The sequence below is a fragment of the Alkalibaculum bacchi genome, from assembly GCF_003317055.1.
GTDB classification, from domain to species: Bacteria; Bacillota; Clostridia; order Eubacteriales; family Alkalibacteraceae; genus Alkalibaculum; species Alkalibaculum bacchi.
The window spans coordinates 1-57,671 of the sequence record NZ_QNRX01000013.1; the positions used below are offsets into that span (position 1 = coordinate 1).

The 57,671-nt window shown below is 34.8% G+C and carries 55 protein-coding genes and 6 tRNA genes (1 of these 61 running past the window's edge); 54 read left to right on the forward strand and 7 right to left on the reverse strand.

Features of this window, described 5'->3' with window-relative positions; genetic code table 11:
• The first annotated feature begins 654 nt into the window (after positions 1-654).
• The 51 genes from DES36_RS10000 (at position 655) to DES36_RS10260 (ending at position 52,085) form a co-directional block, all read left to right on the forward strand.
• Entirely contained in the window at positions 655-1,014 is a 360-nt protein-coding gene (locus tag DES36_RS10000) for an Asp23/Gls24 family envelope stress response protein (protein WP_113921066.1), read from the forward strand.
• Between the two features lie 271 nt (positions 1,015-1,285).
• Positions 1,286-1,738, forward strand: coding sequence for a transcription antitermination factor NusB (gene nusB / locus DES36_RS10005; protein ID WP_113921067.1), 453 nt, complete (start codon positions 1,286-1,288; stop codon positions 1,736-1,738).
• Entirely contained in the window at positions 1,710-2,924 is a 1,215-nt protein-coding gene (gene xseA / locus DES36_RS10010) for an exodeoxyribonuclease VII large subunit (protein ID WP_113921068.1), read from the forward strand. The genes nusB and xseA overlap by 29 nt, the downstream gene beginning before the upstream one ends.
• Positions 2,905-3,141, forward strand: coding sequence for an exodeoxyribonuclease VII small subunit (xseB, locus tag DES36_RS10015; RefSeq protein ID WP_113921069.1), 237 nt, complete (start codon positions 2,905-2,907; stop codon positions 3,139-3,141). Before xseA ends, xseB begins: the two co-directional genes overlap by 20 nt.
• Positions 3,134-4,027: a polyprenyl synthetase family protein gene (locus DES36_RS10020; protein WP_113921070.1), complete on the forward strand. Its 894-nt coding sequence runs from the start codon at positions 3,134-3,136 to the stop codon at positions 4,025-4,027. Before xseB ends, DES36_RS10020 begins: the two co-directional genes overlap by 8 nt.
• A gap of 386 nt (positions 4,028-4,413) precedes the next feature.
• Entirely contained in the window at positions 4,414-5,223 is an 810-nt protein-coding gene (locus DES36_RS10030; RefSeq protein WP_113921072.1) for a TlyA family RNA methyltransferase, read from the forward strand.
• A 24-nt stretch (positions 5,224-5,247) separates the two neighbouring features.
• A complete protein-coding gene (locus DES36_RS10035) occupies positions 5,248-6,099 on the forward strand; it encodes an NAD(+)/NADH kinase (RefSeq protein ID WP_113921073.1) in 852 nt (283 codons plus the stop codon).
• 15 nt (positions 6,100-6,114) lie between these two features.
• Positions 6,115-6,573: an arginine repressor gene (locus tag DES36_RS10040; RefSeq protein WP_113921074.1), complete on the forward strand. Its 459-nt coding sequence runs from the start codon at positions 6,115-6,117 to the stop codon at positions 6,571-6,573.
• Positions 6,574-6,735: 162 nt separating this feature from the next.
• Complete coding sequence (recN, locus tag DES36_RS10045) at positions 6,736-8,418, forward strand: DNA repair protein RecN (protein WP_113921075.1); 1,683 nt, start codon at positions 6,736-6,738, stop codon at positions 8,416-8,418.
• A gap of 91 nt (positions 8,419-8,509) precedes the next feature.
• Positions 8,510-9,802, forward strand: coding sequence for a SpoIVB peptidase (spoIVB, locus tag DES36_RS10050; RefSeq protein WP_113921076.1), 1,293 nt, complete (start codon positions 8,510-8,512; stop codon positions 9,800-9,802).
• Between the two features lie 130 nt (positions 9,803-9,932).
• Positions 9,933-10,727 (forward strand): sporulation transcription factor Spo0A, encoded by a 795-nt coding sequence (gene spo0A / locus DES36_RS10055; RefSeq protein ID WP_113921077.1) that lies wholly within the window; start codon positions 9,933-9,935, stop codon positions 10,725-10,727.
• Between the two features lie 219 nt (positions 10,728-10,946).
• Positions 10,947-11,519, forward strand: coding sequence for a phosphate propanoyltransferase (pduL, locus tag DES36_RS10060; RefSeq protein ID WP_113921078.1), 573 nt, complete (start codon positions 10,947-10,949; stop codon positions 11,517-11,519).
• A gap of 378 nt (positions 11,520-11,897) precedes the next feature.
• Entirely contained in the window at positions 11,898-12,653 is a 756-nt protein-coding gene (lgt, locus tag DES36_RS10065; RefSeq protein ID WP_113921079.1) for a prolipoprotein diacylglyceryl transferase, read from the forward strand.
• Between the two features lie 178 nt (positions 12,654-12,831).
• On the forward strand, positions 12,832-13,263 hold the full coding sequence (gene mraZ, locus DES36_RS10070; RefSeq protein ID WP_113921144.1) for a division/cell wall cluster transcriptional repressor MraZ: 432 nt from the start codon (positions 12,832-12,834) through the stop codon (positions 13,261-13,263).
• A 13-nt stretch (positions 13,264-13,276) separates the two neighbouring features.
• Positions 13,277-14,212, forward strand: coding sequence for a 16S rRNA (cytosine(1402)-N(4))-methyltransferase RsmH (rsmH, locus tag DES36_RS10075; protein WP_113921080.1), 936 nt, complete (start codon positions 13,277-13,279; stop codon positions 14,210-14,212).
• A 23-nt stretch (positions 14,213-14,235) separates the two neighbouring features.
• Complete coding sequence (locus DES36_RS10080) at positions 14,236-14,715, forward strand: hypothetical protein (protein WP_146953635.1); 480 nt, start codon at positions 14,236-14,238, stop codon at positions 14,713-14,715.
• Between the two features lie 14 nt (positions 14,716-14,729).
• Positions 14,730-16,886, forward strand: a complete 2,157-nt coding sequence (locus DES36_RS10085) for a penicillin-binding transpeptidase domain-containing protein (protein ID WP_113921082.1) — start codon at positions 14,730-14,732, stop codon at positions 16,884-16,886.
• Between the two features lie 220 nt (positions 16,887-17,106).
• A complete protein-coding gene (locus tag DES36_RS10090; protein ID WP_113921083.1) occupies positions 17,107-18,564 on the forward strand; it encodes a UDP-N-acetylmuramoyl-L-alanyl-D-glutamate--2,6-diaminopimelate ligase in 1,458 nt (485 codons plus the stop codon).
• A complete protein-coding gene (locus DES36_RS10095; protein ID WP_113921084.1) occupies positions 18,561-19,946 on the forward strand; it encodes a UDP-N-acetylmuramoyl-tripeptide--D-alanyl-D-alanine ligase in 1,386 nt (461 codons plus the stop codon). The genes DES36_RS10090 and DES36_RS10095 overlap by 4 nt, the downstream gene beginning before the upstream one ends.
• Complete coding sequence (gene mraY, locus DES36_RS10100; protein ID WP_113921085.1) at positions 19,947-20,912, forward strand: phospho-N-acetylmuramoyl-pentapeptide-transferase; 966 nt, start codon at positions 19,947-19,949, stop codon at positions 20,910-20,912.
• A gap of 8 nt (positions 20,913-20,920) precedes the next feature.
• Positions 20,921-22,285, forward strand: coding sequence for a UDP-N-acetylmuramoyl-L-alanine--D-glutamate ligase (gene murD / locus DES36_RS10105; protein ID WP_113921086.1), 1,365 nt, complete (start codon positions 20,921-20,923; stop codon positions 22,283-22,285).
• Positions 22,286-23,434, forward strand: coding sequence for a putative lipid II flippase FtsW (ftsW, locus tag DES36_RS10110; protein ID WP_113921087.1), 1,149 nt, complete (start codon positions 22,286-22,288; stop codon positions 23,432-23,434).
• A gap of 3 nt (positions 23,435-23,437) precedes the next feature.
• Positions 23,438-24,550, forward strand: coding sequence for an undecaprenyldiphospho-muramoylpentapeptide beta-N-acetylglucosaminyltransferase (gene murG, locus DES36_RS10115; RefSeq protein ID WP_113921088.1), 1,113 nt, complete (start codon positions 23,438-23,440; stop codon positions 24,548-24,550).
• 69 nt (positions 24,551-24,619) lie between these two features.
• On the forward strand, positions 24,620-25,879 hold the full coding sequence (gene murA / locus DES36_RS10120) for a UDP-N-acetylglucosamine 1-carboxyvinyltransferase (protein ID WP_113921089.1): 1,260 nt from the start codon (positions 24,620-24,622) through the stop codon (positions 25,877-25,879).
• A complete protein-coding gene (locus DES36_RS10125; protein WP_113921090.1) occupies positions 25,876-26,643 on the forward strand; it encodes a cell division protein FtsQ/DivIB in 768 nt (255 codons plus the stop codon). Before murA ends, DES36_RS10125 begins: the two co-directional genes overlap by 4 nt.
• A 16-nt stretch (positions 26,644-26,659) precedes the next feature.
• Entirely contained in the window at positions 26,660-27,361 is a 702-nt protein-coding gene (locus DES36_RS10130; protein ID WP_113921091.1) for a DUF881 domain-containing protein, read from the forward strand.
• Between the two features lie 13 nt (positions 27,362-27,374).
• A complete protein-coding gene (locus DES36_RS10135) occupies positions 27,375-28,064 on the forward strand; it encodes a DUF881 domain-containing protein (RefSeq protein ID WP_113921092.1) in 690 nt (229 codons plus the stop codon).
• Positions 28,065-28,085: 21 nt separating this feature from the next.
• Positions 28,086-28,439, forward strand: a complete 354-nt coding sequence (locus DES36_RS10140; RefSeq protein ID WP_113921093.1) for a small basic family protein — start codon at positions 28,086-28,088, stop codon at positions 28,437-28,439.
• A gap of 24 nt (positions 28,440-28,463) precedes the next feature.
• On the forward strand, positions 28,464-29,552 hold the full coding sequence (gene ftsZ / locus DES36_RS10145) for a cell division protein FtsZ (protein ID WP_113921094.1): 1,089 nt from the start codon (positions 28,464-28,466) through the stop codon (positions 29,550-29,552).
• A gap of 230 nt (positions 29,553-29,782) precedes the next feature.
• Complete coding sequence (locus DES36_RS10150) at positions 29,783-30,682, forward strand: sigma-E processing peptidase SpoIIGA (RefSeq protein WP_170128266.1); 900 nt, start codon at positions 29,783-29,785, stop codon at positions 30,680-30,682.
• Between the two features lies 1 nt (position 30,683).
• On the forward strand, positions 30,684-31,415 hold the full coding sequence (gene sigE, locus DES36_RS10155) for an RNA polymerase sporulation sigma factor SigE (RefSeq protein ID WP_113921096.1): 732 nt from the start codon (positions 30,684-30,686) through the stop codon (positions 31,413-31,415).
• A gap of 415 nt (positions 31,416-31,830) precedes the next feature.
• On the forward strand, positions 31,831-32,616 hold the full coding sequence (gene sigG / locus DES36_RS10160; RefSeq protein ID WP_113921097.1) for an RNA polymerase sporulation sigma factor SigG: 786 nt from the start codon (positions 31,831-31,833) through the stop codon (positions 32,614-32,616).
• A 404-nt stretch (positions 32,617-33,020) separates the two neighbouring features.
• Positions 33,021-33,479, forward strand: a complete 459-nt coding sequence (gene nrdR, locus DES36_RS10165; protein ID WP_113921098.1) for a transcriptional regulator NrdR — start codon at positions 33,021-33,023, stop codon at positions 33,477-33,479.
• A gap of 290 nt (positions 33,480-33,769) precedes the next feature.
• Entirely contained in the window at positions 33,770-34,285 is a 516-nt protein-coding gene (locus tag DES36_RS10170; protein WP_207657446.1) for an NUDIX hydrolase, read from the forward strand.
• A gap of 63 nt (positions 34,286-34,348) precedes the next feature.
• Complete coding sequence (gene spoIIM / locus DES36_RS10175) at positions 34,349-34,987, forward strand: stage II sporulation protein M (protein WP_113921099.1); 639 nt, start codon at positions 34,349-34,351, stop codon at positions 34,985-34,987.
• 454 nt (positions 34,988-35,441) lie between these two features.
• A complete protein-coding gene (locus DES36_RS10185) occupies positions 35,442-36,608 on the forward strand; it encodes a phosphopentomutase (protein WP_113921101.1) in 1,167 nt (388 codons plus the stop codon).
• A gap of 438 nt (positions 36,609-37,046) precedes the next feature.
• A complete protein-coding gene (locus DES36_RS10190; protein ID WP_113921102.1) occupies positions 37,047-38,234 on the forward strand; it encodes a D-alanyl-D-alanine carboxypeptidase family protein in 1,188 nt (395 codons plus the stop codon).
• A gap of 152 nt (positions 38,235-38,386) precedes the next feature.
• On the forward strand, positions 38,387-39,661 hold the full coding sequence (lysA, locus tag DES36_RS10195) for a diaminopimelate decarboxylase (RefSeq protein ID WP_113921103.1): 1,275 nt from the start codon (positions 38,387-38,389) through the stop codon (positions 39,659-39,661).
• 394 nt (positions 39,662-40,055) lie between these two features.
• Positions 40,056-40,700 (forward strand): site-2 protease family protein, encoded by a 645-nt coding sequence (locus DES36_RS10200; protein WP_207657447.1) that lies wholly within the window; start codon positions 40,056-40,058, stop codon positions 40,698-40,700.
• A 542-nt stretch (positions 40,701-41,242) separates the two neighbouring features.
• On the forward strand, positions 41,243-41,953 hold the full coding sequence (locus DES36_RS10205; protein ID WP_113921104.1) for a segregation and condensation protein A: 711 nt from the start codon (positions 41,243-41,245) through the stop codon (positions 41,951-41,953).
• Positions 41,954-41,957: 4 nt separating this feature from the next.
• A complete protein-coding gene (scpB, locus tag DES36_RS10210; RefSeq protein ID WP_113921105.1) occupies positions 41,958-42,494 on the forward strand; it encodes an SMC-Scp complex subunit ScpB in 537 nt (178 codons plus the stop codon).
• Between the two features lie 193 nt (positions 42,495-42,687).
• Positions 42,688-43,851 (forward strand): D-alanyl-D-alanine carboxypeptidase family protein, encoded by a 1,164-nt coding sequence (locus DES36_RS10215; RefSeq protein WP_113921106.1) that lies wholly within the window; start codon positions 42,688-42,690, stop codon positions 43,849-43,851.
• Positions 43,852-44,187: 336 nt separating this feature from the next.
• Positions 44,188-44,901: a pseudouridine synthase gene (locus tag DES36_RS10220; RefSeq protein ID WP_113921107.1), complete on the forward strand. Its 714-nt coding sequence runs from the start codon at positions 44,188-44,190 to the stop codon at positions 44,899-44,901.
• Complete coding sequence (locus DES36_RS10225; protein WP_113921108.1) at positions 44,894-45,253, forward strand: hypothetical protein; 360 nt, start codon at positions 44,894-44,896, stop codon at positions 45,251-45,253. The genes DES36_RS10220 and DES36_RS10225 overlap by 8 nt, the downstream gene beginning before the upstream one ends.
• Before the next feature lies 1 nt (position 45,254).
• On the forward strand, positions 45,255-45,815 hold the full coding sequence (gene mnmM / locus DES36_RS10230; RefSeq protein ID WP_113921109.1) for a tRNA 5-(aminomethyl)-2-thiouridylate-methyltransferase MnmM: 561 nt from the start codon (positions 45,255-45,257) through the stop codon (positions 45,813-45,815).
• A 141-nt stretch (positions 45,816-45,956) separates the two neighbouring features.
• On the forward strand, positions 45,957-46,832 hold the full coding sequence (locus DES36_RS10235; RefSeq protein ID WP_341457139.1) for a MurR/RpiR family transcriptional regulator: 876 nt from the start codon (positions 45,957-45,959) through the stop codon (positions 46,830-46,832).
• Between the two features lie 22 nt (positions 46,833-46,854).
• Positions 46,855-48,069, forward strand: coding sequence for a BaiN/RdsA family NAD(P)/FAD-dependent oxidoreductase (locus DES36_RS10240; protein WP_113921111.1), 1,215 nt, complete (start codon positions 46,855-46,857; stop codon positions 48,067-48,069).
• 151 nt (positions 48,070-48,220) lie between these two features.
• Positions 48,221-48,664: a hypothetical protein gene (locus tag DES36_RS10245; protein ID WP_113921112.1), complete on the forward strand. Its 444-nt coding sequence runs from the start codon at positions 48,221-48,223 to the stop codon at positions 48,662-48,664.
• A gap of 160 nt (positions 48,665-48,824) precedes the next feature.
• A complete protein-coding gene (gene cmk, locus DES36_RS10250) occupies positions 48,825-49,478 on the forward strand; it encodes a (d)CMP kinase (protein WP_207657448.1) in 654 nt (217 codons plus the stop codon).
• Complete coding sequence (locus DES36_RS10255) at positions 49,479-50,063, forward strand: lysophospholipid acyltransferase family protein (protein WP_113921113.1); 585 nt, start codon at positions 49,479-49,481, stop codon at positions 50,061-50,063.
• A 12-nt stretch (positions 50,064-50,075) separates the two neighbouring features.
• Positions 50,076-52,085, forward strand: a complete 2,010-nt coding sequence (locus DES36_RS10260) for a bifunctional 4-hydroxy-3-methylbut-2-enyl diphosphate reductase/30S ribosomal protein S1 (protein ID WP_113921114.1) — start codon at positions 50,076-50,078, stop codon at positions 52,083-52,085.
• 314 nt (positions 52,086-52,399) lie between these two features.
• Here the strand turns inward: DES36_RS10260 and DES36_RS10265 are convergent.
• The 6 genes from DES36_RS10265 to DES36_RS10290 form a co-directional block, all read right to left on the reverse strand.
• Positions 52,400-52,474, reverse strand: a tRNA-Thr gene (locus tag DES36_RS10265).
• Positions 52,475-52,654: 180 nt separating this feature from the next.
• Positions 52,655-52,730, reverse strand: a tRNA-Phe gene (locus DES36_RS10270).
• Positions 52,731-52,818: 88 nt separating this feature from the next.
• A tRNA-Ile gene (locus DES36_RS10275) sits at positions 52,819-52,895 on the reverse strand.
• A 39-nt stretch (positions 52,896-52,934) separates the two neighbouring features.
• A tRNA-Pro gene (locus DES36_RS10280) sits at positions 52,935-53,011 on the reverse strand.
• Positions 53,012-53,137: 126 nt separating this feature from the next.
• Positions 53,138-53,214, reverse strand: a tRNA-Ile gene (locus DES36_RS10285).
• A 39-nt stretch (positions 53,215-53,253) separates the two neighbouring features.
• A tRNA-Pro gene (locus tag DES36_RS10290) sits at positions 53,254-53,330 on the reverse strand.
• Positions 53,331-53,502: 172 nt separating this feature from the next.
• On the opposite strand from DES36_RS10290, the gene DES36_RS10295 reads away from it, so the two are divergent.
• Positions 53,503-54,081, forward strand: a complete 579-nt coding sequence (locus tag DES36_RS10295) for a MerR family transcriptional regulator (protein WP_170128268.1) — start codon at positions 53,503-53,505, stop codon at positions 54,079-54,081.
• Positions 54,082-54,557: 476 nt separating this feature from the next.
• Here DES36_RS10295 and DES36_RS10300 read toward each other — a convergent pair whose 3' ends face one another.
• Positions 54,558-54,743 carry an alpha/beta-type small acid-soluble spore protein gene (locus DES36_RS10300; protein ID WP_113921116.1) on the reverse strand — a complete coding sequence of 62 codons (186 nt, stop codon included), beginning with the start codon at positions 54,741-54,743 and terminating at the stop codon, positions 54,558-54,560.
• A 383-nt stretch (positions 54,744-55,126) separates the two neighbouring features.
• On the opposite strand from DES36_RS10300, the gene miaB reads away from it, so the two are divergent.
• Both miaB and mutS read left to right on the forward strand, forming a co-directional pair.
• Positions 55,127-56,449, forward strand: coding sequence for a tRNA (N6-isopentenyl adenosine(37)-C2)-methylthiotransferase MiaB (miaB, locus tag DES36_RS10305; protein ID WP_113921117.1), 1,323 nt, complete (start codon positions 55,127-55,129; stop codon positions 56,447-56,449).
• Positions 56,450-56,467: 18 nt separating this feature from the next.
• On the forward strand, positions 56,468-57,671 hold the start of the coding sequence (mutS, locus tag DES36_RS10310; RefSeq protein ID WP_113921118.1) for a DNA mismatch repair protein MutS. The gene runs 1,409 nt beyond the window's last position; 1,204 of the gene's 2,613 nt are visible here — the first part of the coding sequence; it begins with the start codon at positions 56,468-56,470; the stop codon falls past the right edge of the window.

Below are 57,671 nucleotides of genomic sequence, written 5' to 3' on the forward strand. Positions count from 1 at the left end.
CTTAGAACTTAGAACTTAGAACTTAGAACTTAGAACTTAGAACTTAGAACTTAGAACTTAGAACTTAGAACTTAGAACTTAGAACTTAGAACTTACAACCACAAAGTTGACTCAAGCTCTTGCTCTAGTAAATTGTTCATTGTTCAATGTTCATTGTTCAATAAAAAAAGCTCACGCAATGCGTGAGCTTTTTTTAAAAGGGGTTCTTATGAGAAAAAGGGGTGTTTTCTATAAGATTTAAGGGGTTGCATATATGTGATAAACTCATTATAAGCCCCTATTCTGCTTATTTCAACAAATATGCAATAAAAAACAATTGTAAATGTTTGCAAGTTTATTGAAAATGATTACACGTTTAAGGTGGTAAGATGGTAAGGTGGTAAGGTGGTAAGCAAAGTCGTAAGCCACCAGTGGTGGCAAAGGTTTTATTTATAACTTAGAACTACAAATGGTTGGACGGGAAAAACTTTTAGCTGAAAGTGGAATGCGGAAAGCGGACTTTTAAGGAAATGTGGAGTTGATAATATAAAATAAACTTTCCCTTTATAAATATTCATAAGTTTTATATAATAATAGTATGAATAATAGATTCTCATTGTGTTGTTTTGTGAATATAAATTTGTTATAATCGAAGAAATTGTTGGAGGGATTAGGATGAAGATGGATGCAGAGAAAGAAATAGGCAAAATTGACATATCTGAAGATGTGATAGCTTCTATTGCTAGTTTGGCCACTATGGAAATAGATGGAGTGGTAGAAATGGTAGGAGGTTTGACTAAGGACATTGCAGCAAAGCTGAGCAAAAAGTATCCAGCAAAGGGCGTTAGGATCACTAGAGATGACAGTGATATTAGCGTAGATTTGTTCTTAGTTCTAAAGTATGGGGTGCAAATTCAAGAGATTGCCTTCCAGGTACAAGAAAAAGTTAAACACTCTATCGAAGTTATGACTGGTTTTAATGTAGTACAAGTAAACGTAAATGTAGAAGGTGTACAATTAAAATCAAATGAGTAAGAACAACCCCTTAAATGATTTTAAGGGGTTGTATCATGTTTGTGCAAGAAAGTGCCTACGGTGCATTAGTCGCTAGTCATTAGTCTTTAGCCGCTAGCATTTGGGTATTCCTTTTGGGTCAAGATCCGTCTTACAGGTCAAAGATTCAATCACATATAAAGAGAGCTTAAATAATATCTAAATCCAAAAGCAGAATTTTGCTATTATAAAATAAAGATCCGAAGGCTTTTTGCCTTAAAATCATATATCGTCTAGACTATAGGAGGAGCGAATGAGTAGAAGTTATGCAAGAGAAGTAGTATTAAAGGCCATTTTTCAAAGAGATTTCCAACCGGATCAAACGGAAGGAATGTATTTGGACTACATGAATCAATACGATTTAAAAGAAAATGATGCAAAATACGCAAAGGAAATGATTAGCGGCATTATAAACAATATAGAGGCTATTGATAAGATTATTAATTCCTATCTGGTAAACTGGGAAGTAAACAGATTAAATAAGATTGAATCAGCTATACTTCGTTTGGCTACACTAGAGCTTATAGAGCAAAAAGATATCCCGGCGCCTGTATCCATTAGTGAAGCCATTCAGCTTACGACGAAATACAGCGATATGGAATCGGTAAAATACATTAATGCAGTATTAGAAAAAATCGCAAAAAATGAAGGAAAAGATAAGTTGACGGTGAATAAAGATGAAGATGAGAAGCCTAACCGTCAGTAAGTTAAACAGCTATATAAAGAGCTTGTTTAGCAATGATGGGATTTTAAGCAATGTTTCTGTAGAAGGGGAAATTTCTAATTACAAAGAGCACTCTTCAGGTCATTTGTATTTTTCATTAAAGGACCAAGAAAGCAGAATTATGTGCGTTATGTTTAAAGGAAATACTACCCACTTAAACTTTAATCCAGCTGATGGCAAAAGCGTAATTGTAAAAGGATATGTAAGTTTATACGAAAAAACAGGTCAATACCAGCTATACGTACAAGATATGGAGGTGAAAGGCGAGGGCGATCTTTATCTGCAATTTGAAAAATTAAAAAGACAGCTTTATGAAAAAGGTTGGTTTAATCAAAATGTAAAAATGCCTATTCCCACTTATCCTAAGAGAATAGCCATTGTAACCTCTAAGACTGGTGCAGCTATTCGAGATATCATATCTGTCATCACTAGGAGAAATCCTACAGTGTCTTTGTATGTGTATTCTGTTTTAGTACAAGGGGAAAACGCTAAATATGATATTGCAAGAGCCATAGAAAAAATTAATGAGACTCAGGCCGCCGATGTAATTATCCTAAGCCGCGGAGGAGGCTCTATTGAAGAGCTATGGGCTTTTAATGAATTGATTGTTGCACAGAGCATATATCGTTCAGAAATCCCAATTATTTCAGGAGTAGGCCATGAGACAGATTTTACTATTGCTGATTTTGTAGCAGATTTGCGCGCCCCTACACCTTCAGCTGCAGCAGAACTTGCAGTGGGATCTTTAGTAGAATTAAAGGAAAGACTCTATACCTACAAAACCACAGTATACAAGCAAATGCTACGAAAATTGGAAATAGAAAAAAACCATTTAACTCAGATAAAAAATCATTACACTATAAAAAGGCCTTTAGACATATTGTATCAGTATAGGCAACAGTTGGATTTATATGAAAACCGATTAGAAAACATTTTAAAGAAGACCATTCACGAAAGAAGAGTTCAACTATTAAATTATAAATCTCATCTCAATGACCTTTATAGTCAAAACCAAAATGGTTTTATAGAAAATATAAGGGGAGAGCAAGTTAAAAGTGTAAAAGAAGTAGAGATGCATGAAGAACTTATCCTTCGCCTTAAAGATGGTCATTTAAAAGTAAAAATCGAAGAAATTAACGAGGGATTTTATGAAAGAAAAAACATTTGAAGAAAATATTAAGAGAATCGAAGAAATTATAGAACTGCTCGAAGAGAATAAACAGCCTCTAGAGATGACTACAACTTTATTTGAAGAAGCAATGAATAAAATTAAAAATTGTGAAAATGAGCTCGATGGAGCAGAAAAGAAAATAAATAAAGTTATGGTTATGGAGATAAAACAAGATGGAAGTACAGATGAGGAATGGAGAAGTATAGATGATTGATGATTATTTAAACTCAAGGACTACAGAGATAAATCATAATTTAAGAAATTATATGACTCTTTTGCCTGATTATATCCCAGAACGATTAAAAGAAGCCATGGAATACAGCTTGTTTGCAGGTGGAAAACGTTTAAGACCTATATTTTTATTAGAATTTGCGAAAGCCTTTGGTGAGAATATAGAAAGGTGTATTCCCCTTGCCTGTGCAATTGAAATGATTCATACTTACTCATTAGTTCACGACGATTTGCCTGCTATGGATAATGACGACTATAGAAGAGGAAAACTCACAAATCATAAGGTGTATGGAGAAGATATGGCCATTTTAGCAGGAGATGCCCTACTCAATTATGCTTTTGAAATCATGATAAATGCTGGCTTAAGTTTAAGTGGACAAGAGCAAATACATTACTTAAAGGCAGTAAATGAAATTACAAAAGCTGCAGGCCCTTCAGGAATGATTGCGGGGCAAGTAGCCGATATTGCCAATTGCAATGAAGATGGAAGGAAAGAAACTCTAGATTTTATCAATACTTACAAAACAGGTTCGCTTTTAAAAGCTAGTATTTTAGCAGGACCTATAGCTCAGGGAGCATCTCAAGAGACAATAGATGAGCTGTCTCAGTACAGTGAAAAAATCGGACAGGCTTTTCAAATCGTGGACGATATATTAGATGTCATCGGAGATCAACAAAAAATAGGAAAAAAGATTCACAGCGACGAAAAAAACAACAAAAAGACCTATGTAGATCTTTATGGCATTGAAAAATCCAAAGAAATTGTAGACGGATTAATACAAGAGGCTTTTACTCACTTGAGAAAGTGTAATGTAGACAATCAGAATATTGTGGATTTGACGAATTTTGTATGTAAGAGAGAGTATTAAAAGCAGGTGGTCAGGTGGTCGGGTGGTCAGGTGGTCAGGAAAAACGACCTCGCCTTTAGGCGAGGCAAGATCCTTCGTCGCAAACTCCTCAGGATGACTGAGGCAGGGGCTAGGGACATAAAAGCTATTAGCAACCAGCCATCAGTATTTTTGCTACTTGTGGTAGCGTAAATATTTTTTAGTCAAAAAGTGGAAAGTTTCAAATGGTTGGACGGTTGGTTCGTTGGAAGCGAAAAACAAAACTCGCCTATAGGCGAGTATGCTTTTGCTGACCACCTTACAGCTGACCACCTTACAGCTGACCACCTTACAGCTGACCACCTTACAGCTGACCACCTTACAGCTGACCACCTTACAGCTGACCACCTTAAAGAAGGAGTTTTGCATTGAACGAAAGATTAGATGTGTATTTATATGAGCAAGGTTATTTTGATAGCAGGGAAAAGGCTAAGAGGATGATTATGGCGGGGAATGTCATGATTAATGGGCAGCGCAAAGATAAACCTGGTGAGCGAATGAAAGAGATCAATAAAGTAGAAATTAAAGAAAAAGAGATAAACTACGTAAGCCGTGGAGGATTGAAATTAGAAAAGGCTATTGAAGTCTTTCAATTTGATGTAAAAAACAAAATTGGAATGGATATTGGAGCTTCTACTGGTGGGTTTACGGATTGTATGCTTCAAAATGGGGCAGTAAAAGTCTACGCTATCGATGTAGGATATGGTCAATTAGACTATAGACTAAGGCAAGATTCAAGGGTAATTTCTATGGAAAGAAAGAACTTTAGACATATGACTTTTGACGAAATTGGAGAAGAAGTAGATCGAGTGACTATGGATGTATCTTTTATTTCTATTACAAAATTATTAGATAATGTACGTTTGTTTTTAAAAGAGTTAGGAGAAGGCATTGTATTAATTAAGCCACAATTTGAGGCCGGAAAAGAATTTGTAGGAAAAAATGGAATCGTAAGAGATAGAGAAGTTCATAAAAAAGTTCTCCTAGATATTATAGAAGAATTGCAAAAAAAAGGCTTTTCCATATTAGGTTTAGATTTTTCTCCTGTAAAAGGCACAAAGGGAAATATTGAATACATTTGTCACATAAGAAAAGAAAATATAGAAACGATGGAAAAGATAGACTACTATGAGCTAATTGAACGAATTGTATCCTCTTCACATGAAAATTTGGATTAGATAGATAAGCTAGGAGCGTAGAAAATGAAGGACATAGGTATTTATTTAAATACAATGAAAGAAGATAGCTATTATTATGGTAATTATATTATAAATCAATTATATAGTATGGGCGTTCATACTTACACAACCCAAGAGATTAATGACAAATTAAAAAATAAGAAGGCAATAATAGATGAAGAGTTTCTCTTTGATAAGACCCAGTGCATTATCGTATTAGGCGGCGACGGTACTATGTTGGCAGCCGTTCGAAAAAGCTCACATAGACATATTCCCATTATAGGCATTAACTTTGGAAAAATTGGATTTTTAACAGAGGTAGAAGAAAAAGATATTGACATTACATTGGATCGTCTGATAAAAAAAGAATATACCATTGAAAAACGAATGATGTTAGAAGTAGATCTAAATAATGGAAGTGAGTGCTGTCTTGCTCTAAATGATATCGTTATAAGTCGAGGGTCTGATTCTAGGCTCATTACCATGAATACTTATATTAACGAACAACTAGTAGAAGCTTATAGAGCTGATGGTTTAATCATATCTACACCAACAGGCTCTACAGCCTACTCTTTAGCAGCAGGAGGACCTATAGTAGAACCAGAGTGCAATGTTATGGTCCTAACGCCTATATGCCCCCATTCTTTACACAATAACAGGAGCATTATACTCAATGGCTCAAAACAAATAGATGTAATGGTAGTGGGTAAAGGGGATGAACACAGTGTGGCTACAATAGATGGTCAGATTTTCATCAATTTAGAGAGTAATAAAAGGGTGACCATTCGAAGGTCTTCTTCAGAAGCACACTTAATAAAATTCAATGAAAACAACTTTTTTGAAGTATTGCGATATAAGCTTTCTGAGAAAAAATAGGGAGAGGGAGATTTTTTGAAAATCAGTAGACAATCAAAGCTTCTTGAAATTATAGAAAATGACCCAATAGAAACCCAAGAGGAGTTAGCGCGTAGGTTGAAAGAAAGCGGTTTCAATGTAACACAAGCGACTATTTCTAGGGATATTAAAGAACTAAAAATTATTAAGGTACTTAACGAGGAAGGCAAATATCACTATGCTCCATTTAGAGATACGAACTCAGAAGGTAATGAAGTCAATGAACGAATTGTCAATGTCTTTAGAGAAGCGGTAATCAGCATAGATTATAGTGGGAATATGATTGTGCTCAAAACCTTATCAGGAACGGCTATGGGCGCAACAGCTGCTATAGACGCTATGGCGTTACCAGATGTAGTGGGCTGTATAGCTGGCGATGACACCATATTTGCTTTAGCCCGCAGCGAAGACAAAGTAGCTAATTTGGTCACAAGATTTCGAAAGATGATGCGATAAAAGCGTAGCCTGGGGGCATTGCTCTAGGGTCCGTTTTAAGTTCTAAGCCATAAGTTCTAAGTAAAACCAATAGGTCACCATTGGTGACTTCATTTCTTACAACTTAGAACGTACAACTTATAACTGCAATTCGCATAAGCGAATTGCTTGGAGGTTTTATATATGTTACTTGAGCTAAATGTTAGAAATTTTGCCCTTATTGAACATTTGAATATCCAGTTTATAAATGGATTTAATGTCATAACTGGTGAGACTGGAGTTGGAAAGTCGATTATCTTAGATGCACTTACTATGTGCCTTGGGAATAGAGCTAGTAAGGATATTATTCGAAAAGGAAAAGATAAGATGACTTCCCAAGCCCTTTTTTTTATAGAAAATCCTCGAGGAGATCTTTTGGATTTTCTTCACAATTTGGGAATAGAAGATGTGAATAATATCATACTAACTAGGGAAGTTACTAAGAGTGGTAAAAGCATAGCTAGGATTAATGGCTTATTAGTTAATGTAAATGACCTTCGCACAGTAGGATCTTTGTTAGTAGATATACATAGTCAAAGGGAGCATCAATCTCTTTTAGATAAAGGAAAACATATAAAAATACTAGATGAATACATTGGTAGTGAAGTAAAGGAAAAAATAGATATATTAAAGAGTAAGCTATCCTCTTATAACAATTTAATGAAAAAAAGAGAGCGCATTATCAAAGAAGAAATGCAAATGGAAAGAGAAAAAGATCTCTTGGATTTTCAGTCAAAAGAGCTTTCAGACTTTCAATTAAAAGAAGGAGAAGATGAGATTTTAGAAAGTGAGTATAAATTGTTGAGCAATGGGGAAATGATTTATAATTACAGCAATCAAGCTCATGAAATGCTGTATTTAAATGAAGAATCCATATACAATCAATTGTCTGTTATCATTGATTTCGTAGAAAAAATACAAAGGATAGACCCAAAGATAGAGACAGATGTGCAACAATTAAAGGATGCTCGACTCTTAATAGAAGATACCTCTTTTTCCATAAGAGAATATAAGGATCAAATTCATTTTGATCAATTTGAATTAGAAAATTTAAATCAAAAAATAATAAAAATGGATCAATTAAAGAAAAAATACGGACCTGAGATAAGAGATATTTTAAAATATAAAGAGTATTTAAGGGAAAGACTAAATATAATAGAAAATAGAGAATATATATTAGAAAAAATAGAAGAAGATTTGAAACGAGCAAAAGAAGAATACTTAAAGGTCGCTAAAGAAATTTCGTCCATACGAAAAAAATATGCTCAAATTTTTGAAAAAAAGATTACTGCGGAGATTAAAGAATTAGCTATGGACAAGGCAATATTTAAAGTTCAACAAAGAATAGATAGGGACAAGTTTCATACAACAGGAATTGACGATATTGAATTTTATATAAAAAGCAATGTTGGGGAAGACTTTAAACCTCTGATAAAAACTGCCTCAGGCGGAGAATTATCTCGAGTGATTTTAGCCGTTAAAAGCGTAATCAATCTAACAGATCCTATAGATACGTTGATTTTTGATGAAATCGATACGGGTATTAGTGGCAGAAGTGCTCAAGTAGTAGCTCAAAAAATGGATGGCATTTCTAAATCCACTCAAGTAATCTGTATTTCTCACTTGCCACAAATTGCTTCTATGGCAGATGCCCATTATAATGTAAAAAAAGAAAGTAAAGGAGAGTATACGTATACCATTTTTAGCAAATTAAATTTTGAACAACGCTGTGTAGAACTTGCCAAAATGACTAGTGGTGCGGAAGTGACTCAAAAAAGCATTGAACATGCAAAGGAAATGTTATCTATGAATGGTAAAAATAAATGAAGGTACAAATACTTACCTGCTTCAAAACAGAATAGTAAACATGGTCAAGGAGAAAATAGACTTATACTCTAAAAGGAGGTGAGGTTCTTTCGTGAGAGAGAAATTAAGCCGAAAGAGAATAAGTCTTTTTTTTATTTGTGTTACCCTCGTATTTGGTGTTTTATCTCTTGTAGTATGTAGTTATTTTGTACCACGTGAGTTGTACTTATTAAAAGGCAAAGACAGTGTTATTGAATATGGCTTGCCGGTAACAGTGAACATAACCAGTGAAAATAACGAAATATTACAAGTAAATGGAAATATTGCTACAGAATACGATGTAAAATTAGATGAGCCTGTTACTGTTAAAAGCGACGAGGCAGGTATCGTCGATTTAAAATTAAAGATTTTTGGAATTTTACCAACAAGTGTACAAGTTAAAGTTTTACCAGATCTCAAATTATACCCAGGTGGACAATTAGTAGGAGTAAAGCTTGAAACAGAGGGTGTAGTAATCGTTGGGTTACAAGAGTTAGAAGGGGCAGATGGAGGAATGTATAATCCAGGTGACGAAGCAGGTTTAATGCTTGGAGACATACTGTATAAGGTTAATAACAAAAATGTCAATACTGCAGAAGAAGTAATCCAACAAATCAATAATTTAGATAAAGAAACAGTAAAAGTAGAGATTTTGAGAAATAAAGAAAAAAAGAGTCTCGAAATCTCACCCGTAAAATGTAAATCAGACGATCAATATCGACTTGGCTTATGGGTAAGAGATAATACGGCAGGGATCGGTACGATGACGTTTTTTGAAGGTGTAACCAATAAATTTGGCGCTTTAGGTCATCCTATAACGGATATAACGACAAATATTACTATACCAGTAAAAGATGGTTCGATAGTATCGTCTAAAGTTCTATCTATTTTACCAGGAAAATCTGGAACTCCTGGCGAGATTAGAGGGATTTTTTATAATGAAGATAAAACCCTAGGGCACTTATCGAAAAATACCGAAAACGGTATCTTTGGTAAACTGACAGAAAATCTTAAAAATGAACAGTATAGTAAGCCATTAGAGATAGCCCTTCAAAATGAAGTGAAAGTAGGACCAGCAAAGATATTAACAACTCTTGAAGATAAAGTAGAATCTTTTGATGTGTATATTGAAGAAGTGAATAAACAAACTCAAAAAGATGGCAAAGGTATGGTAGTTAGAGTAACAGATGAAAGGCTTCTCAAAGAAACCGGTGGAATTATACAAGGTATGAGTGGAAGTCCTATTATACAAGACGAAAAGATTGTAGGAGCAATAACTCATGTCTTCGTAAATGATCCTACAAAAGGATATGGAATCTTTATTGAATGGATGCTCGATGAAGCTGGATTAGTTGTTGTCGAATAAGTGAAAAAAAGATAAGAAATGTAAAATCTGACGTTTTTCATAGGAAAAAGCTGGTAAACAGAGAAATATATTATATAATGAGAGAAAATAGTGGGGAAATTAATTTATTATCAAAAAGGGGGACATTTGAGTGAAACTACATACAGTAGTCATTGCAGATGACAATAAAGATTTTAATAATTTAGTGGGAGATTATATTGATAAAGAAGGCACCTTTGAAGTAGTTGGAAAAGCTTACAATGGAAATGAATTATTAGAGATAGCGAAAAATGAAAAGCCAGATATTATTATATTAGATGTAATTATGCCTGAATTAGATGGATTAGGTGTACTAGAAAAAATCAATAATGGATTTTTACCTTATGAACCCAAGATTATCATGCTATCCGCTGTAGGACAAGATAAGATTACAAAGAGAGCTATGGCCTTAGGAGCAGATTATTATATTGTAAAACCATTTGAATTAGATTCTTTAGTCAATCGAATGCGCCAATTAGTAGACAATACTTTTGAATTTGACAATGAGGTTCGAAAAGAATTTGTCAATGAAAAAGGGGTAAAGAAAAATTTTCAATATGAAATTACGACCATACTACATGAAATTGGGGTTCCTGCTCATATTAAAGGTTATATGTATTTAAGAGAAGCAATACAAATGGTCATCGATGATTTAGATTTTTTAACAGCAGTTACTAAGGAATTGTATCCATCTATCGCCCATAAACACAATACTACAGCAAGTAGAGTAGAAAGAGCCATTCGCCATGCAATTGAAGTGGCATGGTCAAGAGGTAGGGTAGAGACCATTGATAGTATATTTGGATATACGATCGATAATCACAAAGGGAAACCGACAAACAGTGAATTCATTGCTATGGTTGCAGATAAATTAAGATTAGAAAATTACCATTTTGCTCAATTTTAATTTTTATCAGTGTAAAAAATCTTTATGTTAAAAAATCAAAAGGTGATATTCCAAAGTATAAATTACTTGTTCTTACATGAATACTAAGGTGTTTTTTTATGTATTTCTTTGTAAAGAGAATACCCATATGCTACAATTAAATAATACATAAAGTTTAGCATGCGTTTATAAATACGTATGCTACTTTAGGCTAATTTTTTATTTTATTAGGAGGAAAAAATGAAAGAACTAGTAAACGTAGGAGTATCAAACAAACATATTCATTTATCTCAAGAACATTTAGAAATACTATTTGGAAAAGGTCACAAGCTAACACCTATGAAGGATTTATCTCAACCAGGACAATTCGCTTGTGAAGAAAAAGTTGATGTTCAAGGACCTAAAGGCACAATTAAAGGCATTCGTATATTAGGACCTGTACGAAATGAAACTCAAATTGAAGTTGCATTAGGTGATACTTTTGCATTAGGAGTAAAAGCACCTATTCGAAACTCTGGTGATATTGCAGGTTCTGCAGGAGCTAAAATCATTGGACCAAAAGGTGAAGTAGAAATCAGCGAAGGTATAATCGTTGCTGCAAGACATATTCATATGAGCCTTCAAGATGGAGAAGACTTCGGCGTAAAAGATAAAGATCTTGTTAGCGTAGTTACAGAAGGCGAAAGAAGCCTACAATTTAACAATGTACTAGTAAGAGTAGGAGCAGACTATGCACTAGATATGCACCTAGACATGGAAGAAGCAAACGCAGCAGGCTTAAAAAATGGAGACCAAGTAAAGATAGTAAAATAAGCTACCAGTGGCCAGTTATCAGCCACCAGCACTACGCCACCGTTGGTGGCATTTTTTATTAAGTAGGAAAGTCCTACTTTTTCTCCTAACTTCTGTCAGTCATCCTGAGCAAAATCGAAGGATCTCACCAATCTTATATTAGAGAATATACTTCTATACAAACGTACACCTTAATCCCTAAATTGTGAGATCCTTCGTCGCTTTGCTTCTTAGAATGACTACGGTAGTTTAGTAGAGACGGTTTTATGTAATTATATAAAGAGTTCCGCTATCTGCATTCCGCTTTCTGCCTTTTCAAAACTTTACACCATAACATTTCTAATGTAAAATAAAAAAGTACGAAAAAATCAAACTACAAAATAAAAGAGGAGGTGTCCTATGCCAGATCCTATAGCTTTTGAAATTTTTGGATATTCTATTCGTTGGTATGGTGTTTTAATATCTTTGGCCATGCTCTTAGGAGTATCTATAGCTCTAAGGCGTGGAAAAAAGAAAAACATAATTGGAGATGATTTGCTCGATGTCCTTATTGTGGCGATTCCTTGTGCAATTCTTGGTGCTAGAATATGGTATGTGCTTTTTAGTTTAGACTATTATTTAAAAGTGCCTAGTGAAATCATAGCCATATGGCACGGTGGTTTGGGTATACATGGTGGTATAATAGGTGGCATTTTAAGTGGATATATTGTGTGTAAACACAAGAAAATAGACTTTCTTACGGCATTAGATGTAGTAGCGCCGGCTTTTCCATTAGGGCAAGCTATCGGTAGGTGGGGCAATTATTTTAATCAAGAAGCATATGGGAGAGAGACTTCCCTTCCATGGGCTATTACGGTAAATGACCCCGTAAAAGGGCTTATACAGGTTCATCCTACTTTCTTTTATGAATCCATATGGAATTTGCTCGTCTTAGGATTACTCTTAATCTATGAGAGAAAATATAAAAAATCTGAAGGAGAGCTTATAGCTCTATATGCCATTGCCTATTCGATAGGAAGGTTCTTTATTGAGGGACTTCGCACAGATAGCTTGTATTTTATGGGACTGCGTACAGCACAGTTAGTGAGTATTGGGGCAATCATTATTGGAGCCTTGCTTCTAGCCAGATTAAGAAAAGGTACTAAGAAGATGTAAAGTAGAATAGAAAAAGACATGAATAAAACAGGGGAATTGCATGTCGTATTTTGTCGCAAAAAGAAGACTATTTAAAAAGTCTTCTTTTTTTTTATTTTTCAAACAGATTGAATCTTGTTTAAAGTGGGTAGGGGTGGTATAATGTGGTTAAATGTGGGGAGAAAATGGGGTGAAGTGTGTGTTTATTGGAGAGTATCAACATAATATCGACGATAAAGGCAGACTTACTATGCCCTCAAAGTTTAGAGAAGCATTAGGTGAAAGCTTTATTCTCACAAAAGGTATGGACAAGTGTTTATTCATTTTTCCACGTGATGAATGGTCCACATTTGAAGAAAAATTAAAAACCCTACCCATCTCAAGTAAAGACGCAAGAGCATTTACTCGTTTTTTCTTTGCTGGAGCTGCTGAATGCGAATTAGATAAGCAGGGAAGAATAATGGTACCTTCTAATTTGCGAAATTATGCAGGCGTTTCTAAGGAAACGTATATTATTGGTGTTTCCAGTAGATTAGAAATATGGAGTAAAGAAAATTGGGAAGACTACAATGAAGACGACGACTTAAGTTACGATGCCATAGCAGAGAAGATGAGCATGTTAGGCATTTAAAAGAGGTGGAAAGATGGAATTAACACATACTTCGGTCTTATTAGAAGAATGTATACAAGGATTAGAAATTAAAAAAAATGGAATTTACGTAGATTGTACTTTAGGCGGAGCAGGGCATAGCAAAGAAATTGGTAAAAAATTAGGCCCTAATGGAACCCTTATTGGAATCGATCAAGATGATTACGCTTTAAAAAAAGCAAAACTACGTTTAGAAAACTTATCTTGCAAGAAAAATCTTGTCAGAGATAATTTTCAAAACATCAAAGAGGTCTTAAAGACACTAAGCATTGAAAAAGTCGATGGTATTTTGATGGATTTAGGCGTATCCTCTTTTCAATTAGACGATGGAGACAGAGGGTTTTCCTATAATCAAGATGCCCCATTAGATATGAGAATGGATAAGAGAAGTCCTTTTTCTGCTTATGAATTAGTCAATGAATACGACGAGAGAGAACTTTTTCGAATCATCAAATCCTATGGGGAAGAAAAATTTGCTTCTAGGATAGCTAGAGAAATCATTAAAAGTAGAGAATTATCGCCAATTGAGACTACTGGCCAATTAGTGGACATTATAAAAAAATCGATACCTGCTAAGGCGAGAAGGGAAGGCCCTCATCCTGCAAAGAGGACTTTTCAAGCCATACGCATTGAAGTCAATAGAGAACTTGAAATTTTAAGGGACGCAATAAAGGATTCTGTTTCTGTATTAAATCCAAATGGTAGAATTTGCATCATTACCTTTCATTCTTTAGAAGACCGGATTGTAAAACAGACTTACAAAGAATTGACAAATCCTTGTACATGTCCTCCTGATTTCCCCCAATGTATCTGCGGAAATGAACCTATTGTAGAAATTATTACGAGAAAGCCAATTTATCCTTCGGAAGAAGAATTGATAAATAACCCCCGTTCAAGAAGCGCAAAGCTGAGAATTGCAAAAAAAATATAGTATAATTTGTATAGGAGTGAAATATGATGGTAATATCAGAGAAAAGAAAATATAATGTGTATTTAGAGGAAGATTCAGACATTACAGTAGCAAAAATAAGAGATAAATACGAAAAGAAAAAACCAAGAAAAAAGACTATGAAGCCTGTTTCTAAATTAGGTTATCTTTTTATAGTTGGTCTATCTTTTATACTCTGTACCATGCTCCTAGGACAGCATGCTAGAATCAATACCCTAAACAATGAAATTATTAGTTTAGAAGGAGAACTAAAAGAAGTTCAAATGCTTAACGACAGCAAAGAAGGTTCCTTGCTTTCAAGCTTTGATTTAGATGCAATTGAAAAGACTGCAAAAGAAGAACTGGGAATGGTAGAGCCTACTCCTGAACAATATACATATTTAGCAGTAGAAGACTCAAGCTTAAGCGCAGACGCTGCTGAGGAAGAACATTCAATACAAGAAGCCCGAGCTGAAGGATCGTGGTTCACGAGACTCATTGACTAATTGGAGGGGATGACTTGTCCATATATCATTTGAGAAGAAGAAAAAGGCTTATTTTTGCCTTTTTTGTTTTTGCTGCATTATTTCTTGTTTTAGCCATTAGATTAACATCTATTCAGGCTTTTGATTCCATCAATCTTACGGATGAACAAATTGATCAGTTGATGGGAGAAATTCCTCTTACGGCAACGAGAGGAGATATATACGATAGAAATATGAATATACTCGCAAAAGATGCTTCTGCTAGTGCTATTTATGTTAGACCTAAAGATGTAAAAAAACCAGAAGAGATAGCTGACTATTTAAGCGAAGTACTTGAATTAGATCGGGAAAAACTATACAAAAAAATTACGGATAAAAGCCAATGGATATCTTTAATCGAAAGAAAAGTAGATAACGACATTGCCTTTGATATTCGAAATAAAAAGTTTAAGGGTGTCGAGATTTCAGAAGATAAAAAGAGATATTATACTAACGGCAATTTTGCCTCTTATGTATTAGGATTTACAGGTACAGATCATCAGGGGCTTTACGGGATAGAGAGTGTATTCAATAATGTATTAAGCGGTGAAGATGGAGTACTAGTATACGAAAAAGATGGCTTAAGCCAAAAGGTAGCATCTGGTTATCAAGTTCGAATTAAACCAGATGAGGGGGATAATGTAGTCCTAACGATAGACAGCATCATTCAGCACTTTCTAGAATCTCAATTAGAAAAGACTATGGACGAATTTGACTCAAAACGAGTTATCGCCATTGCAATGGATCCCAGTACTGGTGAAATACTAGCAATGAGCAGTAAACCAGATTACAATTTAAATGATCCAAGAACCGTTTCTAAACTCTTTGAAAGCAAAATGTCTACAGAGTTAGAGGGGATGGATTTAGGAAAAAAGCAACTGGAAATGTGGAAGAATCCAGCTGTTACTTTTAACTACGAACCAGGATCTACCTTTAAACCAATTACGGCTGCAGCAGCTCTAGAAGAAGGTGCAGTAACTGCTCAAACTAGTTTCTTTGATAAAGGTTATATTATAATAGACGGCCAACAAATAAAATGTCATATCTTCCCACGAAGTCATGGTTCACAAACTTTTGTAGAAGCCGTTGCCAACTCTTGCAATCCAGTCCTTGTAGAGACCGTCATGCGCATGGAACCAGTAACTTTTTATAGATACATATACAATTTTGGCTTTGGAGACCAGACGGGAATACAATTAGATGGAGAACAGGCAGGAATCGTGCCAAATAACAACGATAAGCTCATTAATTATGTGCCTAAATCTTACGGGCAAGGTATTTCTGTTACACCTATCCAGCTCATTAGTGCATTATCTGCTGTTACTAATGACGGCAAGTATATGCAGCCTAATATTGTTAAGTACATACTTTCAAGTGACAATAACGAAATTATAAAAGAATACAAACCAGAACAAATTCGACAAGTAGTATCTGAAGATACTGCCAATATCGTTCAAGATATTCTAAAGCTAGTAGTATCTAATTCAGAAAATTTATCTAGTATGTCTGCCTATAAGATAGGTGGCAAAACAGGAACGGCACAAAAGATCATTAATGGTGCTTACGCTAGTGGATTGTATATTACATCTTTCTTTGGATATGCTCCAGTAGATGATCCAAAGATTGCTGTACTCTATATCGTTGATGAACCAAAGGGTTATGGTGTATACGGAAGCAATACAGCCGCACCTCACGCCATTGAATTTATGAACAATACTCTAGATTATCTAAATGTGCCAGGAGGCCAAGGTGAGAGTTTAGAAGATAGCAGTATCGTGCCAGATTTGAGAAATCAAGAATTAGATTTAGCAAAAGAGGTTTTAAATTATCTAAAATTGAAATATGAAATAGCTGGAGAGATTCAATCTGGCTATATTGTAAATCAAGATCCTATGCCAGGTGAGCTCATTAAAGAAGATACTGTTATCAAATTGACTTTAGGAGAAGAGATTACACAAGAGAAAGAAGAAGTAGTCACTGTGCCAAATGTCATGGATATGACTGTGCAACAGGCAAACGAAACACTAAGTCGAGTTGGGTTAAAACTTGCCATAACAGGAGCTGGTGGAGTGTCAACTCAACAATCTCCACTGGCTGGAGAACAAGTTCAAAAGGGCTCAGAAATTGTAGTAGAGTTTAAACCTTTAGAATGATAAAAAGCCTTGACTCTGTCAAGGCTTTCCTTGTAAATAGGAAAGTTTTATTTTTAACTCTAGTTCCTGCTTAAGTCTAGAATACAGGATTGGATCTTGACATGCTCCTGTTTTGTCATCCTGAGCACCAGCGAAGGATCTTGACCCAAAAGGAATACCCTAATACTAATGATAAAAAGGATAATTTCCATATTAATACTTATCATTAGGGGGTTGGATTATGATTTTAAAGAAGCTTTTAGAGAGTCTAGATTACGAGTTGGTAAGTGGCAATTTAAATGTAGATGTGGAAAAAGTTGTTTGTGATTCGAATGCAGTCATTCAAAAAAGTGCTTTTATAGCCATTCCTGGTTATAAAGTAGATGGACACAATTATATTTCAACTGCCATTTCAAAAGGCGCTAAGGTAATTATCTTAGAGCAAGAACCAAAAAAAATTTTTAATGAAATTACTTATATAAAAATACCGAATACGAGAATGGGCTTGTCACAAATAGCGAATAATTTTTATAAGAATCCATCTTCTAAGTTAAAGGTGATTGGCGTAACAGGAACCAACGGAAAGACTAGCACAAGTATGATGGCACAAAATATATTAGAATGTAGTGGAAAAAAGATAGGAATCATAGGAACCATAGGAAGTTTTATTGATGATGAAAAAAGAGAATTAAAAAATACCACTCCTGAGTCTATTGAACTGCAGGAAATCTTAAGTGTTATGGTAGAAAAAAATATGGAGTACGCCATTATGGAAGTATCTTCCCACGCGCTTCAACTAAATCGTGTAACAGGTATTGAATTTTCTCATGGCGTGTTTACAAATCTAACACAAGATCATCTAGATTTTCATGTCACTATGGAAAAGTACTTCCAACAAAAACAAAAATTATTCTATATGACTTCAGGTTACAATATCATAAACATTGATGATTCTTATGGGCGAATCTTAAGCCGAACCCTACAGGCAAATAACAAGAAAGTGGTAACTTATGGACTAGGAAAATCTGCGGATTTACATGCAGTCGATATGGTATACTCAATGGATGGTGTAGATTTTACCCTTCGTTTTCGCGATTTAAGACAAAGAATTCATTGTCCAATACCAGGAAAGTTTACACTTTACAATGTACTTGCAGCTATAGCCATTGCCATTTGCGAAGAAGTCCCATTAAAGACCATTGCAAAAGCTCTAAAAAACATGCCTACAGTGCCAGGTAGAATTGAAAGGATAAGGGTAGATACTCCCTATCAAGTGATTATCGATTTTGCACATAGCCCTGATGGTTTGCAGAATATTATTTGTTCTTTAAAAGAAACCGTAGAGGGTAGACTCATTACTTTATTTGGCTGTGGTGGTGACAGAGATAAAACGAAGCGGCCTATTATGGGTAAGATCGCAGGAGATTTGAGTGATTACTGTATCGTAACTTCAGATAATCCGCGATCAGAAGATCCAGATAAAATTATTGAAGATATCTTAGACGGTGTAAAAGAAACGCAGTGCCCTTATATAGCTATAACGGATCGAAGAGAAGCGATTAAGTTTGCCCTTACTATGGCAAAGGAAAAGGACATAATTCTACTCGCAGGAAAAGGTCATGAAACCTATCAGATATTAAAAGATAGAGTAATCGAATTTAATGAAAAAAACATTGTAAAGGAGCTACTAGAAGAATGAGACCAATAAATACAGAAGAAATTGCACAAGTGACGGGAGGGAAGGTCCTTTATAATCAAAAGCCCACAAAAGTAAAGAGTGTTTGTATCAATAGTAGGGAAGCAAAAGAAGGAGCGCTTTTTGTAGCCATTAAGGGAAGCCGAGTGGACGGACACGATTATATTTTAGATGCTATAAAAAGAGGGGCAGTAGCAGTTCTCGTAGAAAAAGAAGTAGAACCAGTAGGAGACGCAGTGCTAATCTTAGTAAAAGACAATTATGCTGCCTTGCAAGCATTGACTAGGTATTATAGAAAAAAATTAGAAATTCCAATAATAGCTCTTACGGGAAGCAGCGGCAAAACTACTACAAAAGACATTATATACTCTGTATTGAGACAGAAGTATAAAGTCCATCGAACAATGGGAAATCAAAACAACGATTTGGGTGTGCCCCTTACCATTTTTGGTATAGAAGAAGACACAGAAATAGCTGTAGTAGAAATGGGAATGGATCATTTAGGGGAAATTAGTCATTTGGTTCATATGGCTTATCCAGATATATCTATTATAACCAATATTGGTGTAACTCATATGGAAAATTTAAAAAGCCAAGAAAATATTTTTAAAGCAAAATGCGAAATTTTTGAGACTCTTACAAAAGATCAAATGGCCATTGTAAATGGTGATGATCCTTACTTGTCTACAGTAAAAGGGGAACAATTTAATGTGGTGCAAATCGGGTTAAATAAGAAAGATTTTCCTCTTTTCGCACATGATATTAAGTCAAATTCTTCAGGATTAGAGTTTACAGTATGTTATAATGGAGAATGCAAAAAAATTCAGTTTAAGTTTCCTGGAATACACAATGTATATAATTGCTTATTTGGCATTTATTTAGGTCTTCATTTTAACTTAACCTTTGATGAGATCCAAAAGGGCCTAATGGAGTACTTTCCAAGTAATAATAGAATGGACATTAGAAATATAAAGGGCGTTAAGATTATAAACGACAGTTATAATGCAAATCCAGATGCCATGAAGGCTGCCCTAGGTGTCTTAATGGATTTTAAAAAAGATAAAGGAAGAGCTTTTGCTGTCATAGGAGATATGTTTGAAATTGGTGAGGAGTCTCGTACATATCATCTAGAAATAGGTTCTTTTATTGCGAAGTCGAATAAAGTTGATTATTTGGTAGCCGTTGGTTGTTTAGCCAAAGATTATTACAATGGTGCTTTAAAAAATGGAATGGATCCAGACTTTGTCTATTATTTTGAAAATAAAGCCCAAGCTGCACAATTTCTTCAAAAAAACATAAAATCAGAAGATGTACTCCTGCTAAAAGGTTCTAGAGGAATGTTCATGGAGGAGATACTCGAAACACTTGAGAGGAGTTCGTTTTAAATGTATTTAGTTTTACTTGCAACGATAATATCATTTGTCATAATGCTCATTATTGGCCCTTATTTTATTCCCTTCTTAAAAAAATTAAAATTTGGGCAGACTATTAGAGAAGAAGGACCACAAAGTCATATGGTGAAATCAGGTACTCCAACTATGGGGGGGCTCATGATTATACTATCTATTACAGCAACTTGTCTGTTGTTCTTGGCAAATAGATGGGAAGTAACTGTAGCTTTATTAGGTACCTTAGCTTTTGGCTTTATTGGATTTATTGATGACTTCATAAAAATTATCTTAAAGAGAAATTTAGGTCTTAAAGCTTATCAAAAGGTTGTTTTACAAGTAACTTTCGCAATGATTTTAGCAGTATATGCTGCTTATCATCCCAATATTGGAACCCATATGGCAGTTCCGTTTATAGATTCATTACTAGATTTTAAATGGCTCTATATCCCATTTACAGTAATATTTATTGTAGGTTTTGTTAATGCAGTAAATTTAACAGATGGATTAGATGGCTTGGCATCTGGGGCGAGTATGTTTGCAGCTGTATTTTTTGTTTTATCTTGCTTGTACAATGGGTATTATCAGCTGGCCTTATTTGCAGGTAGTGTAGTAGGTGCCTGTTTAGGGTTTTTAAAATTTAATATCTATCCAGCCAGAGTCTTTATGGGCGATACAGGTTCCATGGCACTTGGAGGTGCTTTGGTTTCTTTGGCTGTACTTACTAGAATGGAATTGTATTTCTTTGTAGTAGGAGGATTATTTTTAATAGAAGCCATTTCAGTAATAATACAAGTTTTCTATTTTAAAATGACTGGTGGAAAGAGGTTTTTTAGAATGGCTCCCATTCATCATCATTTCGAATTAAAAGGTTGGCATGAAAAGAAAGTTGTAATAGTATTCTGGTTTGTATCCGTTTGTTTGGCAGTTTTAGGATATGCAGGATTAATAATCAATATATAGGTGATAAGATGAGACAGAATTATTTAATAATGGGTTGTGCTAGAAGTGGCTTAGCTACAGCAAAATTTTTAGCAAATAAGGGAGAGCATGTCATATTGACTGACAGCAAAGAGGAAAGCAAAATTATTGAATCTTTTCCTCTAGTTCTTGAGCTTCAAAAAAATCCTAATATCAAACTGATTTTCGGTCAACAGCCTGATCTAAAAGTATTAGATGAAGTAAAAGAAATTATTATGAGCCCAGGAGTGCCACTAAACCTTCCTATATTGGAAAAAGCAAGAGAAGAAAAAATAAAGATAATAAGTGAAATTGAGTTGGCATATAGGTATAGTAAAGCACCAATCATTGCCATCACTGGAACCAATGGTAAGACCACTACCACAACCCTAGTAGGTGAAATTTTTAAAAATAGCGGAAGAAAAACCTTCGTCGTCGGCAATATTGGTGACCCAATCATTAATTATATAGAAGAAGCCAATGAAGAGGATGTGTTCATCGCTGAAATCAGTAGTTTTCAATTAGAGACCATTGAAAATTTTAAGCCTGTAATGACTACGATCTTAAATATTTCACCAGATCATTTAGATAGACATAAGACTATGGAAAATTACATTGATGCCAAATACCGAATCATAGAAAATATGAATGAGGAAAATATCTTCGTCCTAAACAAAGACGACTCCGTTTTATCTTTACGAAAGACACCGAACGTAAAAGTTTTGGCGTTTAGTATAAAAGAAAAGGTTCGGCAGGGTGCCTATTATGATGGAGAGTCCATAATCTTAGTAGATGAAGATGAAGAGTACACAATATGTAAAAGAAAAGAACTAAAAATACCAGGTATGCACAATGTACAAAACGCTTTAGCTGCTGTGGTTCTCTCTTATTTTGGCGGCGTTAGTATACAAGTCATACAAGATACACTTCTTTCCTTTAAAGGAGTAGAACATCGCCTAGAATTTGTTAGTGAGATCGATGGAATCACTTTTATAAATGATTCTAAAGGCACAAATACAGATGCGAGCACCATTGCCATTAAAGCTTTTGATACGCCAATTGTCTTAATAGCTGGTGGATATGATAAGAAAGTCTCCTTTGATGAATGGATGGACAGTTTTGAGGGGAAAGTAAAATATCTAGTTGTATTAGGTGCTACGGCAGATCAAATTCTTGAGACTGCAGAACGCAAAAATTATGAAAATATTGAAAAAGTAAATACATTTGAAGAAGCTGTTTTAAAAGCCTACGAAAATGCCGAAAATGGAGACACTGTTCTTCTTTCACCTGCTTGTGCTAGTTGGGGAATGTTTGTGGATTTTGAAGAGAGAGGAAGAGTCTTTAAAGATATTGTGAAACATTTAGGAGGCAAATAAATGAGTGTGGAAAAGAAAAATGTTCAGAGGGTGAAGAACTCAAAGAAGTCGAAGAAGTCAAATCCTAGTGATTTTATTCTTATCTTTTGTATTATGAGTTTAGTCTGCATTGGTGTAATAATGGTATTTAGTGCCAGTATTTACACTTCGAGTATTGAATACAACGATCAATATCACCTGTTTAAAAAGCAATTGATATTTGCTCTAATTGGGACTGTTGCAATGATTATAACAAGTAAAATTGATTATAGAATCTATCAAAAATACAGCCGAGTTATTATGGGTATAGCCGTTGTTTTACTCATTTTAGTCCTCTTTGTAGGTACAAAGGCTAACGGTGCAAGAAGATGGTTTAATATTGCAGGAGTTAGTTTACAGCCTTCAGAGGTAGCAAAATATGCTGTGATTATATTTAGTGCTGCTAATATGACAAAGATGAAAGAAGAAATTAGGACTTTTACAAAGGGATTTTTGCCCTTTGTAGTCCTTATGGCTGTAATTTGTGGACTTATTTATCTACAGCCAAACTTAAGTACGGCTCTTGTTATGGCTTGTATTATCATCGCCATGTTCTTTATAGGTGGGGGAAATCTTGCCTATATTTTTGCCTCAGGAGGCTTGCTGGTTGTAGCAGCTCTTGCTGCTATGCTTCTTACTGGCTGGAGAAGTAATCGTCTAACTAGTTTCTTAGATCCAGAAGCAGATCTTGCAGGTGTAGGTTGGCAGACAAAACAATCTAAATTGGCGTTAGGTTCTGGAGGGATTTTTGGTCAGGGACTCGGCAATGGAAAACAAAAGATGTTCTACTTGCCAGAAGCACAAAATGACTTTATCTTTGCACATATTGGAGAAGAACTTGGCTTAATAGGAACCCTTTTAATACTAGCTCTCTTTTTGCTCTTAATATGGAGGGGTCTTCGCATCGCCTTGTATGCTCCTGATACATTTTCATCCTTAATCTCTTTTGGAATCATCTTTATGGTGGCCATACAAGTAATTATTAATGTTTGCGTAGTCACTCAGCTCATTCCTGTAACGGGTATGCCTCTGCCCTTTATTAGTGCAGGTGGTTCTTCTTTAATTTTCTTAATGGCAGGTATGGGCATCTTGTTAAATATTTCGAAAAAGACACCTATTAGTAGGAGGTAATTTATGAAAGTAGTAATAGCTGCAGGAGGAACTGGTGGTCACATTTATCCAGGGATTGCCATAGCTAATTATATTAGAGATAAAGATCCAAATAGTCACATTCTCTTTATAGGGACTAGTAAAGGTTTAGAAAAAGAGCTGGTGCCTAAAGAAGGATACGATATACAGCTCATTCGAGTAAAGGGCTTTGAAAGAAAGCTGAGCCTAGATACCTTAAAGACCATAAGGGAATTGTTCTTAGGGCTAGGAGATGCTAAGAAAATCATAAAAGACTTTAAGCCAGATGTAGTAGTGGGTACAGGTGGGTATGTATGTGGTCCCGTATTGTTTTCCGCTTGGCTAGCTAAAGTGCCAACATTAATTCACGAACAAAATGCATTTCCGGGTGTTACGAATCGCATTTTATCTCGACTTGTAGATAAAGTAGCTTCTAGCTTTCCGGAAGCCATAAAGTATTTTAAGCATAAAGACCGGGTTGTGGTTTCTGGCAATCCAATACGGAGTGAGTTTAAAGAAAAAAACAGGGAACATGCTAGAAAAAAACTATCCATTCCAATGAATAAAAAGTTGATCGTCGTTACAGGTGGAAGCCAGGGAGCTCAAAGCATTAACAAAAGCATGATCCATGTAATCAAAGAATTAAAAGATCGACCAGATATTCATATCGTACACGTTACAGGCAAAAAACAGCATGAAAAAGTGCTGGATGGTTTAAAAACAGAAAATATTGACCCATCTACATTAAAAAATATTGAGATTGTACCTTATACCTTTGATATGGCTACTCTATATAAGGCTAGCGATTTAATTATTGCAAGAGCTGGAGCTATGACCATATCAGAGATTACAGCTGTAGGCAGGAGTTGTATTTTGATTCCTTATCCCTATGCTACAGATAATCATCAAGAATTTAATGCAAGGGTTATTGCAGATAAAGAAGGAGGAGTCCTTATTCTAGATAAAGATCTAAATGGACAGCTATTAATAGATACCATAAAAGATCTTATGAAAGATACGAAAAAACTTAGAGAAATGGAAAATATCACATCAAAACTAGGTATTTTAAACGGTGACGACATCATTTATAATGAAATTAAGACATTGGCTCTTAAGTAATTGTAACATCCCATAGCCTTTGGGAATATGATGGAGTAGATTATCCTTTATTTTTCTGGAGGTGTGTTAATGAGTAAGTACGTCGTAAAAGGTGGTAATCGTTTAGAAGGTGAAGTAAGCATTCAAGGTTCAAAAAATGCTGCTCTACCTATTTTAGCTGCAACTGTGCTCAATCAAGGGGAAAGTATTATTTCTAATGTTCCTGATATTCACGATGTAGATGTTATGATAAAGATTCTAAAGTCCATAGGTTGCCGAGTACAAAAAGAAGGTAATCTTTTAGTCGTAGATTCTAGTAATGTGAGCTCCGTCGAAGTATCAGAATCCTTGGTAAGAGAAATGAGATCCTCTATTATTTTATTGGGAGCTCTTTTGTCAAAGCACAAAGAAACTGTATTTTCCTATCCTGGTGGCTGCGATATCGGTTTACGTCCTATTGATATACACTTAATGGGCCTTAGAAAACTAGGTGCAGAAATTACAGAATCACATGGTTACATATACTGTAAGGCGGATAAACTCTATGGAAATAATATTACATTAGATTTTCCTAGTGTAGGAGCAACAGAAAATATCATGTTAGCGGCTAGTCTAGCAGAAGGCGAAACCATTATACGAAACGCAGCGAAGGAGCCAGAAATAGCAGATTTACAAAATTTCATTAACGCCATGGGTGGAAATGTATCTGGTGCAGGATCAGGGCATATCGTCATTAAAGGTGCGTCAAAGCTAAACGATGTAAAATACCGGGTAACAAGTGATCGTATTGTAGCAGGTACATATTTAGCCGCTTCTGCAATTACGGAAGGTAATGTTTTGTTAAGAGATGTAGCAATAGAAGATTTGCGGGCAGTTTGTGCAAAATTAGCAGAGACTGGGTGTAAAATTACAGTAGGTGAAAATGGAGAAGTTTGGGCTCGTGGACCAAAGACAATTCAACCTATCGAATCTTTGATCACACAACCTTATCCAGGTTTTCCAACGGATATGCAAGCTCAGGTTTTAGCACTACTTACCTTGGCCAACGGCACTAGTGTTGTAAATGAGACCATATTTGAAAGCCGATACAAACACGTACCTGAATTAATTCGAATGGGAGCCCATGTAAAGATTGAAGGTAGAATAGCAATTGTACAAGGGGTCAAAAAATTAATGGGTGCAGATGTTAAGTCTACAGATTTACGAGGAGGCGCTTCTCTCATTTTAGCTGGTTTAGCTGCAGAAGGTACAACTACAATACATAGTATTGATCATATACATCGAGGTTACGAAAAATTAGATGAGAACCTTCGCTCCTTAGGGGCAAACATCATAAGACAAGAGGAATGATATCAGTGATAATACAAAAGAGAAAAAAGTTTCATAAACGACGACATAATAAGAAAAATTATGTTACACTGGTAATAATATTATTTTTATTGATTATTATGACCGTTTATTTTGTATTATTTACGGATTTTTTTAATATATCGAAAATAGATGTAAATGATAATAAAATCGTTTCGAATGATGAAATAATCCTTAAATCCGCTTTAAGAGATGGTCAAAATATATTTCGATTTAATAAAAAGCAAGTAATAAATTCTATAGAGAAGATTCCTTATATAAAAAGTGCTAGTCTAGTGAGGGTATTCCCAAGCACTGTAAAAATTTATATTGAAGAAAGAGATATTATTGGTGCTATTTTTTATGAAAACACATTTGTATTTGTGGATAATGAGCAGGTCGTTTTAGAAGTGAATCAGAAACTATCTAATACGACCATACCCATTATCACTATTAAGGAAGATGCAGTAGGTACAATTGTAGTAGGAGACCAGTTGCAAATCAATCCGGAATGGGTAAAAAAAGAAGTCTTTGACATACTAAATATACTTCAACAAGAAAAATTGTTAGGATATATTTCTGAAATCAATATCACGGAAGACAATTTATTTTACCTCTATACAAAAAAGGGTAGTCTCATTAAAGTAAAGAATAGCGATACCGTTAATGAAAAGTTGGATTTTATTTCAACCTATCTGGTTAAAAAAGATGAACGTATGATTGTCGATTTGACACATGGAGGAAATCCTACTTATATCCCGAGATAAATTAAGGAGAGAATAAATGGACAAGTCAAAGGGAAGTACCTGGATAACGATTATATGCATTATCATTGGAATTATGATTGCTCTACAGATGAAGTCCATAGGAAATTTAGGCGGCCTTGTGACCACACAAAGAGCAGATGAAATGCTCATTGAGATTAATGAGATGGAAAAAGAAAATGAAAAATTAATTCAAAAAGTAAATGAATTAGAAAACAGTATAAGTGTATTTGAAAATCAAGCTGCAGATAACAATGAAGTAGTAGAGAAAATGCTAAAAGACGCAAATATGGCAAAAGCGCAAGCAGGCTACACAGATTTAGTTGGTCCTGGAGTACTCATTGCACTTGATTATACAGACGATGACGGTTTTGACCCATTTACTTTTAACTCTGAGCTTTTACTACTATTAGTCAATGAATTAAATGCTTCCGGCGCAGAAGCCATATCCATAAATGGGGAGAGAATTGTTAATACATCGGAAATACGACTAGCCGGTAATCACATTAATATTAATGGAAAAAAGAATGCTTATCCCTTTGTGTTTAAAGTCATAGGAGATTCAAAAACATTATCTTCTGCTCTTAACATAAGAGGAGGGATATTTGATCTTTTGGAACTAAATTATATTGAGGTGACTTTAGAAGAATCAGATAAACTTACAGTACCAAGATACAACGGGACCCTTAACTTTACTCATGCTAAGCCTGTAGAGAAATAGTGAGGTCTTCAATATGATGAAAAAAATACTAACGTTTGTGACATTTATTCTATGCATATTGGTGGGGGCTGTCTTCACGCCAACCATATTAGATAAGGACATGCTCCTAGGGAATCATAATATTACAACTCCAAAAGTCATATATGATTATCAACAAGAAATCGATAATCTAAAAGTTCAAAACAAAGAGTTGAATGTAAATATAGAAAACTTAGAATCTAAACTTGAAAACTATGAAAATGGAGAAGAAGTAGATTACAAATTATTGCAAAAGGAATTGTTCAATGAAAACATAATCTATGATATAATACTAGGTAATACTGATGTAGAAGGACCAGGAGTAGAAGTCCTTATGTCAGATAGTGATGAAGAGATTACAATTGGAGACGATATTTCAAATTATATTATTCATAATAGCAATGTGCTCAAAATTGTGAATGAATTAAAATATGCTGGTGCAGAAGTGATTGCTATCAATGGATACCAATTATCTTGGGATTCTAATATCGATTGTGCGGGACCGGTAATATATATTGACGATTTTATTGCAGGGACGCCTTTTAAAATTGAAGCCATAGGAAATCAACAAAAGATGATGGCGACATTAGAGGCAGACGATAGTTACTATGTAGAGCTATCTCGATTCAGCAAGATTAACATTAGTTTAAGAGAAAAGGATAATATAGTTCTTAAAAAGAACTAATATTATAAAGGTGAAAGTAGTATGTTTTTACCAATTCTAGGCTTGTTTATAGGAGTTTTGATAGGATTTATCGTACCTTTTGATTTGCCTACTACATATGCTTCTTATATGTCTGTAGCATTGTTGGCGGCGCTGGATTCTGTTTTTGGCGGAATTAGAGCAGAGCTAGAAAATCATTTTGATTCAGGTATATTTATATCCGGATTTTTTGGAAATGCCATAATAGCAGCATTCCTAGCGTATCTAGGTGATCGTCTTGGAATTCCACTGTATTATGCGGCAATCTTTACTTTTGGTACGAGATTATTTCAAAATTTTGCTATCATCAGAAGAATCATTATAAAGAAATTACAAGAGAAACGTAAAAAAAATTAAAGTGTACATGAGGGGGAAAAAAAGTTGTTTCAATTCGATATTGACTCAGATCATTTCGCAAAGATTAAAGTAATCGGAGTTGGCGGCGGCGGTAACAATGCTGTTAATAGAATGATAGAATCAGGTTTACAAGGGGTAAGTTTTGCAGTAGTTAATACAGACAATCAAGCTTTAAATCTTGCCTTAGCCGAAGAAAAAATTCAAATTGGAGAAAAGGCAACTCATGGCTTAGGTGCAGGTGCAAATCCAGAAGTTGGACAAAGATCTGCAGAAGAAAGCGAAGAAATTCTTGCTGAAGCTATTAAAGGAACAGATCTCCTATTCGTAACATGTGGAATGGGTGGTGGAACTGGAACTGGTGCCGCTCCTGTTGTAGCTCGTATTGCAAAGAGCTTAGGAATTCTAACAGTAGGTGTTGTAACAAAACCATTTTCTTTTGAAGGAAAAGTGCGGGCAAATAATGCTATACTAGGTACTGAATTATTAGCACAACATGTAGATGCCCTTGTAACGATTCCAAATGATCGATTATTGCAATTGGCAGATAAGACAACTACTTTAAAAGATGCTTTTAAGATGGCAGATAATGTATTACTACAAGGTGTCCGAGGTATTTCTGACTTAATTGCGGTGCCAGGACTTGTCAGCCTTGACTTTGCCGATGTAAAGACAATTATGAAGGATACTGGACTTGCTCATATGGGTGTTGGTTCCGCAAAAGGCGAAAACAAAGCTGCAGAAGCTGCAAAACAAGCCATACATAGCCCATTGTTAGAAACTACAATCGATGGAGCTACTGGTGTACTATTAAATATTACAGGTGGCATGGATCTTACTTTATTTGAAGTAGATCAAGCTGCTGAAATCGCTAGGGAAGCGGCTGATCCTGAAGCGAATGTTATCTTTGGTGCTGCAATAGATGAAAGTATGCAAGATGAAATTAAGATTACTGTCATTGCTACAGGCTTTCCAAGTAATAAGGAAAAAAAGGTAGAACCAAAGAAGAGCAATATTGTTGGCGAAGATAAACCAACTAAAAGCCAAGGGCAATCTCAAGGACAATCTTCAGTAGATCAACAATTTAGCATTCCATCTTTCTTAAAAAAGAGATAAGATTAAAAATGAAAAAGACAAAAAGCATTGTGGTAAAAACCATAATGCTTTTTTTAATGGTGTTTTTTTTGCTTTTTATGACATATTTCTGTCAATTCAAACTATATAATATATTATGCAGTTGGACAGAACTACAAGAAAGTGCCTTTGGCACTTTAGCCACTAGTTACTAGTCTCTTAAAACCACGGTAACTCAGCTTATAATATTTAAAAATAAAAGGGTGAAAAAAGTGAGTTATGTTTATGGTGAGGTTGTATTAGTAGAAAATTTTTTGATTAATTTCATTATACTAAAGGTGACTTCAAGTATTATGAAAAAAAAGACAAGAAGATTACAATTGGCTTTAGGTGCACTATTAGGTGCTGTTTATTCTCTAATGCAATATGCTCATCCTATATTTACGAAGTTTCCATTTAAGGTGATGCTCTCTGTTCTTATTATTCTCATTAGTTTTTCACCTATTAGATTGAGAGACTTCACCAGTCATATGTTGATTTTTTACGGTATCAGCCTTCTTTTTGGAGGATGTGTCATTGGTTTAATTATTTTAGGAAACAAAAGTGCAAATATGACTTTAACCATATATGGAGTTCGGTCTACAACGGTAATGATAGGAATATTTATAGGTATCATTACGATTATCAAAATTAGAGAACTTATAGTGGATGTAAAATTAAAAAGCAATAGTACTATGGAGATCTGCATCTACCTTCACGATAAAAAACTGTTTACGAAAGGATTTATAGACACAGGTTGCAATGTAGTAGAACCTTTAACAGGTAAACCAGTTTTATTAGCAGAGTACGATACGATAAAGAAGATTCTACCCGAAGAGTTTATTCATTATTATGATACATATGATGGAATACAAGATACAGATATTGAAGCAAAAATACATAATACAGAAATTTTAAAAAGAATACGATTTATACCTTTTAATACGGTGAGTACAGATAAGAATGAAAAGATGCTCGGTTATCAGTTTGATAAAGTTGAATTAGGAGACGGCCAAAAATGGCAAGAAGTCGAAAAAGTCTGTGTTGGAATATGCAAAAGAAATTTATGTGAAGACTACGCATTTCAAGCACTTATCAATCCTAAATTATTATACATGAGTGGAGGCTTATAAAATGGAGTGGATAATAAGATGGGCAATTAAGCTCAAGTTACGGCTGTCAACGATTGTAAATGTTATTAAGAAGAGAAAAAACTTTGTTCATTACATAGGTGGAAGTGAGGCTCTTCCGCCTCCGTTAAACACTGAGGAAGAAAAATATTATATTAATTTGCTGAGAACAGATAAAGAACAGGCTCGCAATGTACTGATTGAAAGAAATTTAAGGCTAGTGGTCTATATTTCTAGAAAATTTGAAAATACAAATATATCTATTGAAGATTTAATTTCTATTGGGACCATTGGCTTGATTAAAGCTGTAAATACTTTTGACCCTGATAAGAATATTAAATTGGCCACTTATGCATCTAGATGTATTGAAAATGAAATTTTAATGTTCATAAGAAAAAGCAGCAAGATAAAAAATGAAATATCTTTTGACGAACCTTTAAATACTGATTGGGATGGAAATGAACTTCTCCTTTCGGATATTTTGGGGACTGAAGAAGATCTTACAGAAAACAATATAGAAAGAGAAGTAGACTTTCAGCTACTAAACGCAGCTATGGATAATTTGAACAAAAGAGAAAAGACTATCGTAGAATTGCGCTTTGGCCTGTACAATAAAGATTCTAAGACACAAAAAGAAGTTGCAGAAGAAATGAACATCTCTCAATCCTATATATCACGATTAGAAAAGAAAATTCTAAAGAGATTAAAAAAGGAAATACATAAGATGACGCTGTAAGCGTAAAAACAAAGTGGAAGCCTTATGGGCTTCTTTTTTTATGTAATAGGAAACCTACTTTTGACATTGGCTCCTACCCCATCATCCTGAGTGTAAGCCAAGGATCCTGACTCAAAAGGAATACCCTAATGCTAGTGTCTAAAGACTAATTGCTAGCGACTAATACATGGGAGCGGAAAAACCATACTTATATTTCGATTGGTATTCGTTTTCTGCAATTTTTAGTAAAAAAAAATTATAATGTTTTTTTAAGTTTTTTTGTTCCCACTCAAAATGTGAAAGGCTTAAGATTCCTTGATTGTAAGAAATGTTTTATAAATTGATCTAATGTTTCAAAAAAATGTGGATTTTGAAACTGAATATAAACACTTTCTGAGGCAATAATCTTACATAAGTAAATGCATTTTGAGAAAGGATGACACTTATGCTAAAAAAAGTTGAAATCTGTGGTGTAAATACTTCACAGTTGCCAGTTCTAACTAATGGAGAAATGATGGAGTTATTTGGAGAGATTCATAAAGGAGATCAAAATGCAAGAATGAAATTTATACAAGGAAATCTTCGCTTAGTCCTTAGCGTCATAAAGAGATTTAACAATAGAGGAGAAAATTTAGATGATTTATTTCAAGTAGGTTGCGTAGGACTTATAAAGGCAATCGATAATTTTGATTTATCTCACAATGTAAAGTTTTCCACCTATGCTGTTCCAATGATTATTGGAGAGATAAGAAGATACCTTAGAGATAATAATTCTGTGCGAGTGAGTAGATCTTTAAGAGATTTAGCATATAAGGCTTTAAAGGCAAGAGATGAATTAGTGCGAAAGAATACTAAAGAGCCTACTCTGATGGAAATTTCAAAGGAATTAGGGATACCTAGTGAAGAGGTTGTATTTGCTTTAGAAGCCATTCAAGATCCTGTATCCTTATTTGAACCCATATACCATGATAATGGAGATGCAATGTATATAATGGATCAAATCCAGGATGATAAAAATAAAGATGAAAAATGGATTGAAAATATTGCAGTAAAAGAGGCCATTAAGAAACTAAATGAGAGAGAAAAAATGATAATAAAGATGAGGTATTTTGATGGTAAAACCCAAATGGAAGTTGCAGATGAAATTGGTATTTCACAAGCGCAAGTATCCAGAGTAGAAAAAAATGCCTTGTATTCTGTAAGAAAGACCATGACGAATTAATTAGCGGAAAGCTGAAAGTGGAAAGTGGACATTTTTCCGAAAAATGGAATACAAAGTTAAATATGGGCCTCATTGGAGCCTTTGGGGGTGTCATTTTGAGGAGCGTAGCGACGAAGAATCTTTAAGAATTAGCTTATGCAATATTTCTGTTATGTACAGTTAAAGCATAAGTTAAAGTAGTACTTTAATTCATGATATGATATTATAATAAATAAGCGTTTTGTTATAATATGTCCTCATATGTATTTGTATATTGGTAGAAAGTAGAAGGGGATAAAAGCTCGCTTATAGACAAGATGACGCATTCAGAATCGTTCAACTATTGTTCCAAGCCTCTTTTGATGGACAATTTTAATTTACTCTTGTATAATGATTTTAGTAAATTTGAATTGGAGGAAATTGCCTTGAAGTGCCCCTTTTGCAATTACGCGGAAAGTAAAGTTGTGGATTCAAGACCCACAGAAGATGGAACAGTAATACGTAGGAGAAGAGAATGCACAAGCTGTACGAAACGCTTTACCACCTATGAAAAAATTGAAGACATACCTCTTATGGTCATTAAAAAAGGTGGTCAAAGAGAACAATTTAATCGAAGTAAAGTCATGAATGGAATCATAAAAGCTTGCGAAAAAAGGCCTATTTCCATCAAGCAAATTGAAGACATTGTGGATACCATCGAAAAAGAAGTATACCAGAGCCTTGAGAGAGAAGTATCTTCTCATTTTATTGGCGAAAAAATAATGGATCAGCTAAAAAAGACAGATGAAGTAGCTTATGTAAGATTTGCAAGTGTATATAGGCAATTTAAAGACATTAATACCTTTATGGCTGAGTTAAATAAGCTTTTAGAAGATAAAAGATAAAAACTACTAGCAATCAGCCATAAGCGTTCAGCGACCAGTAAAAACCTAGCTACTTTCAGTAGCTGTAATGTTTTAGCATTTTATAGAAAGCACACTTATTTCTGATTTATTTGCTAGTGTTAGGAAATATACTAGTAAAAGGGTTACATTTGAAATTGACAGATAACATTATTTTATCCGTTAATTTTTATGCTACTTCTGGTAGCAAAGGGACCCAAAAGGAATGCAGAAGCACTGATGGCTGGCGGCTGATAGCTGATGGCTAGATGTTAATGATTGGAGGGAAAGGTATGTTTGAAGAAAAGACAATCGAATCAAAGAGTATTTATGAAGGCAAAGTAGTTACTCTTAAGGTCGACAAGGTTCAGGTTCACAATGGAGGGCAATCTTCAAGAGAGATTGTGGTGCATCCTGGTGGTTGTGCTATAGTAGCAGTTAAAGATGACAAGGTTATATTAGTGCGCCAATTTCGAAAGGCTATTGAACAAAATATACTAGAATTACCTGCTGGAAAATTAGATCCGGGTGAAGATCCTTTAGAATGTGCTGTTCGAGAATTACAAGAAGAAACAGGTTATATTGCTCGTAATGTAAAAAGCTTAGGAAGCATCTATCCAACACCAGGGTATAGCAACGAAATCATTCACTTGTTTTATAGCGATGATTTAGAACCAGGAGAAGCTCATCCAGATGAACATGAATCCATTGATATTGAAAAGTACAGTATTGATGAAGTGCTAGACAAAGTCCGTAAGGGCGAAATAAGAGATGGAAAAACAGTAGCAGGGATTTTGATGTCCTTTTGATTGTAGAATTTCATCATAATCTTCTCCAGGAGAGCATATTCTTATCCTAAGGAGGAGATTTTTTTGAACAAGAGAGAGCTCACGCAATTTTTTATGCGAAACAAAAGAATGGTCTTGATTTTATGCATTATATTTGTTTTAGGTATTATAGCTGGAACGCTATGCGTTAAGACCTTAACAGATAATCAGAAAACGGATTTGATTAATTATTTAAGTGATTTTTTTAAAGTTCTAGGTGATAATCAAGATTTAAATAAGACTCAAATGTTTTTACAACTTTTAATAGACAATGCAAAAATATTTGCATTGGTATTTATCTTAGGTTTGTTTTCCATTGGCATATTTCTCACTCCCTCATTACTATTATTTAAGGGATTTATTTTAGGATTTACCATTGGCTTTATTTTAGATGAGCTATACCTTATGGGATTTCTGTTTTCTTTATTTGTCATATTTCCACAAAATATCTTATACATAATAGGTCTTATATACAGTGCTTTGATTAGTACTATGATGTCAAGGCAAATTTACATATCAAAGAAAAGATATAAGATATCTGTTCGTCCTAAGAAAAATCTACAACAAACTATATACTACTTTTCCTCTCTACTAATAGGTTTTGCAATAACCGCATTTGGATGTGCCATTGAAGCTTATATTATACCTGTATTTATGATTTTTTTCTCGAATAAATTATTCTAGGTGGTGGTCAGGTGGTCAGGTGGTCAGCAAAACCATACTCGCCTTCGAGTGAGGTGAGGTAATGACCCTAGCCCTGATGGCTGGAAGCGGAATGCTGGACGCTGATTATTGCTTTTGGCCCCTAGCTTCTTCTAAGTCATCCTTGAGCGCAGCGAAGGATCTTAAGACCCTCAAGGGTGCAAACTCCCTGCCTAGTCATCCAGGGGAGCGGAGCGACGAAGGATCCCTACTAGCTCACTACTAAAGCTTACACTATATATTAAGAAACTTTATTATTCTTAAATTCATTTGTAGTTTTTAATAATATAATTAAAACGCCAAAAAATTGATATAGTTCCGTTCAAATTGGCGTTTTTTCTTGTTATTATAGGGTATCAATGAACTCAAAGGATGAAAGACAATGATTTACACAAACTAAATTAACATTTTAATTATAGAGGAGGAATGACAATTGATGAAGCGAGTAATATGGATTGTAATAGACAGTGTAGGTATTGGGGAATTACCTGATGCGAAACTGTATAACGATGAAGGCAGTAATACTTTAGAAAACATCTATAAAAGTATAGACAACTTTTCGTTGCCCCATTTAGAATCTTTGGGTTTAGGATTAATTGACGGTGTTAAAGAGATTCCAAAGGTAGGCAAACCAAGAGGTGCATACGGTAAATCAATAGAGAAATCTCCTGGAAAGGATACTACTACAGGACATTGGGAAATGGCTGGGATTATCTTAGACAACCCCTTTCCTACCTTTACAGAAAAGGGATTTCCTCAGGAATTTATTGATTCGTTTCAGAAGGAAATAGGAAGAGAAGTCATAGGAAATTATGCGGCTTCAGGAACAGAAATCATACAAAAATTAGGGAATGAACACGTAAGGACTGGAAAACCCATTGTGTACACTTCAGCAGATAGTGTCTTTCAAATTGCAGCTCATGAAGAGGTAATACCACTAGAAGAATTGTATAGAATATGTGAAATTGCCCGAAAACGATTAGTAGGAGATCTTAGTGTAGGACGAGTTATTGCCAGACCTTTTGTAGGCAATAATGGCAATTATACTAGAACATCTAATAGACACGACTATTCATTAAAGCCTACAGAGGAGACCGTTTTAAACAAAGTAAAAGATGGATCCTTAGCCGTTATGGGAATAGGGAAAATCCATGATATTTTCGCTGGTGAAGGGTTAACAGATGTTCTAAAGATGAAGAACAATGATGAGGGAATGGATCGAATATTAGAATTTATGGAAAGTGGTAAATCAGGACTCATCTTTGTTAATTTAGTGGATTTTGATATGATCTATGGTCATCGAAATGATGTAGAAGGTTATGCAAATGCGCTAAAAGCTTTTGATGATAAATTACCACAGATTATAAACGCAATGGAGAGGGAAGATGTACTCATCATTAATGCAGATCATGGATGCGATCCGACTACGCCTAGCACAGACCATTCTAGAGAATACATCCCTATACTAGTTTATGGCGATCAAGTAAAGAGCGTAAATCTAGGAATTCGCGAAACTTTTGCAGATATTGGAGCGACTGTGTGTGAGCTACTCGGGGTGGAGAAGATTAGGAATGGAACTTCTTTTGCGAAGGAAATGGTTTAAGGTGGTATGTCGTAGGTTGCGGGTTTCTAGCTCCTTCTAGTCGCTACAAACCTCGCCAACCTTGACAGGGGTAATACCACTTGATTTCTCTTTCCCTTTGGTCAAGACAAATCAGGTATTACTCCCAGGTGGTCAGCAAAACCGTACTCGCCTTCGGGCGAGATAAAGACTTAAGCTCCTGCCCCAGTCATCCTGAGCGCAGCGAAGGATCTTTACACACTAATTAATAAAACAAAAACTTCTAAAAAATACCAACTTTTTTTATTCATCTTAGCTGCCACCATCGGTGGCAGTTTTTACTTAGAACTTACAACGTACAACTTAGAACTAATACGTGCGTTTTTTTGTAAAAATTGGCTTGACAATAGCCAATTTTTTTTGTATATGGTTGATACTGTAAACACAAACTATAGTTAATTATATAAATGGAGGTTAATTATGAAAAAATCAATTTCTTTCTTTTTAACTTGTCTACTGCTATTTAATTATACTATAGTAAGTGCAGAGCCAGCTACGGAAGAAGGCAAAGATGCGCAGACAGAGGGGCTTCAGATTGAATCTTCATCTGCAATACTAATAGATGCAGCTACTGGACAAATACTTTATGAGAAAAATGCCAATGAAAGGCGTGCTCCAGCAAGTGTTACAAAAGTAATGACTATGCTTATTATTATGGAAGAATTAGATAAAGAGAATATCTCAATAAATGATCAAGTTACAGTGAGCCAATTTGCTGCAGATATGGGTGGTTCTCAGCTGTTTTTAGAGCCTTCAGAAACCGTAAGCGTAGACGATTTGCTCAAGGGCATTGCCATTGAATCAGCAAATGATGCAGCAGCTACTATGGCAGAGTATATTGCAGGAGATTATCAATCTTTTATCGGAATGATGAATGAAAAGGCAAAAGAATTAGGTATGAAGGACACCCAATTTATGAATTCAAATGGATTGCCTGCAGAAGGGCATTATAGTAGTGCAAATGATATTGCCTTGATGAGCAAAGAGCTAGTAAAATACCCTAAAATTCATGAATATCTGACTATTTGGATGACAGATGTGAACGTAGGGAAAAATGATGACAAAGTTCGAACTTTGGCCAATACAAATAAATTGCTTCGAAGGGATAATCGAGTCGACGGCCTTAAAACAGGATATACAGATGACGCTGGTTACTGTTTAAGTGCTACGGCAAAAGAAGGTTCTATGAGATTAATCTCCGTTGTCTTAGATGCGCCAAGCTCTAATGATCGATTTGATGAAGCCTTGCAATTATTAAATTATGGATTTAGCCAATATAAAAATGAAACCGTTGTAGAAGAAAATATGGTATTAGACACCATACCGATTAATCGAGGAGTAAAAGAAGAAATTAATGTTGTTACAAAAGATGGATACAGCCAGCTTATGTTAAAAAGCGAAAAAAAGGAATTTAAACAAGAAGTAAAACTAAATGAAAACATAAGTGCTCCAATAGCAAAAGGAGATAAAGTTGGAGAATTAAAGATTTTAGAAAATGGAAAAGAAGTAACAAAGATTGACCTTATAGCGGAAGAAGATGTAGAAAAGATCAATTTCTTTAATCTCTTTAACAAATTTATCACTCAATTTATAAACTTAAGCAACTAATTATTTATAGCAACTAGCACTGGTCGCTAGTCGTAGGTTTTGATTTCTATCTAAAAACCTAGTGTTTGATCCAGATGCGTAGTTGCTATTATTTCTTGTTTTTGCCTTTAAATAAAGGTATAATCATAGTATTATTTATGAGGAGGATGTACATGATGACAAATTATCTTTTTTCAAACCATGACACCGTAGCTTTAGCAGAAAAGTATGGTACTCCACTATACGTGATCAGTGAAGATATAATAAGAGAAAATTTAACAAAAATAATAAATGCATTTACAAAACAAAATGCTACATATGATATTAATTATGCTGGCAAAGCTTTTTTAAATTTGGCAATGTGCAATATTATAAAGGATATGGGCGTATCTTTAGACGTAGTATCAGGGGGAGAACTTTACACAGCGTATATGGCAAGTTTTCCTATGGAAAGAGTTTGTCTTCATGGTAGCAATAAAACAGTTGAAGAAATAAAAATGGCCATCGAATACAATATCGGCAAAGTAATTGTCGATAGCAAATATGAACTAGAACTTTTAAATGCCATCTGCGAAGAACACAATCATGTAATGAGAGTGTCTATACGAGTTTCCCCAGGTGTTGAAGCACATACTCATGAATTTATACAAACAGGAAAAATAGACTCAAAATTTGGTATACCTTTAAAACAAGTAAGAGATTTATTTGATTTTAGCAAAGACTTAAAAAACATTAATATTATCGGCTTACACTGTCATATAGGATCCCAAATAATTGATGAAGAGCCTTTTTTAGTCACTGCAGAAGTAATGCTTAATTTAATGAAAGAGCTAAAAGAAGACGGATTTTCTTTAACCGAGTTAAATTTAGGTGGTGGATTTGGTATTCCACAAATGAGACATGATGCAAGCTTTAATGTAGATCAGTATATTGAAAAACTAATGAGTACAGTGAGAAGGATTTGCAGCGAAATTCAATTAGAGGTGCCTAAAATCGTCGTTGAGCCAGGTCGTTATACAGTAGGAACGGCAGGCATTACATTGTATAAGATTGGTACAGTAAAGGAAATACCCGAAATCCGAAAATACGTCAGCGTTGATGGAGGAATGACGGACAACCCTCGGCCTGCATTGTATGGTGCAGTCTATGATGCCATAGTAGCCAATAAAACTTTAGTTTCTGAGGAACAAGAGATTGTCACTATAAGCGGAAGATGTTGTGAAAGCGACACCCTTATAAAAGACATCCAATTGCCAAAAGTAGAACCAGGAGATATCTTAGCCGTCTTAAATACAGGTGCTTATAATTATGCTATGTCTAGTAATTACAACAAAATACCAAGACCAGCAGTAGTTCTCTTAAGAGGAGATGAAGATGAGATCATTGTAAGAAGAGAAACCTACGAGGACATTGTCGCAAAAGACATGTTGCCAAGCTGGCAGAAATAAAAGCTGAAAGCGGAAAGTAGAAAGCTGAAAAAAACACTTATCTATTGGCGAGATCGTCTAAAGTCTAAGATCCTTCGCTATCGCTCAAGGATGACGAGAGTAGGCGGCTTTACAGGACTTTAAATGCTTAAGGCATATTTTGACCCAAGCTACTGCTTTTGTCATCCTGAGGAGCTTGCAACGAAGGATCTTAGACCCAAAAGGAATGCTAAACGCTAGGGACTGAAGCGCTAAGGGGCTTTTTACTTAGAACTTATAGAGTGGTTACTTTGCTTGTCGAGAAGCGTAGCGACGAAGAGAAGCATTAGCCAGGCTTGCCCAAGAGCACAAGCATAGCGCAGGGCGATTGGCTGCAAGCTACGGCAGAACATAGAACTAAAAAAAGGGGGATTACATGGGTGGCATATTAAACAATATTTTAAGCAATATTGTGGGTTCATTACAGGCTATGATTTATACTTTGCCAGCGTTGCTTATTACTATTACTCTACATGAATTAGCACATGGCTATACTGCATATAAATTAGGGGATCCTACGGCAAAATCTGCGGGGCGGCTTACTTTAAATCCCATTAAGCACATAGATCCTATGGGTCTTTTATGCCTTTTTATTTTGAGGTTTGGATGGGCAAAACCAGTTCCGTATAATCCAAACTATTTTAAAAACAGAAGAAAGGGCACCTTTTTAGTTTCACTTGCAGGGCCCTTGACAAATATTATCCTAGGTCTTATTTCACTTATAGCAATGTTTCTGTTAAACTCTACAGGTACCACTGCCTATCTTTTCTTTGAGTTGCTCTTTATCTACAATGTGAGTTTTGCCGTCTTTAATTTAATTCCTGTTCCACCTCTAGATGGTTCAAAAATCGTAGCGAGCATTTTACCTGGTAAATTAGAAGAAATGTTTTGGAAGGTCGAAAGATACGGTTATGTAGTATTGCTCATATTAATCTTTACAAATGTCCTAGACTATATATTAAACCCAGCCATTGAATTTATGATGATTGGGATGTTTTCTTTGGTGAGGTTGTTTTTTTAAAAGCAGGTGGTCAGGTGGTCAGGTGGTATGTCGTAGGTTGCGGGTTTCTAGCTCCTTCTAGTCGCTACAAACCTCTCCAACCTTGACAGGGGTAATACCACTTGATTTCTCTTTCCCTTTGGTCAAGACAAATCAGGTATTACTCCCAGGTGGTAAGCAAAACCTTAAAAGCCGAAAGCCGAAAGCGGAATGCCGAAAGGAAATGCAAAATCAACTAGACACCATTACAGCTTTCTAGAGTGTCATTCTCAGGAGCGTAGCGACGAAGAATCTCTAGGAACGAACTTTGCGTAACTTAGAATGAATAATATTGAAAGCTGAATGTGCAAGAAAATCTAAACTCGCCTATAGGTGAGGTGATTCTTGCTTTTAACCTCTTGCCTCTCAATCCGTAGGGAACGACGCCCTCGTCGTTCCGCATAACGGTCACCTTAGGTGACCCAAATTTCAGCTTTCCGCCTTCTGCTAAAACATTAATATAGGAGCTCAAGATAAAATAAAAACACAGACTTTTTCAACATAACAAAAGAAAGAGGTAATACATGGAATACGAGATAAGGCTTCAAGAGTTTGCAGGGCCCTTGGATTTGCTTTTGCATTTGATTAAAAAACATGAAATCGACATTTTCGATATTCCAATCTCTCAAATCACAGACCAGTATTTAGAGTACATCAATCAAATGAAAGAATACAATATGGACTACTCTAGTGAATTTGTGGTCATGGCTGCTCAGCTTTTACAGATAAAATCCAATCTACTCCTTCCTCCTGAAGAAGATGAAGAAGGAAATGAGATCGATCCAAGGTTGGAACTTGCTGAGAAGATCTACGAGTATAAAATTTATAAAGAGATAAGCGAATACTTGCAAAACCAAGGGGAAATATCTATGCAAGTACACTATAAAGATCCAGAGTACTGGGAAAATACTAATAAAATAATTACTGAAATTGATGTTGAAAGTCTTTTTCAGGCGTTTAAAAGAGTTTTGGCCAAAAGCAAAGTGGAGAAGGTTGAAAATATCCTTCATAAAATAGAAAGAGAGACTGTACGAGTAGAGGATAAAATGAGAGATATTATAAGTCTTCTCGAGGACAAAAGAGAGATTTCTTTTAGTAGTCTTTTTGACACTACCATCTCCCGTACAAAAATCATTGTGACTTTTTTGGCTTTACTAGAATTAATAAAAAATAATTTCGTCTTATGTGCCCAAGAGAGAATTTGTGGTGAGATTGTAATTTGGAAAATTAGGTGATGCTATGAAAGATGAGCTATTGGGACCACTAGAAGCTATTCTCTTTGCAGTAGGTGAGCCTATTAGCATAAATGAAATAGCAAATAGTTTGAATATAAACACGACAGATACTAAAGATTTATTAGAAGAATTACAAGAAAAGTATACGAATAGCAATAGAGGAATACAGTTAATACAAATCCAATCCAAATATCAACTAGGTACAAAGACAGAATTTCACCATTATATTGATGATTTACTAGTAGAGCGAAACAAAGCTGGTCTATCTCAGGCCGCTTTAGAAACTTTATCCATTGTAGCCTATAAGCAACCAGTTACTCGAATTGAAATTGAACAGATAAGAGGAGTAAAGTCATCTAGTGCACTACAGACTTTAGTTGATCGTAATCTCATAAAAGAGGCAGGCAGATTAGAGGCACCAGGTAAGCCAATCCTTTATGGAATAACACCGGATTTTCTAAAATATGCAGGAATTACTACAATAGAGGAATTGCCTTCTTTTGAGGAATTTGTACAATCAACAGAAGAAAGTTCCAAGTAAAACCATGTCACCGAGGGTGACTATTGCTTTTACTTGGAACCTAGAACCTAGAACTTAAAACTAAAAAATAGCGCAGGTCGCTATTTTTTTTGTTGTAAATTCTAAAATTCATCTAAAGGTAATACTATAATAATATGGTGTATATTATTTATCATAAAAAATCTTATCATAAATGATAACTTAGGAGGTTCATATGATAAAAATGTGTTCAACTGTACTATGTATCGTCATTATTTTAAGTTTCTTTCTACCAACAGCTGCTATGGCCATAGATGTGCCATCTCAGTCTGCTATATTAATTGAAGAAAAAACGGGTAGAATATTGTATAATAAGAATAGTGAAACGGAAATGGCGATGGCAAGTACTACTAAGATTATGACTGCTATTTTAGCTTTAGAGTATGGGAATTTAGATGATGTGGTAGTCGTAGGTGAAGAAGCAGCTAATGTAGAAGGCTCATCTATTTACATTGAAAAGGGAGATAAAATCACTTTAGAAGATTTAGTATATGGACTCATGCTTCGCTCTGGAAATGATGCAGCTTACGCTATAGCTACTCACATTTCAGGTAGTTTAAAGAATTTTGTGGAATTGATGAATGAGAAAGCTCAAATAATAGGGGCTACTAATACAAATTTTACAAATCCTCATGGCTTATATGAAAAAGAACATTATACCACAGCAAAAGACTTAGCTCTTATCACACAATACGCCTTTAGAAACGAAGATTTTAAAAAAATTATGAGCGCAAAAAAAACAGATATTAAAATCAACAATCAAGTTCATACTCTGTACAATAAGAATAAACTTCTTACTGGATATGATGGAGGAAATGGCGTAAAAACAGGTTATACTATAGATGCAGGTAAATGTTTGGTTTTTTCTGCTGAAAGAGAAGGCATGCAAATGATAGGTGTAATCTTAAGGGCTAGTGATATATGGGCAGAGTCAAGAATCTTATTAGATTATGGATTTGAACAATACACCACAAAAAATGTTATGAAAAAGGGAGAGTATATTACTTCTATATATGTAGAAGATGGCATAAATGATCAATTTAAAATCATTTCTGACGAAAATATTGACATTCCCATCAAACAAGGAGAAAATATAGAACGGGTGCTTAATGTAAACAATATTATGGCTGCTCCTATATATAACAAACAAAGAATTGGAAGTGTAGATTTCTTAATTGATGGAGAAATCATCTATTCAAAAGACCTCTACAGCCCACAGAAGGTATACGAAAAAGATTATCTTAAGTTCTTGAGAGAGAATTTGCGAGATTATTTTAATATTCTTAGTCAGGAAATACCAATTGAAGCACTAGATATTAAGTGGCTAGACGCTAGTTAGGTGGTAAGCAAATATGCGACTAATGTCGCAGTGAAGGATGAACATGGAACAATGAATAATGAACAATTTGAAAGAGTAGCAAGATTCGCATATTTGTACTGTTCAATGTTCAATTTTCATTATTCATTTAAGCTTTTCCCGTCCAACGAACCAACCTTAACTCCTGCTTAAGTCATCCTGAGCGCAGCGAAGGATCTCTACGCTCTAACTAGTGAGATAAAAATATCTAAAAATAAACGCCAAATTATCTAATAAATATTAACTGCCACCATGGGTGGCAAAGGTTTTACTTAGAACATACAACGTAGAACTTAGAACTAAAACGGGAGTGACTCAATGAGATTACAAAAGTTTCTAGCCAATCATGGTGTAGATTCTAGAAGAAAGTGCGAAGAGCATATAAAAGATGGTAGGGTAAAGGTCAATAATGAAGTCATTACTGAAATGGGTTTTATTGTGGATCCGGATCAGGATGAAGTAACCTTTGATGGTAAAAAAATTGGAACAAATGAGAAAAAGGTTTATATTATGCTGAACAAGCCACGAGGAGTCATTACATCCGTAAAGGACAATTTTAATAGGCAGACTGTATTAGACCTTGTTCATTTAGAGGAAAGGGTGTACCCTGTAGGGCGATTAGATTATGATACAGAAGGTCTTTTGCTATTAACCAATGATGGAGATTTTACTTATACAATGACCCACCCTAAGCATCATATAGGAAAGACATATGTAGCAAAAATAAAAGGTAGACCTACAAAGGCAGAAATAAAAGCCTTTGAAGGTGGTTTGATAATTGAAGATTATAAGACATCTAAGGCATCCTTTAAAGTACTTAGAGAGTTTCCAGAAAATACTCTCGTGGAGATTGTAATCTGGGAAGGCAGAAACCGACAGGTGCGCAAAATGTGTGAAAAAATCGGCCACCCTGTTCTAAGCTTAAAGCGGACAAGCATTGGAAATCTTGCTCTTGGAGACTTAGAAATAGGAGCTTATCGACATTTAACAAAAAACGAAATAACATCATTAGGAGTGTTAAATCATGATTGAAATAAAGATATATGAACGAAGTCAGCTAGATTTTAAACTAAATGAAGAAGAATCTACCCATGTTTGCATTATGACAGAAGAAAAAAAAATTCTTGGAGTAGCTGGATTTACTTACTATAAACATGGAGTAATCCTTAATTTTACAGAGATGAGATTAGAGGATCCTTTCTTATTTGATGGATTGGTAAAGTCTGTGATTAATTTTACCTATAATAGGGGCGTAGATGAATTAGAAGTATACGATGAGGATACAGTCGACTATATGAATGAAAATGAAATAGAAATGATCAATAATAGAATTCTGATTAAGGAGTTCTATAGCAAAAATAGCTGTGATCATAAGAAGGTATAATATGAATATATTTCACATAACGAAATTAGCTCAAGATTATGCATCCACAGCGATCACAAAAGGAGATAAAGTAATTGATGCCACCGCAGGCAATGGTGCAGACACAGTGTTTTTAGCAGAAAAGGTGGGTCAAACTGGACAAGTTTATGCTTTTGATATACAAGAAGACGCCATTAAGAACACTAAGGCTAAAGTTTTAGAAAAAGCTTATGAGAGCAGAGTTCAATTAATTCAAGATAGCCACGCAAATATAGATCAATACGTTCAAGGCCCCATTTCATGTGTGATGTTTAATTTAGGTTATCTGCCTAAAGGAGATCCAGCCATTATCACGAAAGGGGCTTCTAGTATTAAGGCATTAAAAAAGAGCTTAGAACTATTAAAGGTAAATGGAATTATTACGATATGCGTCTATACCTCTCATGAAGGAGGAGTAGAAGAGGCCTCTATTGTAGAAGCATATCTAAAAGTACTAGATAAATACAGATACAAAGTATTAAAGTATTCCTGTTTAAATGATCAAACATCACCCTATATTGTTTTAATTGCTCGTATGAAGTAAAAATATATTTGCATAATAGGGTAGTAAATAATTTTTTTTATATTTTAATAGTCAATGGATTCGGTTTGATTTAAAATAGGTAATTAAGAGGTTTCGTGCTCTAAAAAGAGACAAACAAAATAGATTATGCAGGTGAATATCGTGTCAGAGTACAAAAACTTTACAGAAATAATGTTAAAGATAAAAGAGGATTATCCAAATTTAAGCAAGGGAAATAAGCGAATCGCAGATTTTATCTTGAATAAATATGAAAAGGCAGCTTTTATGACAGCGGCAAGTCTGGGAGAAGCTGTAGGTGTGAGTGAGGCTACAGTAGTGCGCTTTGCTAATTACCTTGGTTTTAATGGATATCCAAGATTTAAAAAAGTCTTACAAGAAATGATAAAAACAAAATTGACTACTACTCAGCGAATTGATATGTCTTTAGACAAATTTGACGAGGAACATCTGTTAAATGATATTCTAACAGCAGATATTGATAATATCCGCTATACTCTAGATGAATTTGATAAAGATAGATTTCAAAAGGTAATTGACTTGATTGTAAATGCACAAACAGTTTATATAGTAGGTTTTCGTACTACTTCCCTTCTGACAGAGTTTTTAGGATATTATCTGGATTTATTACTCAATCAGGTAAAAGTAATTGATTCTAAAGTAGGCGATATTTACGAACAAATTATTCATGCAAAACCTGGTGATGTAGTCATAGGGATTAGCTTTCCAAGGTATTCTTCCAAAACATACGAGTCTATGAAATTTCTAAAGGAGCGTGGTCTTAAAGTTGTGGCGATAACGGACAATGAAATGTCACCTATTACAAGGATTAGCGACTATTATCTTATTGCAAAGAGCAATATCATCTCTTTTGTAGATACGATTACTGCTCCAATGAGTCTTATGAATGCTATAATTGTAGCCGTTGGCCTTAGAAATAGAGAAAAGACAAAAGAGATTTTTAATGAACTAGAAGAAATTTGGGCTGAGCATTATATATATGATAACAGTCAATCTTAAATAAGAAAGTAGAAGAGAATATATGAGCAAAATTGTCGTTATTGGCGGAGGAGCAGCAGGTATGATGGCTGCTGGAACTGCAGGTGCGAGACATGAAGTAATATTATTAGAAAAAAATGAAAAACTAGGCAAAAAGATGTTTATAACGGGAAAAGGCAGATGTAATTTTACAAATGCCTGTGAAATAGAAGAGCTCATTGAAAATGTAGTCACCAATAAATCTTTTCTCTACAGTGCTTTTTATACTTTTAGCAATACAAGCACCATACAGCTTTTTAATGAACTAGGTTTAAGAGAAAAGGTGGAAAGAGGCAATAGGGTTTTTCCACAAAGTGACAAATCTAGTGATGTCATTAAAGCAATGAGCAAGTATTTAGAAAAGAACAATGTAGAGGTAAGGCTAAATACTACGGTAAAGGATCTTTTAACTGAAGATGGTAAAATCAAAGGAGTCTTATTAGAGAATGGTCAAACTATCGAATGTGATGGTGTTATTTTAGCTACCGGAGGAGTTACCTATAGTCAGACAGGCTCTACTGGAGATGGGTATATATTTGCTAAAAAGTTAGGACATGGAATTATTGAGCCAAAAGGAGCTCTTATTCCCCTTGTAAGCGAGGATTCTTTTGTGAAGGAATTACAGGGGCTTTCCTTAAAAAATGTTAGTATATCCCTCTTTAAGGGCAATAAAAAGGTAAAAGAAGTTTTTGGCGAAATGCTCTTTACGCATTTTGGTCTTTCAGGTCCGGCCGTATTATCTTTAAGCTCTATTATAAAAGAAGAAGGTTCATATACTGTTAGAATCAATTTAAAACCTGCTCTTGATGAAACAACCCTAGATAGTAGGATTCTTAGAGATTTTGAAAAGTACGCTAATAAGAGTTTTAAAAATGCACTTGATGATTTGCTACCTAAAAAGATGATTCCGGTGATTATAGAACTAAGCGGCATCGATGAATACAAAAAAGTAAATCAAATAACAAAAGAAGAACGCAATAAAATCAGAGGAATTTTACAGAACTTAACCGTATCTATTAAGGGCAAAAGGCCTATTAATGAAGGTATTATCACCTCAGGTGGAATAAAAGTAAAAGAAGTAAACCCTGCAACGATGGAGTCTAAAGTAGTCGAAGGGCTTTATATAGTTGGTGAAGTATTAGATGTAGATGCTGTGACAGGAGGCTTTAATCTTCAAATTGCTTTTTCAACTGGGTATTTAGCAGGAATAAGCTGTTAAAGGAATGAAATAATGCTCAAATACATAAAATAGTAAAGATTGGTATCAATACGTAAGTAAAGGGCTTAATCCTTTTGCTGTTTGATAAGAATAGCTTACTTTTAATGTATCTAATGATTGTTAGGATTATATTGTATTGGAGTGTAGAATCTTGAAAAAATCTATTTCATTATTTGAGAAATTATTAGTTTCTGTAATTGTCTTTGCCTTTGGAGCAGTAGTGCTCGTTCAAATCTTTGTAAATAACGATGTATTAGAGACGGTTAAGTCCAATGAGACGGGTATACCTGTTAGTTTAGAGGAGAGCACAATCTATATATCAAAAGGAAATCTTAGATTTAACTTTACAGGAGATAAAGGCGTTCAAATTTTTCTAAATGGAGAAAAAGTAAAGGAAGAGGACGAAAAGTCCCCTTTTGATCTAGAAGTAATAGATGGGGATGTAGTAGAAGTAAGAAACAACAATAGTGAAACCATCACCCTACACCTAATAGACGCAACAGATAACCTTATTACACCTAAAATGGGAAGCAAGTACGAGTGTGAAAAAGGGATGACGTATTTGTTTAAGGTAGAAATTCAAGAGAAGAGCTGATTTTTAAGGTGGTAAGGTGGTAAGGTGGTAAGGAAAACCACCCTCGCCTAAAGGCGAGACGGTTTTCCTTTCAGCTTTCAGCTTTTCCCGACCAAGGAGTCACTTTTACTTAAAATTTGCACCTTGCAACGTAGAACTTAGAACTTGAACGGAGGAAGAAATGAAAAATATACATATTGCAATTGATGGGCCTGCTGGAGCAGGGAAGAGTACCATTGCTAAAAGATTAGCACAAGAAATCCATATTGATTATTTAGATACTGGAGCCATGTATCGAGCCCTAACCTATCATATTTTACAGTTAAACGTGGATGTAGAAGATGAAGAGACAATCATAAAGGAAGCCGAAAAAATCGACATCGATTTTAATAATAATTGCATTTACTTAAATGGAATAAACGTAGATATTGATATTCGCACACAAAAAGTTAGCAATAATGTATCTGCAGTATCAAAATTTGCTAGAGTCCGTGAGCTTATGGTAGACAAGCAACGTGAAATCGCTAATGGAAAATCTGTTATAATGGATGGAAGAGATATTGGAACAGTTGTCCTACCTAAAGCAGAATACAAGTTTTATTTAGACGCGTCCATTGACATTCGAGCTCAAAGAAGATACGAACAATTAGACCAAAATATGGATATAGAAGAATTAAAGCGAGATATCGCAAATAGAGACAAAATGGATCAGACGAGAGAAGTCTCTCCTTTAAAAAAGGCAGATGACGCTATCGTCATTGATACAAGTAATATGACAATTGATGAGGTTCTTCAAACTATGAAATCCATCATAAATGAAGAGGAAGGTGAGTAGATGGTTTATACATTTGTTCGATTTATCGTGAATGTTTGTATATCATGTATTTATAAGTTTGAAGTACAGCATAAAGAGAGAATTCCTCATTCAGGAGCGATAATCATTTGCTCTAATCACATTCATTGGATAGACCCCATCGTTATAGCCTGTAAAGGCACCAAGAGGACAATACACTTTTTAGGTAAGGCAGAGCTATTTAAAAATAAAGCTTTTGCTTGGCTCTTAAAGCATCTTAATGTGATTTCCATCAAAAGAGGGCAAAGTGATATTGGTGCCATTAAAAATTCTCTCACAGTTCTAAAAGAAAACCATACACTTGGTATTTTTCCAGAAGGTACTAGAGTAAAAGAAGGGGAAGAAAAGAAGGCGGAGGCAGGACTGGCTATGTTAGCTATAAAGTCTAAAGCTTTAGTCATTCCTATCGGAATTTCTGCAAATTACAAAATAGGAAGCAAAGTTACTGTAAATATTGGAGAACCTATTTCCTTAGAGTCTTATTATGGAAAAAAAGTGCCTAAAGAAAAGATGGAAGAAATCAGCGAAGACATCATGAATCAAGTACGAAAACTAGTAAGCAGATAAGAGAGGGATACAATGGAGATCATACTAGCGAAAACAGCAGGGTACTGTTTTGGTGTAAATAGAGCATTAGATGCTGTAGACAAAGCCATAGAAGATGGACAAGTTCACCTCATCCATACATTAGGTCCTATTATACACAATCCTCAAGTCATCGAAAAACTTGAACAAAGGGGTGTCAAGACAGTACAAGGATTAGATGAAATCGAAAAAGGAACAATAGTCATACGATCTCACGGTGTTGGAGAAAATGTGATTAAGGAAGCAGAAGAGAAAAGCCTAAATCTTATCAATGCCACTTGTCCATATGTAAAGAATATTCAGAAGAGAGTAAAAAAATATTATGATGAAGATTATCAAATTGTAATCATTGGAAATAAGGACCATCCTGAAGTCAAGGGTATTAATGGATGGTGTAATAATAGCGGAATAATAGTAGATGATAAAAATAATGTGCCAAACGTAGCTAAATATGATAAAATATGCGTTGTAGCACAAACTACCATTACAAACGAATTATTTATAGCGATAACAGAAAAGATGAAAGAACAACATAATAATGTAGCTATATTTAATACCATATGTAATGCAACAAAAGAGCGCCAAGAAGAGACGAGAAGAATTGCACAGGATGTAGATTGCATGATCATCATTGGCGGGTATAATAGTTCTAATACGCAAAAATTAGTAAGTATCAGCAAAAAATATTGCAATAATACATTCCATATTGAGACGAAAAAAGATCTGGATATGGATAAAATAAAAAAATATGAAAAAGTAGGTATTTCTGCGGGGGCATCAACACCCCAATGGATTATCGAGGAGGTTATAAATTTTATGGAAAATCAAGAAAACAATATGGAAAACATGAACAGCACTTATGAGGACACCTTCAAAAGTTTTAGAAAGGGCAGCATTGTAGAGGGAAAAGTAATATCTGCATCAAAAGATGAAATTATCGTTAATGTAGGATATAAAACAGATGGAATCATCAAAAAATCTGAGTACACAAAAGATTCAGATGTAGACTTAAGTACAATAGTAAATCCACAAGATAATATTGAAGCATTGGTATTAAATATTGGTACCGATAGCGTAGAGCTTTCTGTTTTACGTCTAGAAGAGAGAAAAGCGAAAGACGAATTAGAAAAAGCTTATGAAGAAGGCACAATCCTAGAAGGTAAAGTTGTAAAAGCTATAAAAGGTGGCTTGATGGTTGATGTAGGAATCTCAGAAATCTTTATGCCTGCTTCACAATATCATTATAAATTCGTAAAAGATTTAGAATCTTTAGTAGGAAAGCAAATAAGAGGGAAGATTATTGAATTTGATAAAAAGAAAAACAAAGTAATCTTATCTCAAAAGGTAATAGTAGAAGCAGAACATAAAGCTAAAGTCGAAGCAGATGCAAAAGTGAAAGGTGATTTCTTCAGCTCTTTAGAAGTAGGGCAAAAGATTAGTGGTAAAGTAAAATCCATTATGAATTACGGTGTTTTTGTTAATATTGGTGCTCTTGATGGGTTCGTTCACATTTCAGATTTATCTCATTCTAAGGTAAATCATCCAAATGATGTATTATCTGAAGGAGATACAATTGAAGCAGTAATCATTAATTTAGATGAAGAAAATCAAAAGATTAAATTAAGCGTAAAAGAAATGACGGAAGATCCATGGACTTCATTTGTTAACAATAATAAAAAAGGAGATATTGTAGAAGGAACAATTACAAATACAGTATCTTTTGGTGCATTTGCTGAAATTGCACCAACAGTGGAAGGTTTAATTCACATTTCACAAATTTCTCATGAAAAGGTGGAAAGTGTTGATGCTGTGCTTCATAAAGGAGATACTGTAAAAGTAAAAATCATAGGTATTGATAATGACAAAAAGAAAGTATCTCTAAGCATTAAAGAAACCATAGAAAAAGTAGAAAAACAAGTAGAAATCGAAGAAAACATAAGCGTATATAAAGATGAAAACGCAAATCCAACATTAGGAGATTTGTTCGGAGATTTGTTTAAATAAAAAAAGGGCGTTAGCCCTTTTTTGGTTGGACGGTTGGTTCGTTGGACGGGAAAACCTTTAGCCACCGTTGGTAGCACTAATGCTAGTGTTGAAGGTTAGCAATTGAATGACTAGGGGAGAAGATAAAGTCAGAAAAGTACTTCAGCACTTAAACAAAGACTTACGGAGCCGCGCCCCAGTCATTCTTGAGCGAAGCGAAGAATCCTAAGCCCCAAAAGGAATACCTAAGCCCTGATTGCTTAATATCCTATATGTGACTAATTCATAAAATAAAAAAACCATATCCTAGTTAAAGATATGGTTTAAAGTCATTATGGAGCTGGCGATAGGAATCGAACCTACAACCTGCTGATTACAAGTCAGCTGCTCTACCGTTGAGCCACGCCAGCATGTTATATATTGTTTATTGCCCATTTCATAATAATGCACTATACTAATTTGCCTAACTAAGTGACTCACGTAAAATTTCAAAAAGCGAAATTTTGGTTCGCTACTTATACCGTTGAGCCACGCCAGTATATTATTATATAATATAGGGGAGAGTACTTACGATGTATTAGCTTTTAAAATGGTGCCCAGAGGCGGAATCGAACCACCGACACGGGGATTTTCAGTCCCCTGCTCTACCGACTGAGCTATCTGGGCGTATTTAATGAATAATAAACAATTAATAATGAATAATTTGAGGTAATTTTAATTGTACATTGTTCACTATTAATTATTCATTAAAAACTGGTGGGCCTTCAGGGACTTGAACCCCGGACCTACCGGTTATGAGCCGGTTGCTCTAACCAACTGAGCTAAAAGCCCCCACAAAATTTGTATTTAAACATAAAAATAAAGAAAAAATGGTCGAGGTGAAAGGATTCGAACCTTCGGCCCCATGGTCCCAAACCATGTGCGCTACCAAACTGCGCTACACCTCGATAAGTTACAAATTATAATATACATTAAATCATTTAAAATGTCAAGTTTTTAATGACTTTAATTGTTATTAGGGAAGAATAAGTAATAAAAAAGTATTTTAATTATACATTATTCATTAAAAGACTTGGTGGGCCTTCAGGGACTTGAACCCCGGACCTACCGGTTATGAGCCGGTTGCTCTAACCAACTGAGCTAAAAGCCCCCACAAAATTTGCATTTAAACATAAAAATAAAGAAAAAATGGTCGAGGTGAAAGGATTCGAACCTTCGGCCCCATGGTCCCAAACCATGTGCGCTACCAAACTGCGCTACACCTCGATCTTTTTAAATCTTACGTGTCCCTGAGGACAAATATTAATATACAATATTCAGAAAAGATTGTCAACAAAATTTTTTAAAAAAATCTTTCTCCTCTGACAAATTTCAATATAATCCTCGCAATATGTGGAATATAATGGACAAGTAAACTACGATAAAAAAGGTGATAAAATTGAGTATTCAAAAACATACCATATCGGAAGCGGCTACAATTTTAGATTACGAACCTCATGTTCTTCGATTTTACGAAGGTGAATTTGACATACATGTTCCAAGGGATAAGAGCAATCGTAGAGAATATACGATTAAAGAAATTGAAACTTTTCAGTACATAAAAGATTTGAAAAATAAAGGTTATAATAACAGTCAAATCAAACAAATTCTAAAATCTCCTACAGTAGAAGATGAAATATCTGGAGAAACGGCCCCTGTACCTTTTAACGAAAATTCTAGTAATTCTAGTAATGAGGCGAATAATCTAGCTATACGAGAAGTGGCAATGCACTTAGATAGTCTAAATGACGTTATGTATACAAATTTTAGCAAGATCAATGAGACCATATGCAAGCTTAATAATACCATAGACGAATTTAAAAAAGATTTAGAACTAGAAGACAAAGATGTTCTTATATCTGAAAATGCAAAATTAAAGATGAAATTAAAAGAAAAAACTTATGAACTAGTAGATATTAAAGAAAAATATTCTCAGTTAGAACAGAAGAAATTCGTGTTTAAGAGATTATTCCGTTAAAGCTACAGTTCTAAGTTCTATGTTATAAGTTCTATGTAAAACCAATAGTCACCATAGGTGACTTTAAGTGAGACATAATCGAGATATTCTTCCGACACTTTAACTCATACATTAACTTGTACATTAACTTATATATTAAATGCATGAAGCTAATGTGTGAGGGAAAACACATGAAGCTAATGTGAATGTACAAAACAAATGGTAAGAAACGGTGCCCTCACCGTTCCCCAATAACAGTTATTCCTTGACTCGAGCTACTACATTGTCATCCTGAGGAGCTTGCGACGAAGGATCTTACTTACCTCGCCTAAAGGCGAGATGATTTTTCCGCTTTCAGCTTCCCGCATTCACCTAAACAAAAAAACAGGGCGAAAATGGCCCTGCTCTTGTTGTTTAGATTTATAATTACGAGAAGCCACAACACTGCTTCTTAATATACTTATAAATCTAAATATATATTAAATGTACTATTTTTATTAAAGATTATTCATGTGTTGTTCTTCGTAAGAACGAACCATACGTTTAACCATTTCTCCACCGATTGAACCAGCTTCTTTAGAAGTCAAATCTCCATTGTAACCTTGTTTTAGGTTGACATTTAAGTCCCTTGCACATTCCATCTTGAAATTTTCAAGTCCTGCTTTTTGTTTTCTTCGGCTCATTATTAACACCTCCTTTTTTCTTGTTAGTCATAGTATGTGAAGATTAAAAGATAATAAACAGGTAATATTTTGCGAGTTTGGAAGAGAAAGCTAATCTTTTCTAAATAAAAATTATATTTTAAATTTAATTCTCATTTTTATTTATATTTTAGCCTTTTGCCTTAGCTACTGCTTGGTCATCCTGAGCGTAGCGAAGGATCTTAAATTGCTCGCCTTAAGGCGAGTTCCCTGATTTTGAAGTTTTTGTTGACCACCCGACCACCTGACCACCTCATTTTAAAAGATTTCCCCCTTAAAGCAAAAATTCTGCGATATTTTTATTACCCCTACAAAACAACTTCATATTTTGATATAATGTATCTTTAAAACAGACGAGGTGAAAAATGTTAGAAAAGTATTTTAAAATCATGACATACGGTTGTCAGATGAATGAAAATGATTCTGAGAAAATTTCTGGATTGCTAAAAGATTTAGGTTATCAGCCTACAGATGAAGATAACAAGGCTGATATGGTCATACTCAATACTTGTAGTGTTAGAGAGAATGCAAATGACAAATTTTTTGGTCATCTAGGTAAATATAAAAAATTAAAAGAACAAAAGCCAAATTTAATTTTATCCATTTGTGGATGTATGATGCAACAAGAAGAAATCGTCAACGAAATTAAAAGAAAATATCGTTTTGTAGATTTGATTTTTGGAACTCACAATATTCACGTGTTTCCAGATTTACTATCTGATTTTTTAGAACGTAGGGAAATGGTCGTTAATGTTTGGGAAGATGGCGAACAGATTGTAGAAGGTTTGCCTACAGATCGCAAATACTCTTTTAAAGCTTATGTATCTATTATGAATGGCTGCAACAATTTTTGCAGCTATTGTATTGTGCCTTATACTAGGGGAAGAGAGCGCAGTAGGGAGCCTGAAAACATCGTAAAAGAGGTTCAGTCTTTAGCCCAGTCAGGTTGTAAGGAGATTACTTTATTGGGTCAAAATGTTAATTCTTATGGGAAAACTTTGGACAATCCTATTTCCTTTGCTGGACTACTTCGAAAACTATGCAAAGTGGATGGCATTGAGCGCATTCGCTTTATGACTTCTCATCCAAAGGATCTTTCTGATGAACTCATAGAGACTATCGCAGAAGAAGAAAAAGTATGCAATCACATTCACTTGCCTTTCCAAGCAGGTAATAGCAGGATTTTAAAAGTGATGAATCGAAAGTATACAAAAGAAGATTACCTTGCTTTAGTGGAAAAGATCAGAAAGAGAATTCCCAATATCGCCATTTCTACAGATATTATCGTGGGATTTCCAGGGGAGACAGAAGAAGAGTTTCAGGATACAATTGATGTAGTTCAAAAATGCAAATTTGATTCTGCATTTACTTTCCTTTACTCTGTCAGAGGTGGTACTCCAGCTGAAAAAATGGAAGAACAAATAGACGAAGATGTAAAGCACGACAGATTAAACCGACTTTTAGATGTGCAAAATGATATTGGAAGAGAGCTTAATAGCGTCTATGACGGAGAAGAGGTTCTGGTTTTAGTAGAAGGGCCAAGTAAAAATAATCCGAATAAATTAGCAGGTAGAACAGATACCAATAAATTAGTTAATTTTACTGGAGATGAAGGATCCATTGGTCAAATTGTGAAAGTAAAGATAACTGGAATAAAGAGCTTTAGCTTAGACGGTGTTCAGGTATAACTGAAGGGAGGTGTGATTATGGCAGGTTTGACGCCTATGATGCAGCAGTATTTAGAGATTCACGAGCAAGTAAAAGATGCCATACTCTTTTTCAGATTAGGAGATTTTTATGAAATGTTCTTTGACGATGCCATAACCGCATCGAGAGAGCTAGAGATTACGCTGACGGGTAAAGATTGTGGCTTAGAAGAAAGGGCGCCCATGTGTGGCGTTCCTTATCATGCTAGTGAAAACTATATTGCAAAGCTCATTGAAAAAGGCTACAAAGTAGCAATCTGTGAGCAAGTAGAAGATCCTAAGCAGGCGAAAGGTTTAGTGAAAAGGGAGATTGTGCGAGTCATCTCGCCAGGAACCGTCAACGATGGAAAGTTGCTTCAAGGAAAAAACAATAATTTTCTTATGAGTATATACTACAATATGACGGATTTTGGCATAGGTATAGTAGATGTTTCTACAGGAGAGTTTCGGACTTCACAAGTCATCCGTGCAAAAAATCCAAAAGAAAAGCTACTTGATGAAATTGCAAAATACAAGCCTTCGGAGATGATCGTTAATACGGTTCTCTTTAAAGATAAATGGCTCATGGAAAATATAGAAAAAAGATTTGACTCTTATGTAAATATTCTTCAAAATAAATACTTTAATTTAGAGAGCAGCAAAGACATCATAAAAGAACAGTTTTCTGTATACTCTATGACAGGTTTAGGGATTGAAGCAGATGAGTATTCTATTCGAGCAAGTGGTGCTTTACTAACGTATTTACAAGAAACTCAAATGAGGGCTTTATCTCATATTGATAAATTGCAAAGATACGTAGTCGATGAATATATGGCTATGGATCTTTCTACTAGACGAAATCTTGAATTGACGGAAAATATGCGCACAAATGACAAAAAAGGTAGCCTTTTAGAAGTGCTAGATAAGACTCAAACGTCTATGGGGGGACGAAAGCTAAAAGACTGGATTCATCAACCTATAATAGATGTAGAAAATATCAACTATCGACTAGATGCAGTAGGCGCTATCTTAGAAGATGTGTCCCTTCAGCTTAAACTAGAGAAGGATTTAAAAAACATCTACGATTTAGAAAGATTAATTAGCAAGATTTCCTTTGGAAACTGTAATGGAAGGGATTTTTTATCATTAAAAAATTCTCTCTCTATGATTCCTTCTCTCAAAGAAACATTATCGAGTCTAGATAGTGATTATCTTCAAAAATTAA

Coding starts and splice junctions, on each gene's coding strand:
- recN (WP_113921075.1), top strand. CDS start 6,736: ATGTTACTTGAGCTAAATGTTAGAAATTTTGCCCTTATTGAACATTTG.
- DES36_RS10130 (WP_113921091.1), top strand. CDS start 26,660: ATGGACAAGTCAAAGGGAAGTACCTGGATAACGATTATATGCATTATC.
- cmk (WP_207657448.1), top strand. CDS start 48,825: ATGAAAAATATACATATTGCAATTGATGGGCCTGCTGGAGCAGGGAAG.
- DES36_RS10140 (WP_113921093.1), top strand. CDS start 28,086: ATGTTTTTACCAATTCTAGGCTTGTTTATAGGAGTTTTGATAGGATTT.
- DES36_RS10200 (WP_207657447.1), top strand. CDS start 40,056: ATGGGTGGCATATTAAACAATATTTTAAGCAATATTGTGGGTTCATTA.
- DES36_RS10080 (WP_146953635.1), top strand. CDS start 14,236: ATGATGGTAATATCAGAGAAAAGAAAATATAATGTGTATTTAGAGGAA.
- DES36_RS10000 (WP_113921066.1), top strand. CDS start 655: ATGAAGATGGATGCAGAGAAAGAAATAGGCAAAATTGACATATCTGAA.
- rsmH (WP_113921080.1), top strand. CDS start 13,277: ATGGAATTAACACATACTTCGGTCTTATTAGAAGAATGTATACAAGGA.
- lysA (WP_113921103.1), top strand. CDS start 38,387: ATGATGACAAATTATCTTTTTTCAAACCATGACACCGTAGCTTTAGCA.
- DES36_RS10225 (WP_113921108.1), top strand. CDS start 44,894: ATGATTGAAATAAAGATATATGAACGAAGTCAGCTAGATTTTAAACTA.
- murG (WP_113921088.1), top strand. CDS start 23,438: ATGAAAGTAGTAATAGCTGCAGGAGGAACTGGTGGTCACATTTATCCA.
- DES36_RS10255 (WP_113921113.1), top strand. CDS start 49,479: ATGGTTTATACATTTGTTCGATTTATCGTGAATGTTTGTATATCATGT.
- sigG (WP_113921097.1), top strand. CDS start 31,831: ATGACACTTATGCTAAAAAAAGTTGAAATCTGTGGTGTAAATACTTCA.
- DES36_RS10135 (WP_113921092.1), top strand. CDS start 27,375: ATGATGAAAAAAATACTAACGTTTGTGACATTTATTCTATGCATATTG.
- DES36_RS10240 (WP_113921111.1), top strand. CDS start 46,855: ATGAGCAAAATTGTCGTTATTGGCGGAGGAGCAGCAGGTATGATGGCT.
- scpB (WP_113921105.1), top strand. CDS start 41,958: ATGAAAGATGAGCTATTGGGACCACTAGAAGCTATTCTCTTTGCAGTA.
- mraY (WP_113921085.1), top strand. CDS start 19,947: ATGTATTTAGTTTTACTTGCAACGATAATATCATTTGTCATAATGCTC.
- mnmM (WP_113921109.1), top strand. CDS start 45,255: ATGAATATATTTCACATAACGAAATTAGCTCAAGATTATGCATCCACA.
- xseA (WP_113921068.1), top strand. CDS start 1,710: ATGAAGATGAGAAGCCTAACCGTCAGTAAGTTAAACAGCTATATAAAG.
- pduL (WP_113921078.1), top strand. CDS start 10,947: ATGAAAGAACTAGTAAACGTAGGAGTATCAAACAAACATATTCATTTA.
- DES36_RS10260 (WP_113921114.1), top strand. CDS start 50,076: ATGGAGATCATACTAGCGAAAACAGCAGGGTACTGTTTTGGTGTAAAT.
- DES36_RS10170 (WP_207657446.1), top strand. CDS start 33,770: ATGTTTGAAGAAAAGACAATCGAATCAAAGAGTATTTATGAAGGCAAA.
- DES36_RS10190 (WP_113921102.1), top strand. CDS start 37,047: ATGAAAAAATCAATTTCTTTCTTTTTAACTTGTCTACTGCTATTTAAT.
- DES36_RS10125 (WP_113921090.1), top strand. CDS start 25,876: ATGATATCAGTGATAATACAAAAGAGAAAAAAGTTTCATAAACGACGA.
- miaB (WP_113921117.1), top strand. CDS start 55,127: ATGTTAGAAAAGTATTTTAAAATCATGACATACGGTTGTCAGATGAAT.
- DES36_RS10300 (WP_113921116.1), bottom strand. CDS start 54,743: ATGAGCCGAAGAAAACAAAAAGCAGGACTTGAAAATTTCAAGATGGAA.
- murA (WP_113921089.1), top strand. CDS start 24,620: ATGAGTAAGTACGTCGTAAAAGGTGGTAATCGTTTAGAAGGTGAAGTA.
- DES36_RS10035 (WP_113921073.1), top strand. CDS start 5,248: ATGAAGGACATAGGTATTTATTTAAATACAATGAAAGAAGATAGCTAT.
- murD (WP_113921086.1), top strand. CDS start 20,921: ATGAGACAGAATTATTTAATAATGGGTTGTGCTAGAAGTGGCTTAGCT.
- DES36_RS10095 (WP_113921084.1), top strand. CDS start 18,561: ATGAGACCAATAAATACAGAAGAAATTGCACAAGTGACGGGAGGGAAG.
- ftsW (WP_113921087.1), top strand. CDS start 22,286: ATGAGTGTGGAAAAGAAAAATGTTCAGAGGGTGAAGAACTCAAAGAAG.
- DES36_RS10185 (WP_113921101.1), top strand. CDS start 35,442: ATGAAGCGAGTAATATGGATTGTAATAGACAGTGTAGGTATTGGGGAA.
- nusB (WP_113921067.1), top strand. CDS start 1,286: ATGAGTAGAAGTTATGCAAGAGAAGTAGTATTAAAGGCCATTTTTCAA.
- sigE (WP_113921096.1), top strand. CDS start 30,684: ATGGAGTGGATAATAAGATGGGCAATTAAGCTCAAGTTACGGCTGTCA.
- DES36_RS10090 (WP_113921083.1), top strand. CDS start 17,107: ATGATTTTAAAGAAGCTTTTAGAGAGTCTAGATTACGAGTTGGTAAGT.
- lgt (WP_113921079.1), top strand. CDS start 11,898: ATGCCAGATCCTATAGCTTTTGAAATTTTTGGATATTCTATTCGTTGG.
- DES36_RS10020 (WP_113921070.1), top strand. CDS start 3,134: ATGATTGATGATTATTTAAACTCAAGGACTACAGAGATAAATCATAAT.
- xseB (WP_113921069.1), top strand. CDS start 2,905: ATGAAAGAAAAAACATTTGAAGAAAATATTAAGAGAATCGAAGAAATT.
- DES36_RS10220 (WP_113921107.1), top strand. CDS start 44,188: ATGAGATTACAAAAGTTTCTAGCCAATCATGGTGTAGATTCTAGAAGA.
- DES36_RS10205 (WP_113921104.1), top strand. CDS start 41,243: ATGGAATACGAGATAAGGCTTCAAGAGTTTGCAGGGCCCTTGGATTTG.
- DES36_RS10215 (WP_113921106.1), top strand. CDS start 42,688: ATGATAAAAATGTGTTCAACTGTACTATGTATCGTCATTATTTTAAGT.